Source organism: Acidiphilium cryptum JF-5 (assembly GCF_000016725.1).
Taxonomy (GTDB): domain Bacteria; phylum Pseudomonadota; class Alphaproteobacteria; order Acetobacterales; family Acetobacteraceae; genus Acidiphilium; species Acidiphilium multivorum.
The window spans coordinates 2,409,605-2,466,283 of sequence record NC_009484.1 but is presented as its reverse complement, the minus strand read 5'-3'; the positions used below and the strand labels follow the sequence as shown (position 1 = coordinate 2,466,283).

General features: G+C 66.8%; 51 protein-coding genes, 1 pseudogene and 1 riboswitch (1 of these 53 running past the window's edge). Of the genes and pseudogenes, 30 read left to right on the top strand and 22 right to left on the bottom strand.

Annotation, left to right across the window (positions count from 1 at the left end; translation table 11 throughout):
* Positions 1–153: 153 nt before the first annotated feature.
* The 3 genes from ACRY_RS13645 to ACRY_RS13635 all read right to left on the bottom strand — a co-directional run bounded on the left by ACRY_RS13645 (position 154) and on the right by ACRY_RS13635 (position 2,907).
* Positions 154–1,080 (bottom strand): threonine/serine dehydratase, encoded by a 927-nt coding sequence (locus tag ACRY_RS13645; RefSeq protein ID WP_012039901.1) that lies wholly within the window; start codon positions 1,078–1,080, stop codon positions 154–156.
* A gap of 238 nt (positions 1,081–1,318) precedes the next feature.
* On the bottom strand, positions 1,319–2,008 hold the full coding sequence (locus tag ACRY_RS13640; RefSeq protein ID WP_231295262.1) for an aspartate/glutamate racemase family protein: 690 nt from the start codon (positions 2,006–2,008) through the stop codon (positions 1,319–1,321).
* Positions 2,009–2,145: 137 nt separating this feature from the next.
* Positions 2,146–2,907: an SDR family NAD(P)-dependent oxidoreductase gene (locus ACRY_RS13635; protein ID WP_012039899.1), complete on the bottom strand. Its 762-nt coding sequence runs from the start codon at positions 2,905–2,907 to the stop codon at positions 2,146–2,148.
* Positions 2,908–3,006: 99 nt separating this feature from the next.
* Between ACRY_RS13635 and ACRY_RS13630 the strand changes: the two genes are divergently transcribed.
* Positions 3,007–3,915: a LysR family transcriptional regulator gene (locus ACRY_RS13630; protein ID WP_012039898.1), complete on the top strand. Its 909-nt coding sequence runs from the start codon at positions 3,007–3,009 to the stop codon at positions 3,913–3,915.
* Positions 3,916–4,309: 394 nt separating this feature from the next.
* Here the strand turns inward: ACRY_RS13630 and ACRY_RS13625 are convergent, their stop codons facing one another.
* The 3 genes from ACRY_RS13625 to ACRY_RS19735 all read right to left on the bottom strand — a co-directional run bounded on the left by ACRY_RS13625 (position 4,310) and on the right by ACRY_RS19735 (position 5,126).
* A complete protein-coding gene (locus ACRY_RS13625; protein WP_039888936.1) occupies positions 4,310–4,612 on the bottom strand; it encodes a CcdB family protein in 303 nt (100 codons plus the stop codon).
* A complete protein-coding gene (locus ACRY_RS19170; RefSeq protein WP_007424229.1) occupies positions 4,612–4,869 on the bottom strand; it encodes a type II toxin-antitoxin system CcdA family antitoxin in 258 nt (85 codons plus the stop codon). Before ACRY_RS19170 ends, ACRY_RS13625 begins: the two co-directional genes overlap by 1 nt.
* Positions 4,870–4,937: 68 nt before the next feature.
* Positions 4,938–5,126, bottom strand: a complete 189-nt coding sequence (locus ACRY_RS19735; RefSeq protein ID WP_155856375.1) for a hypothetical protein — start codon at positions 5,124–5,126, stop codon at positions 4,938–4,940.
* A 197-nt stretch (positions 5,127–5,323) separates the two neighbouring features.
* Between ACRY_RS19735 and ACRY_RS13620 the strand changes: the two genes are divergently transcribed.
* Entirely contained in the window at positions 5,324–6,511 is a 1,188-nt protein-coding gene (locus tag ACRY_RS13620; RefSeq protein WP_012039896.1) for a M20 aminoacylase family protein, read from the top strand.
* A 1-nt stretch (position 6,512) separates the two neighbouring features.
* On the top strand, positions 6,513–7,733 hold the full coding sequence (locus tag ACRY_RS13615) for a M20/M25/M40 family metallo-hydrolase (RefSeq protein ID WP_012039895.1): 1,221 nt from the start codon (positions 6,513–6,515) through the stop codon (positions 7,731–7,733).
* A 144-nt stretch (positions 7,734–7,877) separates the two neighbouring features.
* On the opposite strand, the gene ACRY_RS13610 is transcribed toward ACRY_RS13615, so the two are convergent.
* On the bottom strand, positions 7,878–9,224 hold the full coding sequence (locus tag ACRY_RS13610; RefSeq protein WP_007424223.1) for an IS1380-like element ISAcr4 family transposase: 1,347 nt from the start codon (positions 9,222–9,224) through the stop codon (positions 7,878–7,880).
* Positions 9,225–9,325: 101 nt separating this feature from the next.
* Between ACRY_RS13610 and ACRY_RS13605 the strand changes: the two genes are divergently transcribed.
* The 5 genes from ACRY_RS13605 (at position 9,326) to ACRY_RS19160 (ending at position 11,893) form a co-directional block, all read left to right on the top strand.
* Positions 9,326–9,517, top strand: coding sequence for a hypothetical protein (locus ACRY_RS13605; RefSeq protein WP_043509188.1), 192 nt, complete (start codon positions 9,326–9,328; stop codon positions 9,515–9,517).
* Positions 9,518–9,717: 200 nt separating this feature from the next.
* Positions 9,718–10,011 (top strand): hypothetical protein, encoded by a 294-nt coding sequence (locus ACRY_RS20265; RefSeq protein ID WP_012039893.1) that lies wholly within the window; start codon positions 9,718–9,720, stop codon positions 10,009–10,011.
* 32 nt (positions 10,012–10,043) lie between these two features.
* Positions 10,044–10,361, top strand: coding sequence for a hypothetical protein (locus ACRY_RS19730; RefSeq protein WP_155856374.1), 318 nt, complete (start codon positions 10,044–10,046; stop codon positions 10,359–10,361).
* A complete protein-coding gene (locus tag ACRY_RS19725; protein ID WP_012039892.1) occupies positions 10,362–10,898 on the top strand; it encodes a hypothetical protein in 537 nt (178 codons plus the stop codon).
* 311 nt (positions 10,899–11,209) lie between these two features.
* Positions 11,210–11,893 (top strand): PEP-CTERM sorting domain-containing protein, encoded by a 684-nt coding sequence (locus ACRY_RS19160; RefSeq protein WP_231295261.1) that lies wholly within the window; start codon positions 11,210–11,212, stop codon positions 11,891–11,893.
* 108 nt (positions 11,894–12,001) lie between these two features.
* On the opposite strand, the pseudogene ACRY_RS13595 reads toward ACRY_RS19160, so the two are convergent.
* Positions 12,002–12,572, bottom strand: a pseudogene (locus ACRY_RS13595) (transposase); the annotation flags it as partial.
* Between the two features lie 669 nt (positions 12,573–13,241).
* Between ACRY_RS13595 and ACRY_RS13590 the strand changes: the two are divergent.
* The 8 genes from ACRY_RS13590 (at position 13,242) to ACRY_RS13555 (ending at position 20,926) form a co-directional block, all read left to right on the top strand.
* The gene (locus ACRY_RS13590) at positions 13,242–13,520 is read left to right on the top strand and encodes a ribbon-helix-helix domain-containing protein (RefSeq protein WP_043509186.1); all 279 of its coding nucleotides are present in this window, start codon (positions 13,242–13,244) and stop codon (positions 13,518–13,520) included.
* Positions 13,521–13,799: 279 nt separating this feature from the next.
* The gene (locus ACRY_RS13585) at positions 13,800–14,390 is read left to right on the top strand and encodes a PadR family transcriptional regulator (RefSeq protein WP_039889143.1); all 591 of its coding nucleotides are present in this window, start codon (positions 13,800–13,802) and stop codon (positions 14,388–14,390) included.
* 193 nt (positions 14,391–14,583) lie between these two features.
* Positions 14,584–14,985: an ATP-binding protein gene (locus ACRY_RS13580; protein WP_012039887.1), complete on the top strand. Its 402-nt coding sequence runs from the start codon at positions 14,584–14,586 to the stop codon at positions 14,983–14,985.
* Positions 14,986–15,426: 441 nt separating this feature from the next.
* Positions 15,427–16,464 carry an ABC transporter substrate-binding protein gene (locus ACRY_RS13575; RefSeq protein WP_012039886.1) on the top strand — a complete coding sequence of 346 codons (1,038 nt, stop codon included), beginning with the start codon at positions 15,427–15,429 and terminating at the stop codon, positions 16,462–16,464.
* Positions 16,465–16,479: 15 nt separating this feature from the next.
* Entirely contained in the window at positions 16,480–18,009 is a 1,530-nt protein-coding gene (locus ACRY_RS13570) for a sugar ABC transporter ATP-binding protein (RefSeq protein WP_012039885.1), read from the top strand.
* A gap of 8 nt (positions 18,010–18,017) precedes the next feature.
* Positions 18,018–18,989 (top strand): ABC transporter permease, encoded by a 972-nt coding sequence (locus ACRY_RS13565; protein ID WP_007421931.1) that lies wholly within the window; start codon positions 18,018–18,020, stop codon positions 18,987–18,989.
* Positions 18,986–19,972 carry an ABC transporter permease gene (locus ACRY_RS13560; RefSeq protein WP_012039883.1) on the top strand — a complete coding sequence of 329 codons (987 nt, stop codon included), beginning with the start codon at positions 18,986–18,988 and terminating at the stop codon, positions 19,970–19,972. Before ACRY_RS13565 ends, ACRY_RS13560 begins: the two co-directional genes overlap by 4 nt.
* 294 nt (positions 19,973–20,266) lie before the next feature.
* Complete coding sequence (locus tag ACRY_RS13555; RefSeq protein ID WP_043509184.1) at positions 20,267–20,926, top strand: glycosyltransferase; 660 nt, start codon at positions 20,267–20,269, stop codon at positions 20,924–20,926.
* Between the two features lie 59 nt (positions 20,927–20,985).
* Here ACRY_RS13555 and ACRY_RS13550 read toward each other — a convergent pair whose 3' ends face one another.
* The 4 genes from ACRY_RS13550 to metE all read right to left on the bottom strand — a co-directional run bounded on the left by ACRY_RS13550 (position 20,986) and on the right by metE (position 28,922).
* Entirely contained in the window at positions 20,986–23,361 is a 2,376-nt protein-coding gene (locus ACRY_RS13550; protein ID WP_012039881.1) for a xanthine dehydrogenase family protein molybdopterin-binding subunit, read from the bottom strand.
* A gap of 106 nt (positions 23,362–23,467) precedes the next feature.
* Positions 23,468–25,198, bottom strand: a complete 1,731-nt coding sequence (araD, locus tag ACRY_RS13545) for an L-arabinonate dehydratase (protein WP_012039880.1) — start codon at positions 25,196–25,198, stop codon at positions 23,468–23,470.
* A 113-nt stretch (positions 25,199–25,311) separates the two neighbouring features.
* The gene (locus ACRY_RS13540) at positions 25,312–26,493 is read right to left on the bottom strand and encodes an MFS transporter (protein WP_012039879.1); all 1,182 of its coding nucleotides are present in this window, start codon (positions 26,491–26,493) and stop codon (positions 25,312–25,314) included.
* 119 nt (positions 26,494–26,612) lie between these two features.
* Entirely contained in the window at positions 26,613–28,922 is a 2,310-nt protein-coding gene (gene metE, locus ACRY_RS13535; RefSeq protein ID WP_012039878.1) for a 5-methyltetrahydropteroyltriglutamate--homocysteine S-methyltransferase, read from the bottom strand.
* A 135-nt stretch (positions 28,923–29,057) separates the two neighbouring features.
* A riboswitch (cobalamin riboswitch) is annotated at positions 29,058–29,292 on the bottom strand.
* A 196-nt stretch (positions 29,293–29,488) separates the two neighbouring features.
* On the opposite strand from metE, the gene ACRY_RS13530 reads away from it, so the two are divergent.
* The 8 genes from ACRY_RS13530 to ACRY_RS13495 all read left to right on the top strand — a co-directional run bounded on the left by ACRY_RS13530 (position 29,489) and on the right by ACRY_RS13495 (position 36,730).
* The gene (locus tag ACRY_RS13530; RefSeq protein WP_007421341.1) at positions 29,489–30,505 is read left to right on the top strand and encodes an IS1595-like element ISAcr1 family transposase; all 1,017 of its coding nucleotides are present in this window, start codon (positions 29,489–29,491) and stop codon (positions 30,503–30,505) included.
* A 120-nt stretch (positions 30,506–30,625) separates the two neighbouring features.
* Positions 30,626–31,882: an ABC transporter substrate-binding protein gene (locus tag ACRY_RS13525; protein WP_007422458.1), complete on the top strand. Its 1,257-nt coding sequence runs from the start codon at positions 30,626–30,628 to the stop codon at positions 31,880–31,882.
* Positions 31,883–31,983: 101 nt separating this feature from the next.
* Positions 31,984–32,865, top strand: coding sequence for a branched-chain amino acid ABC transporter permease (locus ACRY_RS13520; protein ID WP_007422457.1), 882 nt, complete (start codon positions 31,984–31,986; stop codon positions 32,863–32,865).
* A 13-nt stretch (positions 32,866–32,878) separates the two neighbouring features.
* Positions 32,879–33,787, top strand: coding sequence for a branched-chain amino acid ABC transporter permease (locus tag ACRY_RS13515; RefSeq protein WP_007422456.1), 909 nt, complete (start codon positions 32,879–32,881; stop codon positions 33,785–33,787).
* A complete protein-coding gene (locus ACRY_RS13510; RefSeq protein WP_012039876.1) occupies positions 33,777–34,484 on the top strand; it encodes an ABC transporter ATP-binding protein in 708 nt (235 codons plus the stop codon). Before ACRY_RS13515 ends, ACRY_RS13510 begins: the two co-directional genes overlap by 11 nt.
* A 4-nt stretch (positions 34,485–34,488) precedes the next feature.
* Positions 34,489–35,190: an ABC transporter ATP-binding protein gene (locus tag ACRY_RS13505; RefSeq protein WP_012039875.1), complete on the top strand. Its 702-nt coding sequence runs from the start codon at positions 34,489–34,491 to the stop codon at positions 35,188–35,190.
* A gap of 77 nt (positions 35,191–35,267) precedes the next feature.
* Positions 35,268–35,714 (top strand): OsmC family protein, encoded by a 447-nt coding sequence (locus ACRY_RS13500; protein ID WP_007422452.1) that lies wholly within the window; start codon positions 35,268–35,270, stop codon positions 35,712–35,714.
* Positions 35,715–35,908: 194 nt separating this feature from the next.
* A complete protein-coding gene (locus tag ACRY_RS13495; protein ID WP_007422453.1) occupies positions 35,909–36,730 on the top strand; it encodes an IclR family transcriptional regulator domain-containing protein in 822 nt (273 codons plus the stop codon).
* A 22-nt stretch (positions 36,731–36,752) separates the two neighbouring features.
* Here ACRY_RS13495 and ACRY_RS13490 read toward each other — a convergent pair whose 3' ends face one another.
* The 5 genes from ACRY_RS13490 to ACRY_RS13470 form a co-directional block, all read right to left on the bottom strand.
* Entirely contained in the window at positions 36,753–37,340 is a 588-nt protein-coding gene (locus tag ACRY_RS13490; RefSeq protein ID WP_012039873.1) for a hypothetical protein, read from the bottom strand.
* Between the two features lie 167 nt (positions 37,341–37,507).
* Positions 37,508–38,149, bottom strand: coding sequence for a hypothetical protein (locus ACRY_RS13485; protein WP_012039872.1), 642 nt, complete (start codon positions 38,147–38,149; stop codon positions 37,508–37,510).
* Positions 38,150–38,424: 275 nt separating this feature from the next.
* Positions 38,425–40,347: a threonine--tRNA ligase gene (thrS, locus tag ACRY_RS13480; RefSeq protein ID WP_012039871.1), complete on the bottom strand. Its 1,923-nt coding sequence runs from the start codon at positions 40,345–40,347 to the stop codon at positions 38,425–38,427.
* A gap of 11 nt (positions 40,348–40,358) precedes the next feature.
* Positions 40,359–41,297: a glycosyltransferase family 9 protein gene (locus ACRY_RS13475; protein ID WP_012039870.1), complete on the bottom strand. Its 939-nt coding sequence runs from the start codon at positions 41,295–41,297 to the stop codon at positions 40,359–40,361.
* Entirely contained in the window at positions 41,294–42,433 is a 1,140-nt protein-coding gene (locus tag ACRY_RS13470; RefSeq protein ID WP_012039869.1) for a glycosyltransferase family 4 protein, read from the bottom strand. Before ACRY_RS13470 ends, ACRY_RS13475 begins: the two co-directional genes overlap by 4 nt.
* Positions 42,434–42,491: 58 nt before the next feature.
* On the opposite strand from ACRY_RS13470, the gene ACRY_RS13465 reads away from it, so the two are divergent.
* The 3 genes from ACRY_RS13465 (at position 42,492) to speE (ending at position 44,814) form a co-directional block, all read left to right on the top strand.
* Positions 42,492–43,250: an alpha/beta hydrolase gene (locus tag ACRY_RS13465; RefSeq protein ID WP_007423466.1), complete on the top strand. Its 759-nt coding sequence runs from the start codon at positions 42,492–42,494 to the stop codon at positions 43,248–43,250.
* A gap of 166 nt (positions 43,251–43,416) precedes the next feature.
* Entirely contained in the window at positions 43,417–43,881 is a 465-nt protein-coding gene (gene speD / locus ACRY_RS13460) for an adenosylmethionine decarboxylase (protein ID WP_007423467.1), read from the top strand.
* Between the two features lie 69 nt (positions 43,882–43,950).
* A complete protein-coding gene (speE, locus tag ACRY_RS13455) occupies positions 43,951–44,814 on the top strand; it encodes a polyamine aminopropyltransferase (RefSeq protein WP_007423468.1) in 864 nt (287 codons plus the stop codon).
* Between the two features lie 45 nt (positions 44,815–44,859).
* Here speE and ACRY_RS13450 read toward each other — a convergent pair whose 3' ends face one another.
* From ACRY_RS13450 to ACRY_RS13435, 4 genes are all read right to left on the bottom strand, one after another.
* The gene (locus ACRY_RS13450) at positions 44,860–45,480 is read right to left on the bottom strand and encodes a hypothetical protein (RefSeq protein ID WP_012039868.1); all 621 of its coding nucleotides are present in this window, start codon (positions 45,478–45,480) and stop codon (positions 44,860–44,862) included.
* Positions 45,481–45,576: 96 nt separating this feature from the next.
* The gene (locus tag ACRY_RS13445; protein ID WP_007423469.1) at positions 45,577–46,533 is read right to left on the bottom strand and encodes an acetyl-CoA carboxylase carboxyltransferase subunit alpha; all 957 of its coding nucleotides are present in this window, start codon (positions 46,531–46,533) and stop codon (positions 45,577–45,579) included.
* A gap of 61 nt (positions 46,534–46,594) precedes the next feature.
* Positions 46,595–47,767, bottom strand: a complete 1,173-nt coding sequence (locus ACRY_RS13440; protein WP_012039867.1) for an isovaleryl-CoA dehydrogenase — start codon at positions 47,765–47,767, stop codon at positions 46,595–46,597.
* On the bottom strand, positions 47,754–48,158 hold the full coding sequence (locus ACRY_RS13435; RefSeq protein WP_007423471.1) for a hypothetical protein: 405 nt from the start codon (positions 48,156–48,158) through the stop codon (positions 47,754–47,756). Before ACRY_RS13435 ends, ACRY_RS13440 begins: the two co-directional genes overlap by 14 nt.
* A 67-nt stretch (positions 48,159–48,225) precedes the next feature.
* Here ACRY_RS13435 and ACRY_RS13430 point away from each other — a divergent pair, with 67 nt between their 5' ends.
* Genes ACRY_RS13430 through ppdK form a run of 3 tightly spaced genes read left to right on the top strand, consistent with a single transcriptional unit; the run spans position 48,226 to position 53,969 of the window.
* Entirely contained in the window at positions 48,226–49,131 is a 906-nt protein-coding gene (locus tag ACRY_RS13430) for a glycine--tRNA ligase subunit alpha (RefSeq protein ID WP_007423472.1), read from the top strand.
* The gene (glyS, locus tag ACRY_RS13425; protein ID WP_012039866.1) at positions 49,124–51,295 is read left to right on the top strand and encodes a glycine--tRNA ligase subunit beta; all 2,172 of its coding nucleotides are present in this window, start codon (positions 49,124–49,126) and stop codon (positions 51,293–51,295) included. The genes ACRY_RS13430 and glyS overlap by 8 nt, the downstream gene beginning before the upstream one ends.
* 7 nt (positions 51,296–51,302) lie before the next feature.
* The gene (gene ppdK, locus ACRY_RS13420; protein ID WP_012039865.1) at positions 51,303–53,969 is read left to right on the top strand and encodes a pyruvate, phosphate dikinase; all 2,667 of its coding nucleotides are present in this window, start codon (positions 51,303–51,305) and stop codon (positions 53,967–53,969) included.
* Between the two features lie 101 nt (positions 53,970–54,070).
* Here ppdK and ACRY_RS13415 read toward each other — a convergent pair whose 3' ends face one another.
* Positions 54,071–56,679, bottom strand: partial view of a glycosyltransferase gene (locus ACRY_RS13415; protein WP_012039864.1) — the 3' portion only. Its footprint extends 379 nt past the window's final position; 2,609 of the gene's 2,988 nt are visible here — the last part of the coding sequence; its start codon lies beyond the right edge, outside the window; the stop codon is at positions 54,071–54,073.

Below are 56,679 nucleotides of genomic sequence, written 5' to 3'. Positions count from 1 at the left end.
ATCCGTAAGACAGGCCGGCCGGAGGCCGATCCTGAATCCGACCGTGAAGATTCAGCGTGAATGGGTGAGCAATGCCCACAGGATGCGTCGCGCCCGGCGACCTGCCATGCGAGCAGGTTTCAGGGAAGGGAGTGCGACGATGATGGACGCTCCTCAAAAGGATACCGCGGTGGTGTTGCCCCCGCTAATGATGACACCGACATTCTCACCTGGTGCAGGTCGGTAGCGCCCGGAGAGCAAAGCGGCGAGCGCCGTAGCGCCGCCTGGCTCAGCGGCCACGCGCGCCACTTTCCACAAGCGACGCTGGGCATCGGCGATTGCGTCATCCCCGACCAGAACGACGTCGGCGACATGATCACGGGCAATAGGGAAGACCAGATCGCCGACCCGCCTCGGTGCCAGCGAGTCTGCCGCAATTCCGCCGGTTTCGGCATCAACCGGTCGGCCGGCGGCGAGCGCCCTCGTCAGGGTTGGCGATGATTCGGGCTCGACGCCCACGACCTTGATGCGCCCGTGATACCAACTGGCGATCCCTCCGATCAGCCCACCACCGCCGACAGCGACCAGCAGGGTATTGAGCCCAGCCACTTGCTCCTCCATTTCAAGCGCAATCGTACCCTGTCCGACCAACGTTTCGCGTTGATCGAAGGCATGGATGGCAAGGGCACCGCTATTTGCGATCCATGCCTCGCTCGCGGCCAGCGCATCGGAATAACCTTCGCCGCCGACGACAAGTTCGGCGCCGAAATCGCGGATGCGTTGGATCTTGGCCGGAGACGAGATCGCCGGCACGAAGATGCGCGCAGGGATTCCGAGCCTCATCGCCGCATAAGCCACGGCGGCACCGTGGTTTCCTCCCGAAGCGGCAACCACGCCGACCGTCGGGATTTCTCTTGTCAGCAGGTTTGTGAAGGCACCCCGTGCCTTGAAGGAGCCGGCATGCTGCAGCAATTCGAGTTTGAGAGTGATCGGCTGTGAGGCTAGACCGAAATCAACGCCATTGCAGGCCAGAACCGGCGTGCGTCGTATGTGCGGCCGAATCAATCTCTCCGCAGCCTGAATGTCACTTGTGCCGATCATCGCAACGTCACCCTGTTTCTCAATTCGGTCTCTCATCGCAGGTTGTCTTTCAAGTATTCCCTTGCTGGGAAGATGTGCCGGGCATTGGGAAAGGTCGGCACCCGGCGATAACCTGCTAGCATCGTGTTTCAGCCGATATGATCGCCATGGATATGGGCGTGCAGATGAATAAATCTCCTCGGATAAGAGGTGGCCAGCACCCTGAGAGAGGAAATATAGGAAAAAAGGCGGCGCACTCTCAGGCCAGAGCATGACGAACGATTTGGTCGATGTGAAGCTGAGCCAGATCGATATGTGGGAAATCCGGCTGATGTTCCGCATAAAACGACGACAGATCGGTTCCCGCTAGAAGAATTGCCTGCGCATTCTTCCTTTGCAAAAGCCGATTGGCCAGTCTGCTGAATTCCGTCATTTCAGGCTGCGTTGCCCGTTTCCCGTGAATGGCGATCTCGGCATACGTATTGTGCACCCAATCGAGATCATCCCTGTCCAGCGAGATATCCCGTTGTTTCGCAACGGCTCCGAAGACGCGCGTATGCATGACAGCACGGTTGCCGAACACAGCAACGCGATCCGTCCCGGCGGCAGCAAGTCCGGCGGGAACGGCATCCAATATGCTGATCAGGGGAACACGGGCCACACGTGTTATGTCCGATATGGCGATATGAGGCGCGACGGCGGAAATGGCGACGATTTCGCACCCGGCATCGGCGAGTTCATTGGCCAGGCCCCCGAGATAGGCGCCAAGAGCAATCCTGTCCTCTGCGGCTACATAAGATAACACCCGCAAGACGTCTGCGTGGCTGAGGACGAGTTGCAGTGGAGCTTGGCTCGCGGCGAACCTTTTTTGGATCTGCTCGTAATAGAAAATACCCGCCCGGAGCGCGAGACCTCCGATAAGACCTATCTTGCGCATCAGGAACTCCATTATTGTCTCAACCTTGATGCGCGTGAAGATGACGCATCCGGGAAACGTGCCAATCATGGCTTGTGATTCGCGTGAAGGAGCGTGGCGCGCTTCCCTGCGCCATACCCCGTCGTGGTATCGGTCGGAGAGCCCCGACCTCAGATCACCATCCCACCGGAGGCTTCAATGCGTTGCGCATTGATCCATCGATTGTCCTCCGACAGGAGGGCAGCGATCATCGGACCGATATCGTCGGGCAAACCCGCCCGTCCAAGCGCTGTCAGGTCTGAAATGCGCTTGTTTACCTCGGGATTGTCTCGCACGATGCCGCCGCTGAAATCGGTCTGCACCGCGCCGGGAGCGACGACATTGGCGGTAATGCGCCGGGCGCCAAGTTCCCTCGCCATGTATCTCGTCATCACCTCAACAGCACCTTTCATCGACGCATAGGCAGTACTGCCTGGATAGGCCACGCGGGTCAGCGCCGACGAGACGTTCACGATCCGGCCGCCATCGACGATCAGCGACAGCACCGCCTGTGTAAGAAAGAAAACGCCCTTCACGTGCACCCGAAACAGCGCATCGAAATCCGCCTCGGTGATATCGCTGATCGGTGCGTGGTGGGACGTTCCGGCATTATTGATGAGATAGTCGAACTGCTCCACCCCCCACTCGGCCAGAATCCTGCGCAGTTCGGCGACAAAGGCCGGAAAGGTCGCGGTATTCCCCGTATCGAGTTGCAAGGTTGCGGCACGCGCGCCTGCCCGCTCGGTTGCGGCGACCACCTCATCTGCTTCTGCCCGTCTGCGATGATAGGTGAAGATCGACCTGACGCCGCGCCGGGCGAGCGCCTCAACGGTCGAACGGCCAATGCCCCGACTGCCGCCGGTGACGATTGCGATATGAGATTGTGCGGGCATGAGGGTCTCCTGTTCCGGTGCTACGGATTTGGCCCGCCCGCCCGACGGAATAAGGCCGCTGTTGCAGACGACTTTGTTTTGCAGGACAGAATAATGACCATGGATCGCCTCGCCGCCCTCGAGCTATTCGTCCGTATCGTCGATCGTGGCAGTTTTACCGCTGCGGCGGCGGATTGCTCCATCTCCCGACCGGCAGCGACCGCCACGATCAACGCGCTGGAGAAGAGGTTGGGAACCAGGTTGCTGCAACGCTCGACACGGCATGTGCAGCCGACCGTCGAGGGTGAAGCCTACTACCGACGCTGCATTGGTATCCTTGCCGATCTCGAGGATGCGGACCGGGGGGCCAGCGGTGCCGTGGCAGGGCTGCTGCGCGTCGACATGGTCGGCACGCTGGCGCGCATCGTGTTGCCGGCACTACCGACCTTTCTAGCTCTGCATCCAGCCGTGACGGTGCATATCGGTGAGGGCGAGCGCTTTGTCGATTTGGTACGCGAAGGGGTTGATTGTGTCGTGCGAGCGGGCACTCTTCCTGATAGCGATATGATCGTCCGGCATCTCGGCGTGTTGGAGGAGATCATCTGTGCCAGCCCCGCCTATCTCAGCGAACATGGCGTGCCAGCAACGCCGGATCAGCTGGACGGGCATTTCATGGTCGGATTCGTCTCCTCGCGCACGGGCCAGCCCTTGCCGCTGGAATTCATGGTCGATGGCGTGAAGGTCGAGAGGACGTTGCCGGCTCGCGTCATGGTTAATGGGGCGGACACGAGTGCTGCTGCGGCGCGCCTCGGGATGGGGCTGGTGCAGGCGCCGCGCTTGCGGTTCAAGGATGATCTAAACACCGGAGCACTCGTGGAGATTCTCCAGGACTTCCAGCCCAGTCCCACTCCGATTTCCGTCATCTATCCGAATCATCGCCAGCTTTCGCCGCGCGTGCGGGTCTTTGTCGACTGGCTCGTTGAAACGATCGCACCTCTGCTTGGCCGCTCTGGATACAAGGTGCCGTGATCGGTCTGCCGCCGCATCCATCGGCGCCGTGGCGCTTGCTCCGCATCTTATTCCGCATAGTGTAATGTGATCGGGTGTTGAACTGGCCGGCCGCAAACCGTTCGGAAGTCGGTTCCAGCATGCGCCCGGCTCGCGTGTCGCCATTGGATCGATATGATGAAGGTGCGCTCTTGATCGTGCGCGAAAAGATCTACGGGCAAGTGCGTGATCCCGTTTTAGATGCCCTGGAACTGGACCGTTCAACCGCGCAAAGAGCTTTCGCCACGAGGCTTCGGCCCGACCAATTACCTTGGAAAAAAGCCGCTCGTCAGCTACCCGGCCTATAAGCAACTATCTTGGCGGAACCTCCATCAACTCGTGTTACATGCTATCGGAGCGCACGAACAAAATCGGGTTAGAACCCGATGAGAAGGACATCGAGGGCTCGGGTAATGCTGTCGCGCTCCGCAGCCAACGAGCAAATATGCTGACTCAGCTCGCGCCGTGGGATGCTGGCGATTGCCTGCGTCATCATGACGAGACGCGTGCCGTCAACCTCGAACACTGGATTGAGGTCGCTGAAGGGTTTTGGCGCCATCTCTGCCGGCAGGAGCGGGACAACGACCCGCGTCGCCAATTCCGAGAGCAGATCGGCCTGAACGTCGAGTACGTAACCCGGTCTGCCTCCGGGCATAGGGTGCACATCGAACCGTGCCATCAAAACTGCCGGTATGCCGCCAAGGGCAAGCCGTGCGACTCGACATGCTCATTCCACGCCTGAAATGCTGCACGGTTTTCATCGAGCCAGCGTTGTCTCCGGGCCGCGGCAACGGCCGTCGCCACGCCCTGTTCGCAAGCTTGCGACAGATTGATGCCAAGGCTCCGGGCGTCCTGCAGCAATGCTGCGGGCAGTGTGACATTGGTTGCGCGCCGCGAAGAAGCCACAGTGCGGTCGCTGGGTTGTGGCATAGACATCCGCTGCTCCTCCAGAAGTAAGTGTGCAGGATATGCGCATATATCATGCGCATATCCTGCACACAACATTATTTGCCCCAACATACTGCGGGCGATGTGTCAAACACCCACTCCACCAAAAGTGGACCAGACCCCAGCAGGAACCCCACTCCATTGCGATCCTGCCCGATCAAATCGCGGTTGCGGTCGATCTCTCGCCTGTCCAGCTTCACGATCCGGCGCTGATCGAGCGGATCGGCGCCGCCCTCGTCCGCCACCGCCTCGCCCCGGGCCGGACTCTAATCCCAACCGGAGGAAATTACCCGGGGCAGGTCATCGATGATGCGCCTCGATTGCCTAACCTGACATTTCCCCGAAGCCAACAAATCCCTTACCCTGCCGTCGACCCCGTGATTCCTCGGTCGCTTCGCGGGGGGCTACCTGGAGGCGTAAGCCCTCACATCTGGAGATGCCCATGCCTGGTGCAGGTCAATTCCCTGCGGTCGAGCAACTTGCCGAAGAGATAACGCAATGGCGCCGGCATTTTCATGCCAACCCTGAGCTCATGTACGAGGTGCACCGCACCGCTGAAACAGTCGCCGATAAGCTGCGGCATTTCGGCGTTGATGAGGTCGTCACCGGCATCGGCCGCACAGGGGTTGTCGGCATCATCAAGGGGCGCGAGACCGGCTCGGGACGGGTGGTCGGCCTGCGCGCCGACATGGACGCGCTGCCGATCGAGGAGGCCACCGGATTGCCCTACGCATCGACCAGAAAGGGAGTGATGCATGCCTGCGGCCATGACGGGCATACCGCCATGCTGCTCGGTGCGGCGAAGCACTTGGCTGGAACCCGGAACTTCGACGGTGCTGTGGCGCTCATCTTCCAGCCGGCCGCGGAGGGCGGCGCTGGATCCAAGGCGATGATCGACGACGGACTGATGGATCGTTTCGGTATCAGTGAAGTCTATGGGCTGCACAACATGCCCGGTGAGCCGCTCGGACATTTCAGCATCCGTCCCGGGCCGATGCTGGCCGCGAGCGATCGGTTCACCATCTGCATCACCGGCCGTGGCGGTCACGCCGCCTACCCGCACACCACCATCGATGCGACGCTTGTTGCGGCCCATGTGACGGTGATGCTGCAGAGCATCGCCGCGCGAAACGTGGATCCGCTGGAAGCGGCTGTGCTTTCGGTGACGACGGTTCACGTTGGCGATGCGTTCAACGTCATTCCCGAAACCGCGAAACTGACCGGCACGGTGAGAACGCTGAGCCCTACCATTCGCGATCTGATGGAACGGCGCATCTCCGAGACCGCCGAAATGACTGCGCGAGCGCTCGGTGCAACCGCCGAGGTGCATTACAAGCGTAGCTATCCGGTCCTGATCAATCATCCGGAGCAGACCAGCTTCGCCGCCGAGGTTGCGCAGAACGTGGCGGGCGAAGCCGCTGTGAACCGGGAGTGTCGGCCGACCATGGGGGCGGAGGACTTCGCCTTTATGCTCCAGGCCCGCCCTGGCGCGTTCATCTTCGCCGGCATTGGCGAGGACCGCCCGCGCCTGCACCACCCGCTCTACGATTTCAACGACGAGCTGATCCCTATCGGCTGCGCCTACTGGATCCGGCTGGTGGAGAAGGCAATGCCCATCAAGGAGGGCTGACATGGGTAACACCGCCGCGTCAATGCTTGACGATATCTTCGCGTATATCGATGCCCGCTCGGAAAACTATATTCGCCGGCTGATCGACTATGCCCGCCATCCGGCGATCAGCGCGCAGAATCGCGGCATCGCCGAAGTTTCCGGGATGCTGGTGGACATGCTCGCCGGGCTCGGCATGGTGGCCGAGGCGGTTCCCACTGCGGGCCATCCGATGGTACTAGCGCGTTACGAGGCTGGACCAGAAATGCCAACGATACTGCTCTACGGCCATTACGACGTGCAGCCGCCCGAACCGCTAGAGCTTTGGAAGAGCCCGCCCTTCGAGCCGACGATCCGCGACGGCCGGATCTGGGGGCGAGGCTTGGGCGACAACAAGGGACAGCACTTCGCTCAGATCCTGGCGATCGAGGCGCATCTCGTCGTCAGCGGCCGGCTACCCTGCAATGTTATCCTGCTCCTGGAGGGCGAAGAAGAGATTGGCAGCCCGCACATCGCCGATTTCGTGCGGACCCATGCCGACCGCTTGCGTGCCGACCTCGTGGTGACGGCGGATGGCGGCCGGCACCAGTCGGGCCTGCCGCTGATCCTCTATGGTGTGCGTGGTGTATTCTCCTTCGAACTGCGGGCACGTACCGGTTCGCGGGACGCGCATTCGGGCAATTACGGCGGCGTCATGCCGAATGCAGTCTGGAAGCTGGTTCATCTCCTTGCTTCGATGAAAACACCAGCGGGTGAGATCACGATCGCCGGCCTGGCCGATCCGGTTCGGGCGGCGACGGCGACCGAGCGCGCGGCGATCGCGCGCCTGCCAGACGACATGCCTGCCTATATGAAAGAGGCGGGTCTCACCGAGCTCGATGCGCCGCGCGACCGCCCGCTCTTCGACCGTCTGATGTTTCATCCGACCCTCACGATCAACGGCCTCCATGGCGGCTATGGCGGGCCCGGCTCCAAGACCGTGCTACCGAGCGAGGCTGTGGCGAAATGCGATATTCGCCTCGTCGAAGCGATGACGGTCGAACAGGTGCGGACCTGCGTCGCGGAGCATGTGAAGAAATTCGCACCGGATGTAGAGTTCGTGCCGCAGGGTGGCATGCAGCCATCGCGCACCTCGATGGACTCGCCTTGGCGGGCGGTACTGCGGGAGGCGGTGGTTCAGGCCCAGGGGATCGAGCCGCTTGAGCTTCCTAGCCGGGATTATTCACGAGCGCATTTCCTCTGATTTTTCTCAGGCGGTCTGTTCAACCTGACGTCGTGCGGGCGTGATGGCTTACCGGCCGAACTTGGCTGGTTTTGGTGGGCTCTATGATGTGTTGGCGTTGGATGTGGCAGAGATCGGGACCGGACGGGGCAAACGCCCCTGTGATCAGATGACCAGCCTGGGCAGTCTGGCCAGGGCATAGCCGAGGATCGCCTGGTCTGGCATTGAGCGCGGCAGATGCAGACGGATCGAGCGTTTCAGGGTTTCGAGGCGGACGGCGAGTTTGATCAGGCGCAGGCGCAGGGTATCGAACTGGATACCACGCCAGCGCGACCGGCGCGGCATCAGGGAGCGCAAACTCCACATCAGCCAGTAGGCGCCGATATGCAGAAACAGGCGCATCTGGTTGGCGCTGGCCCGCGAGCACGAGGTCCGGTCGGCGGCAAGATGGGTCTTCCACGCCTTGATATGGTTCTCGGCCTGGCCACGCGCGCAGTAGATCTCTTGATACAGGGTGCGCGGGGAACCTGCCTTCAGGCTGGTAACGATGAAGCGGGTATCGACCCCCATCGGCCCGGCCTCGACGCGGGCGATGATCCGCTCGACGCGGTCCCAGCTTGCTGCGCCATCATTGAACTCTTTGAACCGCCGGATTTTCTCTCCCGGAGCTTGTTGCGCGCGCGCCGTGGTGCTGGCCTCCAGCGCGATGACGTGCTTGCGCAGCGTCGTGGTCGGTGCGACGCCGAAGATGTAATCGAGGCGACGCGCCCGACAGAACCGCAGCACCTCCGGCGTGCAGTAGTGCGAATCACCGCGCAGCATGATCGCGGTGCGGGGCCAGTGGCTGCGGATGGCGTCGATCAGCCGGCGCAACCATTTGACGATCTGGCTACCTTTTGGCCGGCACGCCGGACGCAGCACCGCGGCGAGCATCCGGCCGTCGCCGTCGAATACCACAATCGGCTGGAAACCGTACTCATCGTGGTGTGCGTTGAACAAGCAGAGTTGCTGCGCGCCGTGAGCGGCATCGAAGGTATCGTCGATATCGAGCACGACCCGGTTGGGTATGGTGCGGAAACTCGCACAATAATGCTCGACCATCGCCAGGCCCATGCGCAGCAGCGCGCGAGGACCGGGCAAATTCTCGGTGCGTGAAATCGTCGCTTGCGAGCACAGATCGCCCGCCTCGGGCAGACGCTCCATCGCGAGTTTGAACATCGGGTCGTTGCGCAACCGGTCGGCGTCGTTGCCATCCTCGTAACCGGCCGCGATCATCAACATGCGAAACCGAATGATCTCGTCGAGCCCATGCTGGACGCGCTCCGGCGTGCGCGGATCATCGATGCAGGCTGCCAACTGCGCGGCAATCCCCAGCCGCTTCTCGACCTCGCGCAATGCCAGCAGACCGCCGTCAGAGGACAGCATCTCGCCGTCGAAGCGGGCCTCGATCGATTTGCCGGCGACAGGTGACAGACCAGGGAGAATTGGGGTATTTGCAACCGAGGCGAGCATCGCGTTCCGTCGTGGTGAAGATTTGTCTCGACAACAAATTCTTACATCGAATCAATGGACTACGCTATGCTCGCCAACCTTCATGCATAATTCCGGCTAGCATGGGTGGCAGCCTGCCCGACTATGTGTTCACCAAGATTCTCGGCGTCGATGCCTTCGTGGTGCCCTATGCGAATTTCGACGAAGCAAACCATGCGCCGAACGAAAACCTGCGGATCGACTGCTTCCTTGCCGGCATTCGCACCGGCGCCGCGCTGCTGAACCAGGTCGGCTGCGCGGCAGCAGGCGTCTGAAGCGAAAGCTCGGGCAGGGCCGCCCCTAAAATGAACGGGAAGAGTGATGCCAAATGACAATGGCGCTGTTCTTTGGCGGGATCGCGGCCGTGCAGGCGGAGTCGGGGGCGGATGCGATCGTGGACGGCATGATCGCGGAGCTGGCCTGGTGACTGTCCGAATGGGCGGGCCTGATTGCCGGGAAGGATTTCGTTGAGGCGGTGATCAAGGCCGGTCACGCCAGGACGGATGAGGAGATCAAACTCGCCACCAAACTCGCCGCGGCGGCTTTGGTCTCGCTGGGCCTCCTCGTCCTGCTCCGCGAAATCGTCGAGCGCATGCATGAGCTGAAACCCAAGGCGCCAGAGGCAGAGAATGAGCCCGTCCGTCCGCCACCACGCCGCGCGGGGAACCTGCCCCGCTCAAGCCCGTTGCCATCGACGAACCAAAAGCTCCGGCAGATCTGGGCGCAGTGGACGAAGGCGAACCTGCTAAGGGAAGATTGGACGACCTAATTGCAGGCGGTTCTCGACATTCGGACGACGAAATGAATTCCACATTTCCAGCGGGCTATGAGCCGCCATATGCTCCAGCAACGCAAGTCACAGAATTTGTTTCGGATGGCAACCAAACATTCGTTCGTGTTGTTTCTGGAGATACCCCGAGCGGCCAAAGGGTTATGAAGGCATCCGACATCAAGGGGCCTTCACCGCAGCAAATAGAGGATAAATTTGCGCTGCCGGAAGTTCCGACAGGTATAGCCTCGGTTACCCCGCCTGCTGGAACTCGGATTCGTACCGGCCAGGTAAACCCGAACTTCGGCGGTGCTGGCGTGGAACCCAATTCCAATTGCTTGATCGTGTAGATGAAGGGTGGGCGGATGTTTCTCCTCTCAAATGATTTAATAAGCGGGCTTTCGGATGCTAGTCCAAAGTCGTCGATGCCGGTGAAAGGAGGAACACTTTGCCTGTATCTTGGAGAGACGAGCAATACGCTTCGGGATCATGGCTTACTGAATGTTGTTTTGTGGGGTGATGATAGCAATGCTTTCGGTTTTGACATGGCTGATTTAGAAAGCTGTCATAGGAAAATCAAATTTCGCGAGCGCATGAAGAGGCTCAATTCAAGTGAAATCGTCGGTTTGTCGCAAGGTGATGGAAAGATATATTTCCAACACTGGACTTCTTTAAGATCGAGCTGGATGCTGGCAGGATGGAAGTCATTGACCAGAAATTTACTAAATAAGATTATTCAAAGCCTCGCAAATTTTTTCGCTGTGGCCCTCTCGGCGCAACTTCTGCGCACGGTCATGTCGCATGTTCACTCTCCTCGATCCCTGAGCTTACGTTTTGCGAGCGTGCAAAGATTTGCGCTGGCGCGACGGTCTGAGCGGGGCGACTGATCGAGTACTACTCAAGTATGAGGCATTTATCGATATTTTTCTGACTAATTTGATATCAGATGAACGAACATCCAGCGACGCAGTATATACAACCTAAAGTCCATTATGAAATTATTTTCAATCCACAGTATATATTGAAATAATATTTTGTCGGAATCTCTTACGTCTCATAGAATGAGACGTTATATCCGTTTGATTTTATTAATATTGCAAATACGGCACAATTTTTGCCTGATTATTGAACGCACTTCAATGTATGAAGTGTCCGTGGTCATTCATGGCATGATTTCTCAAACGTTTGGAGATTGAACATGTCTAGCGTCCGCAAATATCTGTTACATGGAGCCGTGGTGCTCCTCGGCCTCACGGGAATAGCGCGGGCGGATATTTATAATCCGACCTGGCTAGTAACGGCCTGGACCACAACGACCGGTATGATTGGCGGCACCAACTTCATAAACGCTGCAAGCCAGCCTGCGCCATCGGCCGTAGATGCACTGGCTTCCTTCACATACTCAGGGCAGTTGAATTTCGACAACACCAATAATCAGGGACAGTCGAATACGTACGCCGACTTCTTTACGAATACCGCCAACATCTCAAATTTCAGCGGTACGGGTGGCAAGGCTGCGTTCCTTGGAACCACGATGAGTTCTCCAGGAAGCTCGAATTATTCATATCTGGAGTTCTCGCTCCAAGGCCCCGCTGCGAATATAGCTGCAGGCACCTACGTCACGATCACCCACGACGATGGCGCCAGCAGCTATGCAAACGGCAACAAGGTGACTTACTCGCCTGGCGAAACTCAAGCCGTCAGCGATATTGGCACGTTACCTGTGGGATCGATGACAAGTTTCGCTGTCGACTACGTTGAGGCGAACGGAGCACCGGCAGTTCTCAAAGTGGACGTACCGGAACCGGGCAGTGTTCTGCTCCTCGGAACAGGCTTGCTCGTTCTCGGTCTCGTCGTTCGCCGGCGGCAGAAAGCCCTCTGAGACCCGCTGGTCGATCTTGACTGATGCGGTCCCGCTCACCCGGGACCGCCTTTCAGTGGGCATATTCGCCAGTATCGAGGAGAGCGTGCAAGCGGACGAATCGACGCACAGGGGTTTGGCGGATTTGAGTACGTCACCTATCCCGTCACGGTCCTGAATACCGGCATGATGAACCACGGCGCTGACGGGGTGGCCGATTGTATCCGTGATGATGTGGCGCTTGCGCCCGTGATCTTCTCTCCGGCATCGAACTCGCGCGGCCCGCCGGCTTCGGTGGCCTTGACCGACTGGCTATCGATCACGCCGGCTGTGGGCGATGCCTCGCGTCTGGCCAACTCCCGCGCTTGTATGACCAGGACGTGATTGAGCCGATCGAGGGTGCCGTCGCGACAGAAGCGGTGGAAATACCCCTGCGCGGTGGCGAACGGCGCGAATTGCTTCGGGATCTGCCACCTCCGGCGGCATTCCACCTGCTCCGCAGGCGGAACCTTGAGCCGCCTCCGCCACTGGCAACCGGTTAGAAGATGGCCTCCATAATCCGCCGCAGCGGCACCGTCCGGGGCCGGCTTCGAGGTAGTCGAGCCGGCATGAACGGTGCGATCAAGGCCGATTCGGCATCGGTCAGGTCGCTTGCGTAGCGCAATCCAGACCGGCGATATCGTCGCCGAGCGATTTCAATCTAGGCCATCGTGCCTCCATCCGTCTTCGCAAGCGAACTGAATCACAACCTACTGTAATCGTTCAACTATATTTTTCGGTCCGGCTCTGAGATAGGGGGCTGTCCGCAAACGCACGCCTTCCTGCTGTGCTGCGAGATGCATGGTTCGATCAGCTGACCATCTGCCCCGGCCTGCCGGCGAACGGCATCGAGCCTGAACCGGTAAATGAACGCGTTGCGCAAAGGGTGCATGTCAGAGCTTGGCCAGCCGGGCGAAGCTCGCCGAGACCCATGAAGGTACCGGTTTCGGGGAAAATACCAATACAAACCGAGGTCTTGAGGAACTTGCCTGCTAAGCCTGGCGATGATTGCGACGGACAGGACTGCGGCATGATCTCGGCGCGGCCGGCGGGCGTTTCAGGAGCACGCCCGGGGGGATTTCCGCGGCATGGCGGCAAGGGCCCGGGCCGGCGAGATCAACCTCGACAAGTCCATCTGGGGCCTGCGCGCCCAGGCGGAAAACCACACTCGCCCGCGAGCCCGAGTAAAAGAGGCACCGGGTCTGCCAGGGCAACCGGAGGTGACGAACACCGGTAGATTGCCAGCGTAAAGTCGGCACTGACAGGGAATGTCGAGACAGATCGGCATCATATGGAAGGATTAAATCCTATTTCGAAAGGAGCATAAGCGATATGCTCGACCCGGCAACTGAGCATCACCTTGCCAAAGGAAATGGCACAGCAGATCCCTGCCAAGGTTGCCGCCGTCGAGTATGCGAGCGAAAGCGAGGTGATCCGCGACGGGCTGCGCACCTTGCTGGCGCATGACCGGGTGGTGGAAGCCTGGCTGCGTGATCAGGTGGCCCCGGCTCTTGATGCGCTGAAAGCCGATCCGTCACGCGCTGTCACCACGGACGGGATGCGCGCTGCCCTGGCCGCCGAACATACGAAGGCCACCGGTTCCCGGTGAAGCGCTATCCGGGTGATTTTACGTCGGAGGCGCGTGGCCTGCTGGTTGCGCTGTAGCGGCGGATCCCGACCGAGGCTTCGCCGGACATCGCGTTGCGTTACACCGACACGATCATGTCCCGCTGCGAGGGGTTGAGCCTGTTTCCGGCGCCTCCTTTGCGGGGCGTTCATTACGACCGACACAAAAGATATATCTTGATCGGTCTTGCATGGGCCCAATTAAGATATATCTTAGTGCCATCATATTGGAGTGACGAGGATAGTCATGTTTGGAAGACACATGGGCCGGCATGGCCTGAATGAAGAAATGATGCGCCTTGCCGGGCGGTTCGGCGCCGGTCGCCGCGGTTTCGGGGGTGGTCGCGGCTGGAGCGACGACGATGACGGCGGCTTTGGCCGCCATGGTCATGGTCGCCGCCGCATGTTCGAGGGAGGCCAGCTCCGCCTGGTCCTGCTCAAACTGATCTCCGAGCAGCCGCGTCATGGCTATGAACTGATCCGGGCGATCGAGGAGCGGACCGGCGGCGCCTATGCGCCCAGCCCGGGCATCGTCTATCCGACGCTCACGCTGCTCGCGGAAACGGGACTGGCCAGCGAGCAGGTCACGGACGGTACGCGCAAGCTCTACGAGATCACCACTGAAGGCCAGGCATATCTTGCCGAACAGGCAGACGAGGTCACGCTGATCCTTGCCCGGCTGGATGCGGTGGGGAATGCGCGCGGCCGTCTCGATGCGGTGCCCGTGCGGCGGGCCATGCACAACCTGCGCAACGTACTCATCAACCGGCTGCAGGGCGGGCTCGACAAGGAGCGCGTCCATGAGGTCGTGGCGCTGATCGACGAGGCTGCCGGCAGGATCGAACGGCTCTAACCGGCAAAGCCGGCTCAAACGGAATGTCGCGGGCACCGGACCTGCCCGCGACAGGGGAACAGAATCTACCGGATCACGTGCATCTTCACGGTCGTGGCGCAGGAAGCCCCCTGCCGGGTTTAGTGATACCGGCGGCGCATGTGCGGATGACCTCTGCCGCGGATTATGGCGTTTTGCCGAGCCGAGGCGCGGCATGAGCGGCGCGATCGAGACGCCGCAGGTGCTGCTGGCGCATCATCTGAAGGCGTTGAAGCTGCCGACCTTCCTGCGCGAATATGCCAAGGTCGCTGCCGAGTGCGCGAAGGATCGTGCGGATCATCCGAAATTCCTGCTGCGGCTGGCGGAGCTGGAGCTGCTCGATCGCGAACGCCGGCTGGTGGAGCGGCGGATCCGTGCGGCGCACTTCCAGGCGGTCAAAAGCCTCGATACCTTCGACTTCACCGCGATCCCGTCGCTGAACAAGATGCTGGTGCTCGATCTGGCGCGCTGCGACAACATCATCGCTCTGGGAAATTCCGGCACCGGCGCGCTGCTCGATCGTCTCACGCAGCACGTCCAGATCCTGGAGATGCACGGCGAAATCAACGACAGCTGATACCCACCGCCAATCAGGCAGCTGATATGAGAACGGCCCCTGCAGGGGCCGTTCTCATATCTGTCACGTCACAACCCGGTGGCTGGTTTTTACGCCGCCGCGCCGGCCTGGCTTTGATCCGCCGTTGACATCCGAACCGACCAACTCCGCCCAGCCGGGCGAATAAAGTCGGAAAGGGAGGGCGAATTAATCTTGGAACCGGTGGAGGAATAATTCCCGGAGACCGTGCAAGTTAAATTCGGAATACTTGACAATTTCGGAATACTTGGGGGTTCGGCAAGACCCCGCCTTCGGTTTTGTTCACGAAAACGGGTATTTCTTCCTTTCTGTTCTTCATTTATACGATCTGATGAAAAAATATAATTGACAGGTTTTTGATCGCTTGTTATCGATAAAAAACTATCAACTAGCCGCCGTCAAGGCGGTCATGAAGGAGGAAACATGATGATTTTCAGGAGCGCTTCGGCGCTTGGCGCGATGGCGGCCGTCTTGAGCTTCGTGGGAGTCGCGCGGGCGGCGCCGGCCCTGGATACGGCAAAAATGACCCAGATGCAGTCGAAGGCGGTGTGCGTGAATCCGCACCCTACGCATGTCAATTTGTCGAAGCTCGTAGTCGGATTCAGCCAGTCTGAATCGAATGCCAATCCGTTCCGAGCCGGTGAGACCAAGTCGGTCCGGGATGCGGCGAAAGCGTTTCATGTCCGCCGGCTGATCTATACAAACGCGCATAGCAACCAGTCGCGCCAGGTCGCCGATGTCGAGAACATGATCAACCAAGGCGCGCAGGCGCTGATCATCGCGCCGCTGGATTCGACCGGCTTGCAACCGGCTTTCGCGCAGGCCGCAGCCAAGCACATTCCCATCCTCACCCTCGACCGGCGGACCGCGGGCTCGAAGTGCAGCGATTATCTGAGCTTCCTGGGCTCCAACTTCTATTTCAAGCAAGGCGAGATCGACGCGCGAGAACTAGCGAAGGCGACCGGCGGCCACGCGATGGTGGCGGAGATTCAGGGCGCCTACGGCAATTCGGTGGAGGTGGCGCGCACCAAGGGCTTCGCCGCTGGGCTCAAAGCCTATCCTGGCATGAAGATCGTCACCGAGCAGACCGGTAACTGGTTCACCACCGACGCGCAGAAGGTGATGAGCCAGATTCTGCTCGCGCATCCGAATGTGAATGCGGTCTATGCCCAAGCGGATACGATGGCGTTCGGCGCGATCACCGCGCTGCGCGACGCCGGCAAGAAGCCGGGACAGGTCAAGATCGTGTCGATCGACGGCACCCGGCAGGGGGTTCAGGACATCGTTGACGGCTGGATCTATGCCGATGACGAAACCAATCCGCGCTTCGGGCCGATCGCGTTTCACGAGCTGCAGAACTGGTTCGACGGTAAGCCGGTGCCGCGGCACATCGTGCTGACGGATCATATCTACACCCCGGCGAATGCAGCGGCGGCGCTGAAGAACAACGTGCCGTTCTAACGGCGGAGGAGCGGCATGGCCGGGTGCAAGCATGCTGTGCCGGTTCTTGAAACGGTCGCCGTTTCAAGGCGTTTCGGTGCGGTGCGGGCGTTGGAGGGGGTGTCGCTGACGCTCAATGCCGGCGAGGTGCATGGACTTGCCGGCGAGAACGGCGCTGGCAAGTCGACGCTGATCAAGCTGCTGACCGGGTTCCATCAGCCTGACGACGGAACGATCAGGCTGGGCGGCGCGGCGGTGCGGTTCGACTCCCCCCGCACCGCCCAACGCCACGGCATCAGCGCCGTCTACCAGGAGATCAACCTGATCCCCGAACGGGACGTGGCCGAGAACCTCTTCCTCGGCCACGAGCCGAGGCGGTTTGGCTGGCTGATCGACCGGCGCCGGATGGAGGCGGAGGCGCAGTCGCTGCTGGCGCGCTACGAGTTGCGCATCGACCCGCGGGCGCGGCTCGGCACGCTCGGGCTCGGGCTCCAGCAGATGGTCGCGATCGCCCGCGGCATCCGGCTCGGCGCGAAGGTCGTCATTCTCGACGAGCCGACCTCCGCGCTCACCGGCGGCGAGGTCGAGACCCTGTTCCGCGTGGTCGACCGGCTGAAGGCCGAGCGCATCGCGATCCTGTTCGTCAGCCACCGGCTGTCGGAATGTTACCGGCTGTGCGACCGCTTCTCGGTGCTGCGCGACGGCCGCCTGGTCGCCAGCGCGCCGGCCGCCGACCTGCCGCGCCAGGCGCTGATCGCCGCGATGCTGGGGCGGAGCGCGGAAACGCTGCAGCGCCAGCACGCGCCGCGCGCGGCGGCTTCGGGCGCCCCTGCGCTGGCCGCGCGCCATCTCACCTGGCGCAACCGGGTGCGGGACGTGTCCTACGAGGTCATGCCCGGCGAGGTGGTCGGCCTGGCCGGCCTGCTCGGCTCCGGCCGCACCGAGACGATGAAGGCGAGTTTCGGGATCGAGACGCCGGGTGCCGGCACGGTCGAGGTCGGCGGCCGGCCGCTGCCCGCCCCCGCGCCGGAGCGGTCGATTGCCGCCGGCCTCGCCTTCCTGTCGGAAGACCGGCGGGCGGAGGGGATCTTTCCGAAGCTCTCGGTCGCGGAGAACCTGACGGCCTGCGCGCTGCGGCGCATCTCCCGCTACGGCTTCGTCTCCCGCCGCCGGCAGGCCGAAATGGTGGCCGAGTTCGTCCGCCTGCTGGGGATCAAGACGGCGGGCGCCGATGCGCCCATCACCTCGCTTTCGGGCGGCAACCAGCAGAAGGTCCTGCTGGCCCGCTGCCTCGCCACCGACCCGCGCGCCATCATGCTCGACGACCCGACGCGGGGGATCGATGTGGGCGCCAAGGCCGAGGTGCACGACGCGATCCGCCGCCTGGTCGAGCGCGGCCTCGGTGTGCTGGTGACGTCTTCGGAAATGGAGGAGCTGATGGTGCTGGCCGACCGGCTGGTGATCCTCGACGAGGGACGTGTCGCGGACACGATGGAAACCGCCGGCGCCGGCGTGCAGGACGTGCTCGACCGGCTGGCCGCCCCGCACGAGCGGGCGGGAGCATGAGCGCCGTCATGAACAGGCCGTCCCGCCTTGCCGGGCTTGCGGCGCGCGCCGGCCACGACACGCCGGCGGCGATGCTGCGCGCGCAGAGCGTCTACATCGCCTTCGCCCTGCTGGTGATCGTCGACCTGATCTTCACGCCGGGGTTCCGCAACCCGATCGTGATCCGCAACCTGCTGTTCCAGGCCGCGCCGATCATCCTCATCACGCTCGGGCAGAGCCTGGCGATCGGCACGCGGGGGATCGACCTGTCGGTCGGCTCGTCGATGGCGCTCGCCGCATCGGTGATGGCCCTGGCGCTGCCGGGCGGCGCGGGTGTTTCCGTCGTCGCGGCGCTGGGCACCGGCCTCGCGGTGGGCCTGCTGAACGGCGCGCTCATCGCCTTCCTCGACATCAATCCGCTGATCTCGAGCCTGGCGCTGCTGGTCACCGCCCGCGGCCTGGCCGAGGCGCTGCTCGATGGATCGCGCGTGTCGCTGCCCACGGGCGGGGTGTTCGACTGGCTCGGCATCGGCGCCGTGTCGCTGGTGCCGATGGTCGCGATCATCGCCCTCGCGCTGGCCGCCACGGTCGCCCTCGTCGTGCGCACCACCGTCTTCGGGCGCAGCCTCGTCTTCATCGGCGCCAACCAGGCGGCGGCGGTGATCGCCGGCATCAAGGTGCGGCGGACGCTGTTCGCCGTCTATGCGGCGAGCGGCCTGCTTGCGGGGCTTGCCGGCCTGTTCGCCGCCGCCCGGCTCGGCGCGGCGGATCCCAACTATATCGGGCTGAATTTCGAGCTTGACGCGATCGCCGCGGCCGTGATCGGCGGCACGCCGCTCTCCGGCGGCCGGGTCTCGATCGCCGGCGGCGTCTTCGGCGTCCTGCTGCTGCAGGTCCTGGGAGCGAGCTTCATCATGAACGACATCAATTTCAGCTACGCGCAGATCCTCAAGGCGGCCTTCATCGTCGCCGCGCTGTACCTGCAGCGGGCCGGCGGATGAGCGGCGCGCCAGCCGCCGGTGCGGGCATCGCGGCACCGGACACCGAACGCCGCGCGCGGATCATCGCGCTGATCCGGTCGCGCGGCGCCATCGTGGTCCTCGCCATCGCCGCGGTCATCGCCAGCGCGGTCTTCCCGTATTTTGCGACGGTCAACAATTTCGAGAATATCGGCGTCGCGGCGAGCTTCGTCGGCCTGGTGACGATCGGCCAGACCTTCGTGATCATTCTCGGCGGGTTCGACCTGTCGGTCGGCTCGGTCATCGGCCTCGGCTCGGTGCTGGCGGCCTATGCGGTGCCCTATGGCTGGGTGCCCGCCCTGCTGGTGCCCTGCCTGGCGGGCGCGGCGGTCGGGCTGATCGACGGGCTGCTGATCGCCCGCGCCGGCATGGCGCCGTTCATCGTCACGCTCGCCGCCCTGCTCGGCGTGCGCGGCCTCGACCTCGTCCTGGCCAGGAGCAGCATGGTCATCGTCCACCCCGGCCTGTTCGGCCAGATCGCCAACGGCACGTTGCTCGGGGTCGGCAACCTGATCTGGATCCTGCTCGCCGGCTTCGCGCTGGCGGCGCTGGTGCTGAACCGGTCGCGCTTCGGCGTCGCCGTGTTCGCGATCGGCGGCAACGAGGAGGCGGCGCGGATGCTCGGTGTCCCGGTCGCCACCGTCAAGGTCGCGACTTACGTGCTGTCGGGCACGCTGGCGGGCCTCGCCGGCGCGCTGCTGGGCGCGCATCTCTCCTCCGGCCTGTCGACGGCGGGGCAGGGCGACGAACTGCGCTCGATCGCCGCCGCCGTCATCGGCGGGGTGCTGCTGACCGGCGGCGTCGGCACCATGGCCGGCGCCCTCTCGGGCGTGCTGCTGCTCGGCGTCATCGAGAACGTGATCGACCAGATCGGCAATCTCAGCTCGTATTACCAGAACCTCGCCTCCGGCCTCTTCCTGCTGATGGCCGTCCTGATCCAGACCGTCCTGACGCGCAGGAGCTGACGCCGTCCGCCGGGCGGGTTCGTTGTCTCATGCAAATAAATGACGCGGTTTGATCTAGGTCATATCGGGAGCACACGCGTCTCCTGTATCAACCGGATGAACGTTTCTCCCAGACGTTGAATTCCCTGTTCCCAACTGGGCCCCGGAGTCATCCGGGGCCCTTTTTGTCGGGCCCGCTCGCCTGTCCCGCCGGACGCGCTATGCTGCGGCATGTCGCAACCGAATCGCGCAGGCAGGAGAAAGAGTCCGATCGGCCGGGACGCATGCTTACAGGCCGACGCCCACGTCACGGTCGTGATCCCGACCCTCGACGAGGGGCATCGCATTGGCGCCCTGCTGGCCGTCCTGGCCGGGGCGCCGGCGCTCGTCGCGCGCATCGTCGTCTCGGATGGCGGCAGCGTGGATGACACCGTGTCCATCGCGCGGCGTCATGGCGCCGAAGTCGTCACGGGCCGGCCCGGTCGCGGCGGCCAGCTTCGCCGCGGGGCCGAACGGATCGCCGACGGCTGGATCTGGCTCCTGCACGCCGACAGCGAACTGCCGCCGGGCTGGGCGGAATCTCTCCGCGACACGCTCGCCCGGGCCGACCCCGCGCGGGCCTATTATGGAAGGCTGCGCTTCGCGTCGGGCGATATTCGCGCGCGGATCGTCGAGCGCCTCGCGGGATGGCGGTGCCGCGTCTTTCGCCTGCCCTATGGCGACCAGTCCCTGCTGATCCATGCGCGCCTGCTCGCGGCGCTGGATGGCGTGCCCGACCTGAAGCTGATGGAGGATGTCGCGCTGGCCCGCCGCCTCGGCCGCCGCCTCGCCCCGATGGATCTCGTGATCGGCACCAGCGCCCGGACCTACCAGCGCGACGGCTGGTTCCGCCGGGCCGCGGGAAACCTCATCCGCCTGGCGCTGTTTCTGGCCGGGCGCGACCCGGTCAGGCTGGCTAAAACCTACCGGCGCTAGAGCACTTTCCGATCCTGTCGGATCGGATGTAGCGCTCCATCATATTGATAACCGGAGCATCATCCACCCGGCCGGATCTTCGCCGCCTGGATCGCCTCCCACACACGGCGCGGGGTGGCCGGTATGTCGATATGCGCGATGCCGAAGCCGGACAGCGCATCGGCCACCGCGTTCATCACCGCCGGCAGGCTGCCGGCGCAGCCAGCCTCGCCGCAGCCCTTGACGCCGAGCGGGTTGGTCCGCGCCGGCGCCGGGTGGCTGGCGAAGCCGATCCCCGGCACCGCGTCCGCCCGCGGCAGCGCATAGTCCATGAACGAGCCGGTCAGCAGCTGGCCGGCCTCGTCATAGGCGACCAGCTCGTGCAGCGCCTGGCCGATCCCCTGCGCCACACCGCCATGCACCTGGCCGGCGACCAGCATCGGGTTCACCAGCACGCCGAAATCGTTGACCGTGTGATAGGCGACGACCTCGATCACCCCGGTTTCGGGATCGAGCTCGACCTCGGCGATGTGGCAGCCATTGGGGAAGGCCGAGGGCACGCCGCGCGTGACATGGCCGACATCGAGCGTGGCGGGCACACCCTCGGGCAGGGTGCCGGCGGTGCGCAGCCGTTCGGCGAGGTCCATGATGTCGATCCCGAGATCGGTGCCGGCGACACTGAAGCGCCCGTTGGCGAATTCGATGTCGGCCTCGCCGGCTTCGAGCAGATGGGCGGCGGCGCGGCGGCCCTTTTCGATCACGAGGTCGCCGGCCTCGATGATGGCGGCGCCGCTCTGCATGATCGAGCGCGAGCCGCCGGTGCCGCCGCCGGCGAGGAGCTGGCTGGAATCGCCCTGCACCAGCCGGATGCGCTCGAAGGGAATGCCGAGCTTGCCGTGCAGAACCTGGGCGAAGGGGGTCGCGTGGCCCTGGCCGTAATCGAGCGTGCCGGTGACGATCGTCACCCCGCCATCGGCATCGAAGCGGATGCCGCCCATCTCGGGGCTCGCATCCGCCGTCACTTCCAGATAGTGCCCGATCCCGCGCCCGCGGATCCGCCCGCGCGCTTCGCTCTCCGCCCGCCGTGCCGCGAACCCGTCCCAGTCCGCCGCGGCCAGCGCGCGGTCGAGGGTCGCGGGGAAATCGCCGCTGTCATAGGTCAGGCCCGAGGGCGCGCGATGCGGGATCGCCTCCGGGCGGATCAGGTTGCGCCGGCGCAGCGCCAGCGGATCGAGCCCCATCTCGCGCGCGGCGGTCTCGACCAGCCGCTCCATGTAGTAATTGCCTTCCGGCCGCCCCGCGCCGCGATAGGCGCCGACCGGGGTGGTGTTGGTGAAGACGCTGCGGCTGGAAACCTCCATCAGCGGGGTGCGGTAGACGCCGACGAAGTTCTTCACCGCGTTCAGCGTCGCCGGCAGCAGCACCACGTTGGAGAGATAGGCGCCGAGATTGGCAAACCCGGTCAGCCTGGTCGCGAGGAAATTGCCCTCGGCGTCGAGGGCCAGTTCGGCCAGCATCTCATGGTCGCGGCCATGGCTGTCGGAGAGGAAGCTGCCGGAGCGCTCGTCGGTCCACTTCACCGGCCGGCCGAGTTGCCTGGCGGCGAGCAGGGCGCAGACATATTCGGGATAGCACGAGGCCTTCATGCCGAACGAGCCGCCGACATGGCCGGCCAGCACCCGGACCTGCTCCTTCGGCACGCCGAGCACGGTGCAGAGCAGCCCCCGCATGTTGACCGCCCCCTGGCAGCCGAGCCGCAGCACGTAGCCCTCCGCCGGGTCGAACTCGCCGATCGCAGCACGAGGCTCCATCGGGCTGACGATCACGCGGCTGCTGCGCAGGCTCAGCCGGGTGACATGCGCGGCCCGGGCGAAGGCGGCGGCGACGGCCTCGGCATCGCCGAAATGATAGTCGAGCACGAGATTGCCCGGCGCCTCGTCGTGCAGTTGCGGCGCGCCGGGGGTGGCGGCGTCGCGCGCGTCGGTCACCGCCGGCAGCGCGTCGATCTCGGCCAGCACCGCCTCGGCGGCGTCGCGCGCCTGCTGGAGCGTTTCGGCGACGACGAAGGCGATCGGGTCGCCGACATACCTGACGCGGTCGGTCGCCAGCGCGAATTGCCGGGGCCTTGGCGTGTCCGACCCGTCGCGGTTGCGGCTCGCGGCCGCCGGCATCGGGCCGAAGCCCGACGCCGCGATGTCGGCGCCGGTGATGATCGCGGCAACGCCCGGCATCGCCGTGGCGGCTGCGGTATCGACGCCGCGCAGAATGCCATGCGCGACCCCGCTGCGCACCACGACGCCGTAGAGCTGGCCCGGCCGGTCGAGATCGTCGGTATAGCGCCCCTCGCCGCGCAGCAGCACCGGGTCTTCGCTACGCGACACCGGCTGGCCGATCGCGAAGCGCCCGGTGGCCAGCGCGCGATCCAGCCCTTCCGGCTGGCGGAGGATGCGTGTCATGCGGAATGTCCTTCGAAGAACGTCAATAGGGTTGCCCCTTATGTTCGGTCCCGACAGGGCGGGCGCAAGATGCGGTACCGTGAAACCCGGCCGTGCTAACCAGATGTCAGTGGATTTCCGGCTCCGCGATCGTCCCCGGCCGGGCCAGCACGTCGAAATCGCAGCCGGTATCGGCCTGGCCGATATGGGCGGCGAAGATCGCGCCATAGCCGCGCGGGAAGCGCGGCGGCGGCGTCGTCCACGCCGCGCGGCGCCGGGCGAGTTCCTCATCGGACAACCGCACGTCGATCCGCCGCGCCGCGACGTCGATGGCGATGACATCGCCGGTGCGGATCAGCGCGAGCGGTCCGCCGACGAAGGATTCCGGGGCGACATGCAGCACGCAGGCGCCGTAGCTGGTGCCGCTCATCCGCGCGTCGGAAATCCGCAGCATGTCGCGCACGCCCTGGCGGAGCAGCTTCACCGGGATCGGCAGCATCCCCCATTCCGGCATGCCCGGCCCGCCCTGCGGCCCGGCATTGCGCAGCACCAGCACATGATCGGCGGTGACGTCGAGATCGGGATCGGCGACGGCTTTCGCCATCGCGTCGTAATCGTCGAACACCAGCGCTGGGCCTTCATGCTTGAGCAGGCGCGGCTCCGCGGCGGAGGGTTTCATCACGCAGCCGCCGGGAGCGAGATTGCCGCGCAGCACCGCGAGCCCCTCGGCGCGGGAGACCGGATTGTCCAGCGGACGGATCACGTCGTCGTTCCACACGGTCGCTCCGGCGATGTTATCGCCGAGCGTCATGCCGTTCACCGTGCGGGTCGCGAGGTCGAGCCGGTCGGCGATGCGGGTGAGGAAGGCCGGCAGGCCGCCGGCGTAGTAGAAATCCTCCATCAGGTATTGGCCGGAGGGGCGGATGTTGGCGAGCACCGGCACGCCGGCGGAGAGCGCGTCGAACCGGTCGAGATCGAGCTCGATCCCGGCGCGGCGGGCCATCGCGATCAGGTGGATGATCGCGTTGGTCGAGCCGGCCAGCGCCGCGCTGGCGACGATCGCGTTCTCGAAGCTCGCCTGGCTCAGCAGGTCGGCGGGAGTGACGTCGTCCCAGACCATCTCGACGATCCGCCGCCCGGTCGCCGCCGCCATGCGGGCATGGCGCGAATCCGGCGCCGGGATCGAGGTCGCCCCCGGCAGGGTGAGGCCGAGCACCTCGGCGAGCGAGGTCATCGTCATCGCCGTGCCCATCGTCATGCACACGCCATCCGAGCGGGCGATGCCGGATTCCATGTCTTCCCATTGCGCTTCGGAAATGTTGCCGGCGCGCTTCTCGTCCCAGTATTTCCAGACATCCGAGCCCGAGCCGAGGATGCGCCCGCCCCAGTCGCCGCGCAGCATCGGCCCGGCGGGCATGAAGATCGCCGGCAGGCCGGCGCTGATCGCGCCCATGATGGTGGCCGGCGTGGTCTTGTCGCAGCCGCCCATCAGCACCGCGCCGTCCACCGGCAGCGAGCGCAGGCTTTCCTCGACCTCCATCGCGAGCAGGTTGCGATAGAGCATCGTCGTCGGCTTCACGAAATTCTCCGGCAGCGCCATCACCGGAATCTCGACTGGAAAGCCGCCCGCCTGCAGCACGCCGCGGCGGATCGCCTCGACGCGGGCGGGAAAATGCCCGTGGCAATGGGCGAGGCCGCTCCAGGTGTTGACGATGGCGATGACCGGCTTGCCGGCGTAATCCTCGGGCGCGTGGCCGAGCTGCTTGATCCGCGAGCGATGGCCGAAGCTGCGCAGGTCGGACGCGCCGAACCAGCGGTGGCTGCGCAACTCCTCGGGTGTCTTGCGCGTCTTGGTCATCGTGGGTCTCCTCGCCTGCCGGCGCCGCAGGGCGCGGCGCCGCCTCCGGTTCTGGAATCTAGCAAGGATCGACGCAAGGGCCACGCCGCGCCGGCCGATGGGCGGGCGGGCGATCAGCCCGCCGCGCCGCGCGCGCCGCGATGGGCCAGCAGCGCCGCGCCGAAGCCGAGCGTGGCCGCGATCCCGCCGATCAGGAACACGCTGGCATAGCCGGTGCGGTCGGCCAGCAGGCCGACGACCGGGCCCGTCGCGCCATAGGCCAGGTCCTGGAACGCGGCGAATCCGCCGATCGCCGTGCCGCGCAGATGCGGCTCCACCCGGCGGATCGCTTCCTTGCCCATCGAGGGGAACACCATCGAGCAGCCGAGCCCGGTCAGCAGGGCGCCGAGCAGCGCGACCCATGCCTCGGGCGCAAGCCAGATCAGATATTGTCCCGTGGCTTCGACCAGCAGCGACCCCGCCGCCACCGCGGTGCCGCCGACCCGGTCCGGCAGGTCGCCGAAGGCGAGGCGCATCAACACGAAGCCGATTCCGAAACAGGTCAGCCCGAGCCCGGCGCCCGGCCAGCCCTTGCTCAGGAAGTCGAGCGACATGAAGGCGCCGAGCGCGGCGAAGCCGATCCCCTGCAACCCGACCGCGGCACCCGGCAGCGCGATGCGCCGCACCACCCGCCAGAGCGGCTGCCGCTGTCCCGGCGTCGGCGGCGCGTCGGGAAAGCGGAACGCGATGGCGGCGCCCAGCACCGACAGGAGGGTGCAGGTTGCCATCAGCCCGGCAAAGCCGAGCGCGCGGAACAGCGCGAGGCCGAGCGGCCCGCCGACCGCGAGCGCGCCATACATCCCCGCGCCGACCAGCGCGATCACCTTGCCCGAGCGGGCATGGCCCATCAGCCCGATGCCCCAGCCGATCATGCCGACCGCGACCTGGCTTTCCCCGACGCCGAGCAGCGCCCGCCCGGCGAGCAGCACGGCGAAGCGGAGATGCGGCGCGGCCGGCACGGCGGCGGCCATGCAGATCGCGCTCGCCACGGTGTAGACGCCGAGGCCGCGCAGCATGCAGCGCCGCCCGCCCCGCTCGTCCGCCAGGCGGCCGGCCTGCGCGCGGGTCAGCAGCGTAGTCAGGAACGGCAGGCCGACGGCGAGCCCGCCGAGCGCATTGTCGAGCCCGAGCCGGTCGTGCACCTCGATCGGCACGGTCGGCAGCGCCATCGCGACGGTCAGGTAGGAGACGAACAGGATCCCCGTCAGCACGATGACGCGGCGCTGGGCTGCGGCGGGGGATGCGGCGATCGGCATGCGGAACGGGCTCCGGCGGCGGGTTGCGGCCGATGCCGGTGTATCCGCGATCGGCCGCGCCGCAAACGCCGCCCCGCGCGGTGCCGGCCGGATGGCGCGCATCCGGCCGGCGGGCGGGATCAGGCCGGGATCGCCTCCGCCCGCAGCCGCCGCGCGGCGCCGACCAGGTTCTCCAGCGCCGGAATCACCTCGCGCCAGTTGCGGGTCTTCAGCCCGCAATCCGGGTTCACCCAGAGCTGGTCGTCCGCCAGCTTCCGCCGGGCGAGGCGGAGCAGGGCGAGGATTTCCTCCTCGGGCGGGATTCGCGGGCTGTGGATGTCCCACACGCCGGGGCCGATCTCGGCCGGGTAGGCGGAGGGGCCGTGGCCGGCGAAGGCCTCCAGCAGTTCCATCCGGCTGCGGGCGGTCTCGATCGAGATCGCGTCCGCATCCATCGTGGCGATGGCCGGCATGATGTCCTGGAATTCGGCGTAGCACATATGGGTGTGGATCGCCGTGTCGTCGCGCACCACGGCGGTGGCGAGGCGGAAGCAGGACACCGCCCAGCGCAGATAGGCCTCGCGGTCGGCGGTGCGCAGCGGCAGCCCCTCGCGGAAGGCCGGCTCGTCCACCTGGATGATGGCGAGGCCGGCGGCCTCGAGGTCGGCCACCTCGTCGCGCAGCGCCAGCGCGATCTGCCGGCAGACCGTCTCGCGCGGCAGGTCGTCGCGCACGAAGGACCATTGCAGCATCGTCACCGGCCCGGTCAGCATCCCCTTCACCGGCCGGGCGGTGAGCGACTGGGCATGGCGCGCCCAGCGCACCGTCATCGGCCGGGGCCGCGCGACATCGCCCCAGATGATCGGCGGCGCCACGCAGCGGCTGCCATAGGACTGCACCCAGCCATGCCGGGTGAAGGCGAAACCGTCGAGCTGCTCGCCGAAATACTTGACCATGTCGTTGCGCTCGAACTCGCCGTGCACCAGCACGTCGAGCCCGATCCGCTCCTGCAGGCGGATCGCGTCCTCGGTCCAGGTCGCGATCGCTTCGTCGTATTCGGCGGCGCCGATCTCGCCGCGCGCGAGCGCCGCCCGGGTCCGGCGCACGCCCGAGGTCTGCGGCAGCGAGCCGATCGTCGTGGTCGGAAAGGCGGGCAGGGGCAGGCGCTGCCGCTGCCGCGCGCGCCGCGCGGCGTGCGGGGCGGGGCGGCGTTCCATCTCCGGTGTCGCGCCCAGCAGCCGGGCGGCGACGTCGGTCCGGTGGACCCGCGCGCTGTCGCGGCGGGTGCGGAGTGCGGCGTCAGAGGCCTCCAGCGCCTCGGCGATCGCGCCCTCCCCCTCGTCGAGGCCGCGGGCGATGGTCGCGACCTCGGCGAGCTTCTGGGTGGCGAAGGCGAGCCACGGGCGGATCGCCGGATCGAGCCGGTCCTCCTGCGCGAGGTCGACCGGCACGTGCAGCAGGCTGCAGCTCGGCGCGATCATCAGCCGCTCGCTGCCGCCGAGCGCGCGCGCCGCCTCGCGCGCGGTGGCGAGGGCGGCGCGCAGGTCCGCCCGCCAGACATTCCGCCCGTCGACCAGCCCGAGCGAGAGCCATGTCGCCGGGCCGATCGCGGCGAGGACCGGCGCGAGATCGTCCCGGCCGCGCACCAGGTCGAGATGCAGGCCGGCGACCGGCAGGGCCAGCGCGGTCGGCAGGTTGTCCGCGATCGGCGCGAAATAGCTGGCGAGCAGCAGGCGCGGCGTCGCCCCGCGGGCGAGGGTCTCATAGGCGTGGCGCAGCGCCGCCCGCGCCTTCGGCGCGAGGTCGAGGGCGAGAACCGGCTCGTCCATCTGCACCCAGGCGCAGCCCTCGGCGGCCAGCTCCGCCAGCACCTGCGCATAGCAGGGCAGCAGGCGGTCGAGCAGGTCGAGCGGATCGGACCCGTCATCGGTCTTGGCGAGCAGCAGGAACGACACCGGGCCGAGCAGCACCGGCCGGGTGCGGCGGTGGCGGGCCAGCGCCTCGCGGAACAGCGCGAGCGGACGGTTGGCGGTGACCGCGAAATGCTGCCCCGCCGCGAGCCGGGGGACGAGATAGTGATAGTTGGTGTCGAACCACTTGGTCATTTCGAGCGCGGGCAGGCCGGCCGCGGCATCGCCGCCGCCGGTGCCGCGCGCGAGGGCGAAATAGGTCGGCAGCGTCACCTCGCCGCCGCGCCAGCCATAGCCCGGCGGAATCGCGCCGACCATGCAGGCGGTATCCAGCACATGGTCGTAAAGCGCGAAATCGTTCGAGGGGATGTGGCCGATGCCCAGCCCCTGCTGCAGCGAATGGGACTCCGCGCGCAGCAGGCGCGCCGCCTCCTGCAGGCCGGCTTCGGACAGCTCGCCCGCCCAGTGCGCCTCGAGGGCCGATTTCAGCTCCCGCCGGCGGCCGATGCGGGGAAAGCCGAGACTGGTCGCGATGCTCATGCGCGGCCTCCCCGGCGGGCGTGGGACCGCGAACGGCGCGATGAGGGGGAAACGAGAGGACGCGCGCGGCAGGCGCTGCCGCTGATGCGTGCAGTCATGGGTCGGCTCCGGCTTCCGGTGCACCCCGCCCGGCAGCAAGGTTGGTGCGACACCGGCAGGTCTCCTGGCTCACGGCTCGACGCTGGTGGCCCTGCCTTCCCGAACCGCTCCCGGTTCAGTGGCTCGCCCTTGCGGGCGGACGGACCACCGGCTCGCCGCTGACAGTTGCGGGGGCAGCCATCGACTTGCTTCCGGGACAATGAAGCCCGGCCGAAGCGCACGATGTTCCCTTTTCACCCGCTCGCGCGGGACCGGTGACGAATGTCGTATGCCGCCCGGACGGACATTCGGCAAGGGTGGCGGCATCCGCCGCGCCGGCAAATAATCGCGTCGTCCGCGCAGAATCGTTGCAGTCATGGATCGAGTTCGATCGGTATTTCATCCCCGGGGCGAAAATCGGCAATCACGGCTTGTTTATTGCTTGCCTATCCGGTTGACTCCCATACCTACTAGATCTAGTGTTGGGCATGGATGTCCTGGCCCGTGAAGACCTGCCGTTCCCGCAGTCTCTGCCGGAATTCCAGCGTATTTTCCCGAACGACGCGGCCTGTGCCGCCTATCTCGAAAGCGCCCGCTGGAATGGAGGGTTCGCCTGCCCAAGGTGCGGCGTCGTTGGCGAGCCGTTCCGTTTCGAGGCGCGCCCGGGCGTTCTGCGCTGCCGGGCCTGTCGCAAAGACGTAAGCCTGATGGCTGGGACCGTTATGGAACGCAGTCACACGCCGCTGTCGACTTGGTTCTGGGCGGCTTACTTGATCGCCAGCCAGACGCCCGGAATGTCGGCCGTCCAATTTCAGCGGCAACTCGGCCTGTCGCGCTACGAGACCGCCTTCGGCATCCTTCATAAGCTGCGCGCCGGGATGGTGCGCCCCGAGCGCGACAAGATTGGCGACACGCCGCAAGAACACGTCGAAGTGGATGAAACGTGGGTTGGAGGACGAACCCGAGGCGATGGACGGGGTGTCCATCACAAGGTTCTCGTCGCCTGTGCCGTGGAGGTGCGCCACCGGAAACCGGGAACCAAGCTCGACAATCGGAAAGACGGTCGCTACGCGGGACGCGTTCGTCTCGCTGTTGTCCCCGACCGTAGCGCCAATTCGCTCTGCGGATTCGTCGAAAACGCCGTTGCTCCCGGATCGCTGATCGTTACCGACGACTGGAGCGGCTATGCCGGTCTCGGAAGGCGCGGGTTCGACCACCATGCAATCGCCGAATGCGGCGACCCGGAGGTGGCAGAAGAATTCCTGCCGATCGTCCACTTGGTCTTTACCAACCTGAAGACCTGGATCAACGGCATCCATCACGGGGTCAGCGCCAAACATCTACAAGCCTACCTCAATGAATTCACGTTTCGGTTCAACCGGCGCCTCTATCCCTTCAACGCGTTCCGCTCGCTGCTCGGAATCGCGGGTAGGGCAGCCGCACCAACCTTTGACGAGCTTTATTCCGGGGAATGGACACACCCTACATTTAGTGGGTGTGGGTAACAACCGGATAGGCAAGGTTTATTGGTTGCGAGTATTGACCGTCCGGCTTCTGTGGTCATATCGGTCGGTCAAATTTCAACAATTGGCCGTGACTGGCTCATTGCATCAAGGGGAGCAACCATGCGGGCACAATTCAGACGCGCCTGGGGTTTTTGCGCGGCGGGAGTCCTGGCCTCGGGCCTGGCGCTGGCGGGCATCGGCCAGGCGTCCGCCGCGACGGCGCCGTCGGTCCTGAAGATCGGCACGCTCTATGCGAGCAGCGGGTCTTTCGCGGTGGCGTCCGAGGGGCAGTATCACGGGCTCGAATACTGGGCGAAGACGGTCAACAAGTCCGGCGGCGTCTTCGTCAAGGCGTTCGACAAGAAGATCCCGGTCAAGATCGTCGCCTATGACGACCAGAGCTCGACCGCGACCGCGACGACGCTGTACAACCAGCTCATCACCCAGGACCACGTGAACCTGCTGGTCGCCGATTTCGGCTCGGTGCTCACCTCGGTCGCGATTCCGCTGGCCGCCGAGCACCACATGCTGCTGATCGACCCGACCGGCTCGGGGGCGAACTTCTTCACCAAGAAGACCGACTATCTCGCCGATGTCAGCATTCCCGCCTCCACGGTGTGGCCGCTGCCGCTCGGCCATTTCCTGCTCGACCACAAGATCAAGCGCGTCGCCGTCATCTACGATTCGAACGATTTCGATGCCTCGCAGGCGGAAACGCTGAAGGCGACGCTGAAGAAGGGCGGCGTCACGCCGGTGTATTATCACGGCGTGCCCACCAGCGAATCCAACTACACCGTGCTGCTGCACACGATCGCGGCGCACCGGCCGGATGCGGTGATCGAGTTCGGCTATCCGCCGAACGACATCGCCTTCCTGCACACGCTGGCCGGCAGCGGCCTGCACTTCAAGATGACGTTCACCATCTTCCCCGGCCAGCTTCTCGCCCTGATGACGAAGAATGTCGGCGCGAAAACCCTCGCCTATACCTACACCTATCCGACGCCGCCGCTCGTCTCCTTCGCCAAGACCACCTATGGCCCGAACACCGCGACCTTCGTGAAGGAGTTCACCGCGGCGACGCATAACGCGCCGAACTTCCTCGATGCGGCCGGCTACAATACCGGGCTGATCATGCAGGACATGCTCGGCACCGCGCCGAAATTCACCCAGCTCGCCTTCCATCAGGCGCTGATGGACATGTCCGGCAAGACGACGACGGTGCTCGGCCAGTTCAAGATCAACGCGAACGGCGCCCAGCTCGGCGAATTGCTGCCGGTGGCGCAGCTCGTCCCCGCCGGCAAGACCAACAAGATCGTCGTGGTCTATCCGCAGGACAAGGCGACCGGCAAGCCGGTCTATCCCGCGCCGCACCACTGACCGGCGCCCCGGAACCGCAGGATCCCGGCCCGTGACGGGCCGGGATCTTTCGTCGATCCGGACCACTGGTTTCCAACTTCCCTGCAAGAAAGGGCGCGCCGTTGGCACTTCTCGAATACGCGCTGATCGGCGGCATTCTCTACGGCATCTTCTTCAGCCTTGTCGGCATCGGGCTCAATCTCGTCTTCGGCGTGATGCGGATGATCAATCTCGCCCACGGCCAGTTCATCATGCTGGGCGGGTTCGGCGCGTGGCTTCTGGTGCATGACCTTCACCTCAACCCGATCTTCGGCATTCCGCTGGCGATTCTCGGCGGGATCCTGATCGGCTATCCGCTCTATTACGGCGTGGTGCCGCGCCTGCAGCGCAGCCAGGACCCGGAGATGCTGTCCTTCATCCTGTTCTTCGGCATCGCCCAGATGATCGAGGCGGTGATGCTCCTCATCTTCGGCGCGGACCAGCGCTCGCTGCCCGGTAACGCGCTGGGCTCGGGGAATATCGGCGCGTTCGGCCAGGAATTTCCGGACAGCTGGTGGGTCGCCGCCGCGGTCAGCGTCATCTGTATCGGCGGGCTCTGGCTCTATTTCACGCGCACGCGGCTCGGCTTCGCGACGCGCGCCATCATGGCCGACCGCGACGAGGCGCGGGCAACCGGCATCGATGTCGACAGGGTGTCGGCGATCGCCTTCATGATCGGCCTCTCGCTCGCCGGGATCGCCGGCGTGTTCGTGCCCTACATGGTCGGCTCGGTGTCGCCCTCGATCGGCGACGGGCTGACCACGACATCCTTCGCCATCATCATCATCGGCTCGCTCGGCAATCCGCTCGGCACCGTGGTCGGCGGCCTCGTGTTCGGCGTGGGAACGATGCTGATGCAGACCTACTACGCCTCGTGGTCGAATCTCGTGCCCTATGCGCTGCTCCTCATCATCGTGCTGATCCGGCCCTCCGGCCTGCTCGGCAAGGCGGTGCGCAGTGCGTAAGCGGAACAGTACAATGCGTTATCCCGTCGCGGTGCTGGCGATCCTCGCCGCCGCCTTCCTGGTCCTGCCGCATGTCTATGGCAACCAGTCCGTGCTGTTCACCATGATGACGTTCATGGCGCTCGCCCAGGGGCTGAACCTGCTCTACGGCTTCACCGGATATCTGCCGTTCGGCTATGTCGGCTTCTTCGGCACCGGCGCCTATGCCACCTCGCTGCTGGTCACCTTCACCGGCCTGCCGGTGCTGGTCTGCGTGCTTGGCGGCGGGTTGGCGGCGGTCGTGGTCGGGCTCATCCTCGGGCCGCTGCTGCGCCTGTCCGGCGCGTATTTCTCGATCGCCAATCTCGCCGCCTCGCAGATCATCTACTACGTGGTGGCGAACGAGGCGCTCAAGCATGTGACCGGCGGGCCCTATGGCGTGAAGATCGAGCAGGTCTACGCGCCCACGGCGAGCTACGCGACGATGCTGGCGATCCTGTTGCTCGCCACCGGGCTTGCCGCGTATTTCCGCCGCTCGCGATTCGGGCTCGGGCTGCGGGCGATGCACCAGGACCCGATCAGCGCGGGGCTCGCGGGTGTCAACATCGTGCGCGAGCGCCTCATCGTCTGGCTGGCCTCGGCCGGCATCGCCGGGCTGGTCGGCGGCGCCTATGCGTGGAACCTGTCGGTGTTCTACCCCGACGCGGTGTTCACCCTGCAGATTTCGGTCTTCGCCATCGTCTTCGCCCTGTTCGGCGGGGTGGGCACGGTGATCGGCCCGCTGCTCGGCGCGGCCCTGCTCTATGCGTTCTACGCGGTGATCGGCGTCTCCGCGCCGCAATATTTCGAACTGCTCTACGGGCTGCTGATCGTGCTGCTGGTGCTGTTCCTGCCCAACGGCCTGATGTCGCTGCTGATCCGGAGAAATGTCGATGTCCTCTGAACCGCTGCTCCGGCTGGACGGGGTGAGCAAGCGCTTCGGCGGGCTCACCGTGCTCGACCGGCAGAGTTTCTCGATATCCGAAGGCGAGATTCTCGGCCTGGTCGGCCCCAACGGTTCCGGCAAGACGACAACGATCAACGTCATCTCCGGGGTGCACCAGGCCGATGCCGGGCGCATCCTGTTCGAGGGGCGGGAAATCCAGCGCCTGCCGCTGTTCCGCATCGCCCGGCTCGGCATCAACCGCAGCTTCCAGGTGCCGAAATGCTTCCGCGCGATGCGGGTGCGCGAGAACATCGAGGTCGCCGCGACCTTCGCCGGGCGCGGCACGGTGGATATCGACGAGATCCTCGCCGGTATCGGGCTCGCCGACCAGGCCGACGCGATCGCCGGGGCGCTGACCGTCAACCAGCAGAAGATGCTCGATCTCGGCCGCGCGCTGGCGACCAATCCGCGCCTGCTGCTGATCGACGAGATCGGCGCGGGGCTCAATCCGGCGGAGCTCGGGGGCATCGCCGAACTGCTGAAATCGCTCGCCGCGCGGGGCATCGCGCTCATCGTCGTCGAGCATCTGCTCGATTTCCTCAACCGCATCACCGACCGGGTGATCGTGCTGGGCGCGGGGCGGATGCTGTTCGAGGGTTCGCTCAAGGCGGCGTCGCGGGACCCGGACGTGGTCGCCGCGTTCATCGGAGGCTGACGGCATGACCCTTCTCGCACTCAAGGGCGTCGAGTCCGGGTATGGCCCGATGCAGGTTCTCTGGGGCATCGACCTCGCGGTGAACGCGGGCGAGACGGTGATCCTGCTCGGCGCCAACAGCGCCGGCAAGACCACGCTGCTGCGCACGATCATCGGCCTGCTGCCCTGCACCGGCGGGACGATCACCTTCGATGGCGAGCCGGTCGGCGCCCTGCCGCCGGACCAGCGCATCCGCCGCGGCATCGCCTTCATGTCCGAACTCGGCGTGTTTCCCGGCCTGACCATCGAGGAGAACATCCGCCTCGGCGGCTATTTCCTCTCGGCCGCCGAGGTGCGGCGGCGCAGCGCCCGGCTCTACGACCTGTTTCCCGCCCTCGCCGGCAAGCGGCGCGACCTCGCCTCCAGCCTGTCCGGCGGGCAGCGCAAGATGCTCGGCATCGCCAAGGTGCTGGTCTCCGAGCCGAAGCTGCTGCTGATGGACGAACCCTCGTCCGGCCTCGCGCCGGTCTTCGTCAAGCAGGTGGTCGACGTGCTGAAGACCGCGATCACCGGCGGGATGACGCTGCTGATCGCCGAACAGAACGTCGCCTTCCTGCCGCTGGCCGACCGGGGCTACCTGATCGATGGCGGGCGGGTGCGGCTTTCCGGCACGCGGGCCGAGCTCGAGGCGAGCGACGCCGTGCACGAGGCCTATTTCGGGCTCTGAGCAGGTCCCGCCTTCGGCCATCTGGCGGCGCCTGCCGCTTGCGTGCATGTTGCACGGCAGCAGAAGGAGGGGCTCCGATGGCCGACACGCACGAGATCGTCCTGCGTCAGATCGAGAATTTCCGCTTCGAGACCGAATTCGGCGGCGGGCTGCCGAAGCTGGTGTCCGACGAGCCGCCGCCGCTCGGCGGCGGGGCGGGGCCGGAGCCGGTGCAGCTGCTGCTCGCGGCGGTGGGCTCGTGCATGTCCTCCAGCTTTCATTTCGCGATGACCAAGTTCCGCGAGGCACCCGGGGCGATCACCACCACCGCGCGGGCCACCGTGGACCGGGACGAGAACCGGCGGCTGCGGGTGCAGGCGATCCAGGTCGCGATCGGGTTTGCCGCCGAGGCGGGGACGATCGGGCATCTCGATCGGATTCTCGGCCAGTTCGAACAGTTCTGCACGGTCGGCGCCTCGGTCGCCCGCGGCATTCCGATCGAGGTGAGCGTGACCGACGGCACCGGTGCCAGGGTCAAGGGCTGAGCCCGTCCAGGCCGGCGAAACCGGCCAGCCGCCTCGGCAATCTCCGGCGAGTTGTCCACAGAAATCTGAATAAGCCTGTGGACAAGCGCGGGGGAAACCGCAAGGACGCTTTCCGCAAGACGCATGTTTGCGATTCCCCGGCGCGCCGGTCCGCCATCTTGCAAGCGCGGGGCAGATGGGCGCAGAACGCACGAATGTCGTCCCTGTCCGCCGATTCCATCCAGCCCGCCCCGCCGGCCGCCGCGCCGGCCAATCCGCGCGACCATGTCGAGAGTTTCGCCCGCGGCCTTGCCATCCTCTGCGCCTTCGGGCCGGACCGGCCGAAAATGACCCTGTCGGACGCCGCCCGCGTCACCGGGTTGCAGCGCTCGGCGGCGCGGCGGTTCCTGCTCACCCTGTGCGATCTCGGCTACGCCGTGCAGACCGACCGGTGGTTCGCGCTCACCCCGCGCGTGCTGGAACTCGGTTACGCCTATCTCGGCAGCCTGCGCTTTCCCGAACTCATCGAACCCTATCTGACCGGGCTGACCCGCGAGCTCGGCGAATCGAGCTCGGCGGCGGTGCTGGACGGGACCGACATCGTGTACGTCGCGCGCTCGGCGGCGCCGCAGCGGCTGATGGCGCTGTCGCTCGGGGTCGGCACCAGGCTGCCGGCGCATGCGACCTCGATGGGCCAGGCGCTGCTCGCCACCCTGAGCGATGACGAGGTGCGCGCCCGGTACGGGCGGGCGCCGTTGCAGGGGTTCACGCCCGCGACCATCACCGATGTCGGCCGGCTGCTCGAACGGCTGGCGACGGTGCGGCGGGACGGGTTCGCGCTGAACGACCAGGAACTCGAATTCGGCCTGCGCTCGGTCGCGGTGGCGGTGCCGGGCAAGGGGCAGCGGCAGGCGGTGGCGCTGAATGTCGCCACCAACGCGGCGCGGGTGTCGCATGAGGAGGTGATGCGCCGCATCCTGCCCGCGATTCGCGAGGCGGCGGCGCAATGCGCGCGGGCGGTCGCCCTGCTCGGCTGAGCGGGCGCGCCTGACGGGATCATCATCGGGACCGGACGAGCGGCGGGGCGCGGTTGCGCCGGCGCGGCGGCGCGCAGGCGGCGGGCGGGCGGAACCGGCGCGCCAGCGGCCGTGATTCTGCTCCTCCCGCATGCGTGCTGCTTGCGGGGGCGGGCTTGGTCCGCTTCCTGCTGCCTGCGCGCGGCGGGAGGCGGAGCGGCGCGGGGAGTTTCACGCCGAGGCAGCGGCAGAGCGGACGGAGGATGCGGCCGAGGCGCGGTTCCTCGCCGATGCGGCGCTGCAATTCGGGATCGGCGAGCAGGGCGCGGAGCTGGCCGGCGGCGGCGATGGCCTCGGGGACCGGAGCGAGAAGCCAGGCGGTGCGGCGCGGCAAGGCCAGCCTTGCGCGATCCACCGGCCGGCGTGGCCGGCGGCTCGCGGGACGCGGACGCGGGGCCGGAACCTGGTTATCGCAGAGGCGGAGCAAAAATGTGGCGTAGCGGCGCAGGCGGGTCCAGAGCAGGATGGTGAGGGCGCCGCTCCCGGGGCCGAAGGCGCCGGCAGCCCCGCGCCGGGCGACGGCGTCGCACAGCGTGTCGATCAGGGCGCGGAAGCGGCGGGCGACATCCATGAACGGAACAAGAACACACCTGCGCCAGGGTGGGCAAGAATTTTGCTCACCACGCTCCGCCGCGCGGAGGCCGGTGACGGAGAGCCGTGTCGCCCTGGACAGAGGCGTCCGCCGCGGTCTTGGGACTCAACCGGTCCGTTCCCGGCTCACGCCGCAGGCCGCCGTGCCTACCAGGGCACGACCGGCGGCGATACCTTGTCCGCAGTCTTGATGACCGACTTGTCGGACTGCTTCTGGTACCAGTCCTTGCCCGGGTTATTGAGTTTCGTCGTGTCGGTGGACGTCACCGGATAGGCGCTGGCGAACATGAGGTAGTTGTTGGTCTTGCGCAGGCAGACCACGACGTATTCGGTATCGCCCTTGTTCATCGACGCCGGATCGGCCGCCTTCTTGGTGGGGTTGGCGCGGGTGAACTGCTGGGTGCCGCCGAGTGTCTCGACCGCGGTTCGCGAATAGAGATCGATCCCGTCGTCCTGGCCCATGAGCGAATTCAGCGCCTGGGCGCCGATATCGGTGTTGAGCGCGCCAGTGATCGCCTCCACGGCGGAAAGCGGCGAATCGAACATCGAATGTTCCGCGCGCTTCTTGTATTCGCTCTTGAGATGGTCATCGACCGTTGCGGTCGAGCCGATCTTCGTGCCGTCCTTGCCGCTGCGCTGCGTCGTCCAGAAATCCTCGGATTTCATGTGGGCATCGGCGTGCGACGCCGACTTGCTTGCATCGCCGATGATTTCGGTGACGACTGCCGCGCTCAGCTGGCGCTTCTTCGCCGCGTCTTCTGCGGCACTGACAGTATACGCGAAAGGCATGACCCTGAACCCTCCTGGCTGTGACCGACCCGTTTTGCGATGATGACCGTCCGGATTGACGCAGATGGCCAAACAGGCGGCGATCTACGTCGATATCTTTCGACAATAATTCTAATTTGATACGGGCGGCAATCGAATAAGACAGGAGTCGATGCCGCGGCGTGTTCCGCATCACACGGGACGGGGATCGCCCGACGCAAGTCATCGGGCCGATGTACTGGCCTTGCCAGGGGCTGCCGCGACCCTGAAATCCGGCGGATTTCAGGGGTCGGGTGTCAGCGCAGGTCGGGCGGGGTGGCTTCTGCCTTGAGGGTGGCGATGGCCTCGTCGAGGGTCATGCTGTCCTGCTTGTCGGAGCCGAGGCGGCGGATCGAGACGGTTTGCTGCTCGGCCTCGCGCCGGCCGACGACGAGGATGTTCGGCACCAGGGCGAGCGAGAGGTCGCGCACCTTGGCGTTGATCTTTTCGTTGCGGGTGTCGGTGGCGACGGCGAGGCCGGCTTCCTTGAGCCGTGCGGCGACCGTCTCGGCATAGTCGTTGGCGTCGGTGACGATGCTGGCCACGGCCGCCTGGGTGGGGGCGAGCCAGAGCGGGAAGCGGCCGGCGCAGTTCTCGATCAGGATGCCGATGAAGCGCTCGAAACTGCCCACGATCGCGCGGTGCAGCATGACCGGGCGGGCGCGGCCGGACTCGGCGGTGACGTAGGAGGCGTCGAGCCGCTCGGGGAGGACGAAATCGACCTGGAGCGTGCCGCACTGCCAGTCCCGCCCGATCGCGTCGCGGAGGACGAATTCGAGTTTCGGGCCGTAGAAGGCGCCCTCGCCGGGATTGACGGTGAATTCGACGCCGGCGGTTTCGCAGGCCGAGCGCAGGGCGGCCTCGGCCTTGTCCCACACCTCGTCAGACCCGGAGCGCGGGGTCGGGCGGTCGGCGAATTTCACCGCGAATTCGGGGAAGCCGAAATCGGCGTAGACGCGGCGGAGCATCTCGACGAAGCGGACGGTTTCGTCGGCGATCTGGTCTTCGGTGCAGAAGATGTGGGCGTCGTCCTGGGCGAAGGCGCGGACGCGCATGATGCCGTGCAGCGCGCCGGAGGGCTCGTAGCGGTGGCAGGCGCCGAACTCGGCCATGCGCAGCGGCAGCTCGCGGTAGGAGCGGAGGCCGTGATTGAAGATCTGCACGTGGCAGGGGCAGTTCATCGGCTTGACGGCGAGGACCTTGTCCTCGTCCTCGACCTCGGCGATGAACATGTGGCTGCGGTAATTGTCCCAGTGGCCGGAGGCTTCCCAGAGCTTGCGGTCGAGCAGCTGGGGGGTGCGGACCTCGATATAGCCGAATTCCTCCTGGCGGCGGCGCATATAGGCTTCCACCGTGCGGTAGAGGCGCCAGCCCTTCTCGTGCCAGAACACGCTGCCGACGGCTTCCTCCTGCATGTGGAAGAGGTCCATCTGCCGGCCGATCTTGCGGTGGTCGCGGCGTTCGGCCTCCTCAAGCTGCTTCAGATGGGCATCCAGCTCCTTCTGGTCACGCCAGGCGGTGCCGTAGATGCGGCTGAGCATCGGGTTGCGGTGATCGCCGCGCCAGTAGGCGCCGGCGACCTTGGTCAGCTTGAAGGCGCCGCCGATATCGCCGGTGCCGCGCATGTGCGGGCCGCGGCAGAGATCGAGCCAGTCGCCCTGGCGGTAGATGGTGATGGTCTCGCTGGCTGGCAGGTCGCGGATCAGCTCGGCCTTGAAGCGCTCGCCGCGGGCTTCGAAGAAGCGGATCGCCTCGTCGCGGTCCCAGACCTCGCGGGTGAAGGGGGCGTTGGCGGCGATGATCTCGCGCATCTTCGCCTCGATCGCCGGCAGGTCGTCCGGGGTGAAGGGCTCGTTGCGGAAGAAATCGTAATAGAAGCCGCCCTCGATGGCGGGGCCGATGGTGACCTGGGTGCCGGGGTAGAGCGCCTGCACCGCCTCGGCCATCACATGGGCGGCGTCGTGGCGGATGAGCTCGAGGGAGTCGGCATCGCGGCGGGTGATGAAGCGGAGGCGCGCATCGGCATCGAGCGTGCGGGAGAGGTCCATCATCTTGCCGTCGACCTCCATCGCCAGCGCCGCCTTCGCGAGGCCGGGGCCGATGGAGGCGGCGATCTCGGTGCCGGTGACGGGGCCCGGATAGTCGCGGACGGAACCGTCGGGCAGGGTGATCGCGGGCATTGCGTGCTCCTTCAGGGCGGGGATGACGCGTCGTTATGCCCATCCTGCGCGGCGGCGGCAACGTCCGCCACCGCAAGGGCGGCGAGATCGGGGCGGCGGAGGATGGCGGGCCAGCCGCCATCGGGGGCGCGCGGGGCGGTCAGCGCGGGATCGGAGGCGCCGCCGAACAGCACGACGGAACGGACGCCGAGGGCGGCGGCGAGGTGCATCGGGCCGGTATCGTTGCCGATGGCGAGGCTGGCGCGGGCGAGGGTGCCGGCGAGCTGGGGGATCGTGGTGCGGCCGGTGAGGTCGAGCGTGCGCGGGGCGCGGGCGGCGATGGCGGCGGCGAGCGGGGCTTCGGACGCGGTGCCGAGGACGACGGAGGGGAGGTCGAGCCCGGCGGCGAGGGCGCCGAAGTTTTCCGCCGGCCAGCGCTTTTCCGGCCGGTGCGGGGCGGCGCCGGGGATCAGCGCGACGAAGCGCTCCGGCAGGGGGATGGGCGGGGCGGCGAGCGTCCAGGACAGGTCGGGGAGGGGCAGCGGCAGGGGGATGCGCGCGGCTTCGAGCTGGCCTTCGATCCGTTCGCGGGTGTGGGTGCGGTCGCGCGCGGGGTCGGCGTGGGGGAAGGCGCAGCCGGAGGCGATGCCGGACCAGGGCGGGCGTCCGGCGAGGCGGAAATAGCGGCTGGAGCGGCCGGAGGTCTGCAGGTCGTAGACCATCGCGAAGCCGCCGAGGGCGCGGCGCAGGCGGCGCAGGCCGGCGAGGTCGAGCGGGCCGGGCTTCGGGTCGATCATCACGCGGTCGAACCAGGGGGCGGCTTCGAGCCAGGCGGCGAAGGGTTTCGTGGTCAGGAGCGAAATCTCGGCGGCGGGATGGGCGGCGCGGATGGCGGCGAAGGCGGGGAAGCTGAGGACGATGTCGCCCAGCGCGCCGTGGCGGATGACGAGGATGCGCGGCGTCGATGTCATCCCAGCAGCTCGTCGTAGACGGCGAGATTGCCGTTCTGCATCGCCGCGATCGAGTAGAATTCGGCGACATAGGCGCGGGCGGCCTCGCCCATCGCGAGGCGGGATTCGGGCGGCAGGTCGAGCGCGGCGTCGAGGGCGGCGGCGAGGTCGGCGGCGTCGCCGGGCTTGGTGCGCCAGCCGGTTTCGCCGTGGCGGATGGTTTCGCGGGCGGCGCCGTGATCGGTGGCGATGGCGATCCGCCGCATCGCCTGGGCCTCGACGATGGTGCGGCCGAAGGCTTCGGGGTCGGTCGAGGCGTTCACCACGATGTCCGCCAGCTTGTAGGCGGCGGGCATGTCCGCGCAGTCGCCGGCGAAGACGACGCGGGGGACGAGATCGAGCCGGCGGATCGTCTCGACCAGGGAGCGGCGGTAGGCCTCGCGCCCCTGGGCGGCGCCGACGAGGAGGAGGATCGGGTCGCGGTGGCGCATGCGGGCGAGCGCCTCGATGGCGACGCGCTGGCCCTTCCAGCCTGTGAGCCGGGCGGGGAGCATGATCACCGGCGCGCCGTCGGGCAGGGGCCAGGCGCGGGCGAGGGCCTCCATCCGCCGGCCGCCCACGGCGTCGGGGTCGAATTTCGCGCAGTCCACCCCGCCGGGGACGATGCGCAGGCGGTCCGCCCCGACGCCGTGGCGGGCGCGGACGAGATCGGCGATGAAGCCGGAGATCGCGATCACCCGGTCGCCCGAGGCCATCACCGCGTTGTAGCGCGCCTTGAGCGGGCCGCGCTGGCCATAGGCGCCGTGATAGGTGGTGACGAAGGGCACGCCGCAGCGGCGGGCGGCGAGGCGGGCGGCGATGGCCGGGGCGCGGGAATGGGCGTGGACGAGGGAGATCCGCTCGGCGCGGATCAGCCGGGCGAGGCGGCGCGCGGCGGCGAGGATCTTCAGCGGGTTGCGGGATTCGAGGTCGATCTCGACATGCCGTCCGCCGGCGCGCTCGACCGCGCGGACCAGGCGGCCCGGTTGGCTGGCGACGAAGGCGCGGGCGCCGGTGCGGGCGACGGCCTCGGTCAGCTCGACCACCACCTGCTCCACGCCCCCGGTTTCCAGACGCGGCAGAACCTGTAGAATCGCATAATCCGAGGGATGGCGCATGGCGGACCTTTCGTGCGCCGCGCCGATACCATGCGCGGGCAGCGAAGGGGAGGGCCGGATGGACGAGAGCGTGGCGCGGATCGGGGCGAACGGGACCAGCCTCGCCTGTGCCCTTCTGCGCGGCGCGGGGCCCGTGGTGGTGTTCCTGCCCGGCTTCGCCTCGGACATGCAGGGGACCAAGGCGCTGTTCCTGCGCGACGAATGCGCGGCACGCGGGCGGGCGATGCTGCGGCTCGACTATTCCGGGCACGGGCAGTCGGGCGGGCGGTTCGAGGAGGGGACGATCGGGCGCTGGGCCGACGATGCCGCAGAGGTGATCGCCGCCATGGTGCCGGAGCAAAAGCTCGTGCTGGTCGGATCGTCGATGGGCGGGTGGATCGGGCTGCTGCTGGCGCGGCGGCTCGGGGCGCGGCTGGCGGGGTTCGTCGGCATCGCCGCGGCACCCGATTTCACCGCCGAGCTGATGGAGCCCGCCTTCGATGACGCGGCGCGGGCGGCGCTGGCGCGGGATGGCATCTTGCACCTGCCCAATCCCTATGGCGCGCCGACGCCGGTGACCGCGGCGTTGCTGGAGGATGGGCGGCGGAACCTCGTGCTCGGCGGGCCGATTCCGATCGATGCGCCGGTGCGGCTGATCCAGGGGCAGCGCGACGCCGAGGTGCCGTGGCGGACGGCGCTGCGGATCGCCGAGGCGGTAACGGGCGAGGATGTGCGGGTGACGCTGGTCAAGGACGGGGAGCACCGGCTGTCGCGCCCGCAGGACCTCGCGCTGATCGGCGCGGAGGTGTTTTCGCTCCGAGCCGGCGCGGCGTCATAACCGGCGCGCATTGCCCCCCTGCGCAGGGGGGGTAAAATTTCATCGAAGAACCTTGAAAAACCCCTTGCAAGTCCAGAGGTTTTTCCGCATATCGCGCGCTCTTGGCCCCGGGGGGCGCGGCGCGGTGCCGCGTTCTACAGGCTGTCACTGGTTGAGGGGGTTCGCGATGAACGCACTTGCCCGACTGGGGATGGTCTCGGAAATTCCGAGCGAAAACCAGACTGTTGCTCAGGACGCGACCGATGAGGTCGCCGTGCCGAAGGATTATTTCGTCGAGCGTGACGGCGTGAAATTCGCCGGGACGCATCTGCTCGTGGATTTGTGGGGGGCCGAGAAGCTCGACAGTCCCGAGCTGATCGACGCGACGCTGCGCGAGGGCGCGCTCGCCGCGGGGGCGACGATCCTGCACAGCCATTTCCACCATTTCACGCCGAATGGCGGCGTGTCCGGCGTGGTGGTGCTGGCGGAGAGCCATATCTCGATCCACACCTGGCCGGAGCGCAACTACGCCGCGATCGACATCTTCATGTGCGGCGTGTGCGATCCCTACAAGGCGATTCCGTTCCTGCGCGCGGCGTTCTCGCCGAGCGACGTGCAGGTGGGCGAACAGCGCCGCGGCGTCACCGCCTGAGGCGAAACCGTTGATGACGACACACCGCCTTGCCACCGGCAGGGCGGTGTTTTCGCATGGAGCGAAGACATGACCGACATGTGGGTGAACGAGACGCTGTATCCGTTCTGGGGCCAGCGCTTCGGGGTGACGCGCGAGCTGGCGCGGACGAAGAGCGACTTCCAGGACATCGCGATCTTCGAGAGCGAGTTCCACGGACGGGTGATGATGCTGGACGGCATCGTGCAGATCACCGAGGGCGACGAGTTCGTCTACCAGGAGATGCTGACGCATGTGCCGCTGCTGGCGCATGGGGCGGCGCGATCGGTGCTGATCATCGGCGCCGGCGATGGCGGCGTGCTGCGGCGGGTGCTGATGCACAAGGGCGTCGAGCGGGCGGTGATGGTCGAGATCGACGGCGAGGTGATCCGGCTGGCGAAGGAGTTCCTGCCGAAGATCGCGGGCGAGGCCTGGGACGATCCGCGCGCGGAGGTGATCGTCGGCGACGGGATCGACTATGTGAAGAAGGCGCCGGATGCGAGTTTCGACGTCATCATCGTCGATTCGACCGATCCGATCGGGGTGGGCGAGGTGCTGTTCACCGATGATTTCTATGCCAATTGCGCGCGCATCCTGACCGCGCGGGGGCTGGTGGTGAACCAGTGCGGCGTGCCGTTCATGCAGGCGGACGAGCTGCGCGAGACCTCGGCGCGGCGGCGGAAATTCTTTCCGCACGTGACCGCCTATGTCGCCGCGGTGCCGACCTATGTCGGCGGGTTCATGACGCTGGGCTGGGCCGGCAAGGACCCCGAACTCACCCGTCTGCCGGCGGCGACGATCCGCGCGCGGGCGGAAGCGGCGGGGATTCTCGGGACCACGGAATACTGGTCGCCGGAGATGCACGCGGCGAGCTTCGTGCTGCCGCCCTATATCGCGAAGCACCTGCCGGGCTGAGCTTCGGCGCCCGGTCCCGTTCGGGGTCGGGCGCGAGGCCGGGGTTCAGCCGTCCTGGCCGCGCTGCTCGCTGTGGGTGCGGTGCTGCACGCGGCCGATCCGCAAGAGATCGGTCAGGTGTTTCGGCATCGCGGGCGCGGGGCGGTAGGTCGGCGAGGGGTGCCAGGCGACGTGGCGCGGGCGGTTGATGCCGGGCATGAACCCCGAGGTGAATTCGAAGATCGTGCCGCGCCAGCGATAGTTGAAGCAGGCATCGGTGAAGCCGACCGCGGGGGCGACGAGGCGCAGGCGGACCTGCGAATCGTCCGGCGCGGCGAGCACGGCGCGCAGCTTGACCAGCGTCTCGGTCAGGTCGCGGCGGGGCGGGTCGCCGACGAGGCGCATCGCGCCGCCGTCGAACTTCAGGTGATAGGGGCGGGTGAGGATTTCGCTCACGCGGGCGAGGCCCTTGCCGATCGCGCCCTGCACCGCGCCGAGCTGTTCGCCGAAGCCGGCAACGGTGAGGCCGAGCTCGGCCCAGGTGACGATCATCTCCGCGACCGGCAAGGGCGACAGCCCCTCGGGCAGGAACTGGTCGACGACGAGGCCGAGCAGCTGGTCGGCGGCTTCGTCGCGGTCGGCTTCGAGGCGCTTGAGGGTGATGGTCGGCAGGTGATTCCGGGCCATGTCGGCCTTCCCCTCTTCCGGTGGATCAGGCGCGCAGGCTGAATCGCTTTCGGAATTCGGTCAAGTATCGTAACGATCGCGGCCGGCTTGCGCCGGTCAGACCGGCAGGGTCTGGCCGATGGCGAGGAATTTCTCGCGGCGTTTCGCGCGCAGGGCCTCGGGCGCGAGGGCGGCGAGGCCGGGCAGGGTTTCGGCGATCGCGGCGCCGAGGGCGGTGATCGCGGCCTGGGGGTCGCGATGGGCGCCGCCGAGCGGCTCGGGCACGATGCGGTCGATGATGCCGAGGCGCTTGAGGTCCTGGGCGGTGATCTTCATCGCCTCGGCGGCCTGGGCGGCGTTGGCGCGGTCTTCCCACAGGATGGCGGCGCAGCCCTCGGGCGAGATGACGGAATAGATCGCGTGCTCGAACATCAGCACGGTATCGGCGGCGGCGATGGCGATGGCGCCGCCGGAGCCGCCCTCGCCGATGATGGTCGCGATGAAGGGGACCGGGGCGGCGAGGCAGGCATCGATGCCGCGGGCGATCGCCTCGGCCTGGCCGCGCGCCTCGGCATCGACGCCGGGATAGGCGCCGGAGGTGTCGACGAAGGAGAGCACGGGCAGGCCGAAGCGGCCGGCCATCTCGATCAGGCGGCGCGCCTTGCGGTAGCCCTCCGGCCGGGGCGAGCCGAAATTGTGCTTCAGCCGCGATTCGAGGTCCCAGCCCTTCTCGATGGCGATGACCATGACCGGCTCGCCCTTGAAGCGGCCGGGTCCGGCGACGATGGCGGCATCCTCGCCGAAGCCGCGGTCGCCGGCCAGCGGGGTGAATTCGGTGATCAGCCCGGCGATGACGTCGCGCGCCTTGGGCCGCTCGGGATGGCGGGCGACCTGGGTCTTCTGCCAGGGCGAGAGCCTGCCGTAGAGGGTGCGCAACTGCCGCTCCGCCTTGTCGGACAGGAGGGTGACCTCTTCGGCGATGTTGAGCTCGCCCGGATCGGTCATCCGGCGCAGCTCCTCGATCTTGGCTTCCAGCTCGGCGACCGGCTTCTCGAAATCCAGGAAATGGCGCATGGCCGCTTCCGGTGCCGCAGTTTTTCGCCGGCGTCAAATCCCCCCTGGCGCGGGCCGCGGGTCAGGCGGTTTCGCGGAAGAGTTCGCGGCCGATCAGCATCCGGCGGATTTCCGAGGTGCCGGCGCCGATCTCGTAGAGTTTCGCATCGCGCAGCAGCCGGCCGGTGGCGTAGTCGTTGATGTAGCCGTTGCCGCCGAGGCACTGGATCGCCTCCAGCGCCATCCAGGTCGCCTTCTCGGCGGCGTAGAGGATGGCGCCGGCGGCGTCCTTGCGGGTGGTCCGGCCACGGTCGCACGCCTTGGCCACCGCGTAGACATAGGCGCGGGCGGCGCTCATCGTCACGTACATGTCGGCGAGCTTGCCCTGGATGAGCTGGAACTCGCCGATCTTCTGGCCGAACTGCTCGCGCTCGTGGACATAGGGGATCACGATGTCGAGCGCCGATTGCATGATGCCGAGGGGGCCGGCGGCGAGGACGGCGCGCTCGTAGTCGAGCCCGCTCATCAGCACGTTGACGCCGCGGCCGACCCCGCCGAGCACGTTCGATTCGGGGACGACGCAATCCTCGAAGACCAGCTCGCCGGTGTTGGAGCCGCGCATGCCGAGCTTGTCGAGCTTCTGGGCGCAGGAGAAGCCGGGCATGGTCTTCTCGACGAGGAAGGCGGTGATGCCGCGCGGGCCGGACTCGGGGTCGGTTTTCGCGTAGACCACCAGCGTGTCGGCCTCGGGGCCGTTGGTGATCCACATTTTCGATCCGTTCAGCACGTAGGAATTGCCGCGCTTCTCGGCGCGCAGGCGCATCGAGACGACGTCCGACCCGGCATTGGGCTCGGACATCGCCAGCGCGCCGACCTTGCGGCCGGAGACGAGGTCCGGCAGGTAGCGCTCGCGCTGGGCCTCGGTGCCGTTGAGGCGGATCTGGTTGACGCAGAGATTGGAATGCGCGCCGTAGGACAGGCCGACCGAGGCCGAGGCGCGGGAGATTTCCTCCATCGCGACGCAATGGGCGAGATAGCCCAGGCCGGCCCCGCCATATTGCTCGGGCACGGTGATGCCGAGCAGGCCGATGTCGCCCATCTTCGACCAGAGATCGTGCGGGAAATCGTTGTCGCGGTCGATCGCGGCGGCGCGGGGGGCGATTTCGGCCGCGGCGAAGCGGCGGACCGAATCGCGCAGGGCGTCGATCTCCTCGCCGAGGTCGAAATCGAGCATGGTGTGGCTATTCGCGCGCATGGCGTTGTCCTTCTCCCCGGTCGAAAGCGGCGGGCATCGCGGCTTCGAGCCAGCCCCACAAGGCGAGGGCGGCGCCGACGATGCCTTCGGTGCCGTTGTAATTGATGACGGCGACGATGCCGAGGGCGAGGCCGGCGATGCCGAGCGCGCGGCTGGCGAAGGCGAAGGCGAGCAGGCCGAGCAGCAGGGCGGGAAAGCCGAACAGCCGCTCGTATTGCAGCCAGAGCACGGCGTGGCGCGGGGCGCAGACCAGAGGGGCGTGGGCGGCGGCACAGAGGCCGACATAGGCGCGGGGCTCGATCGTCGCCATGCGGAAGCCGGCGGCGGCGGCGGCGAGCGCGATCACCACCGCGATTCCGATCAGGTCGGCCCGTCCGAATCTTGCCCTCATGCCCCTTGCCTCGTAATGGTGCATCGCGAAAACGCCCGCGAAATCACCGGCTCCATATCACGGACCCATGCAAGACCAGAAACACGCCCTGAGCTTCCAGGATATCATTCTCGCGCTGCACCGGTTCTGGGCCCGCCAGGGCTGCGTGATCCTGCAGCCCTACGACATGGAAATGGGGGCCGGAACCTTCCATCCGGCGACCACGCTGCGCTCGCTCGGGCCGAAGCCGTGGGCGGCGGCCTATGTGCAGCCCTCGCGCCGGCCCTCGGACGGGCGGTATGGCGAGAATCCGAACCGGTTGCAGCATTATTATCAGTACCAGGTGATCATGAAGCCCTCGCCGGCGGACGCGCAGGAGCTGCTGCTGGCGAGCTACCGGGAGATCGGGCTCGATCCGCTGCGGCACGATTTCCGCTTCGTCGAGGATGACTGGGAAAGCCCGACGCTGGGCGCCTGGGGACTCGGCTGGGAGATCTGGTGCGACGGGATGGAGGTGGGGCAGTTCACCTATTTCCAGCAGGTCGGCGGGATCGCGGTGGATGTGCCGAGCTTCGAGATGACCTACGGGCTGGAGCGGCTGGCGATGTATGTGCAGGGGGTGGAGAACGTGTTCTCGCTCCGCTTCAACGACGCCGAGGGGCCGCACGCGCTGAGCTATGGCGATGTTTTTCTCCGGGCGGAGAAAGACTATTCGGCGCATAATTTCGAATTCGCCGATACCGAAATGCTGATGCGGCATTTCGGGGATGCGGAGCAGGAATGCGGGGCGCTGGTGGGGCGGGGGCTGGCGCAGCCGGCCTATGACCAGTGCATCAAGGCGAGCCATCTGTTCAACCTGCTGGATGCGCGGGGGGTGATTTCGGTGACCGAGCGCGCCGCGTATATCGGCCGGGTGCGGGCGCTGGCGAAGGCGTGCGCGGAGGTCTGGGTCGCCGGCGAGCGGGCCGAGGCGGAGGCGCAGAAGAATGGCTGAGTTCTTTCTGGAGCTTTTCTCCGAGGAAATTCCGGCGCGGATGCAGGAAGCGGCGGCCGAGCAGCTCGCGAAGCTGGTGGGCGCGCAGCTCGCGCCGCTGTCGCCGCGCGATATAAAGGCCTTCGGCGCCGCGCGGCGGATTGCCGTCGTGGCGACGATCGACGCCGAGGTGCCGGAATCGGCGAGCGAACTGCGCGGGCCGAAGCTCGCCGCACCGCCGCAGGCGCTGGAGGGGTTCCTGCGCAAGAATGGCGCGGCGCGGGAAGAGCTGGTCGAGGAGGACGGGTATTTCCTGCTCCGGCGGAACCTGCCGTCGCGGCCGGCGGGCGAGCTGATCGCGGGGGAATTCGCGCAGGCGCTGGCGGGGTTCGGCTGGCCGAAATCGATGCGCTGGGGGCAGAGCGGGGCGTTCACCTGGGTGCGGCCGTTGCGGCGGGTGGTGTGTCTGCTCGATGGCGAGGTGGTGCCGTTCACGCTCGGGCCGGTTGCGAGCGGGGATGAGAGCGAGGGGCACCGGTTTCTCGCGCCGGGCGCGTTCCGGGTAAGCTCCGCCGCGCAATGGCGGGAGGAGCTGCGGGCGCGGTTCGTGATCGTCGATGCCGATGAGCGGCGGGAACGGATCAGGGCGGGGCTGCGCGCGGCGGCCGGAGACAAAGGGCTCGGCGTTGCCGGGGATGCGGGGCTGCTGGACGAGGTCGCGGGGCTGGTGGAGTGGCCGGTCTGCCTGATCGGGGCGATCGATCCGGGGCAGATGGCGCTGCCGCCGGAGGTGCGCGAACTGTCGATGAAGGTGAACCAGCGCTATTTCGCCACGCGCGACGCGGCGGGGACTCCGGCGCCGTATTTCGCCTTCGTCGCCAATATCGCGGCGAATGACGGCGGGGCGGCGATCATCGCCGGCAATGAGCGGGTGCTGCGGGCAAGGCTCGCGGATGCGGAGCATTTCTGGGCGCAGGACCGGAAGCAGACGCTGGAGTCGTGGCTGCCGAAGCTCGATGCGGTGACGTTCCACGCGAAGCTCGGCACCCAGCATGCGCGGGCCGGGCGGATCGAGGCGCTGGCGCGGGAGATCGCGCTGGCGCTGGGCGCGGATGCGGCGGCGGCGGATGCGGCGGCGCGGGCCGGGCGGCTGTGCAAGGCGGATCTCGTGAGCGGGATGGTCGGCGAGTTCCCCGAGCTTCAGGGCATCATGGGCGGGTATTACGCCGAGGCGTCGGGCGAGGGCGACGCGATCGCCGGGGCGATCCGCACGCATTACCAGCCGAAAGGCCCGTCGGACGAGGTGCCTTCGGGGGTTGTGTCCGCCGCCGTGGCGCTGGCGGACAAGATCGATACGCTGGCCGGGTTCTTCGTGATTGGCGAGAAGCCGACGGGTTCAGGTGATCCCTACGCCTTGCGCCGTGCCGCTCTCGGCGTGATCCGGATTGTGCTGGTGAACCGCTTTGCCCTGCCTCTGCGGCAGATTCTGGACGTGGCTGTTGAGCGAATTAGCGAAAGCATTTTCGCGGCGGCAGAAGAGACAACTGACAAGGCAATCGCCTACGCCCAAAGTCAGAACGTGCCAGTTGGCGCAAGAGCGAGGTTTTTTGCAAGGGTAACAGTCTTAGATCCAGCTTCCGGGAAGCAGATCAATTCACGCGTTCCTGAAATCTTTGACTTTATCATTGATCGCTTGCGCGTGCTTTTGAGAAGCGAAGGCAAGCGGTTCGACGTGCTGAACGCCGTTCTGGATACGGCGCGGGATGACGACCTGACCCGGCTGATCGCGCGGACCGAGGCGCTGGGGGCGTTCCTGGCCACCGAGGACGGGGCGAACCTGCTCGCGGCGTATCGGCGGAGTACAAACATCCTCAGGATCGAGGATGCGAAGGACGGGCCGCACGAGGGCACCATCGATCCCGGGTTGCTGGCGGAGGCGGCGGAGATCGCGCTCGCGGATGCGCTGGAGGCGGTGGATCGCGAGGCCGTGCGGCGCCTGGCCGATGAGGATTTCGCTGGCGCGATGCGGGGTTTCGCGGCGCTGCGCGCGCCGGTCGACGCGTTTTTCGATCATGTGACCGTGAACGCGACGGGAGCAGAATTACGCCGCAATCGTTTGCGATTGCTGGCCCGCCTGCGCGACGTGATGCATCGCGTCGCCGATTTCTCGAAACTGGAAGGGTAATGCCCCGATGAGCAAATACGTCTACAGCTTCGGTCCCGGCGCCAGCGACGGTTCGGCGGCAATGCGCAACCTGCTTGGCGGCAAGGGGGCGAACCTGGCCGAGATGGCGAGCATCGGCCTGCCGGTGCCGCCGGGTTTCACCATCACCACCGAGGTGTGCACCGCGTTCTACGACAATGACCGCGCCTATCCGGAAGGGCTGCGCGAGCAGGTGGACGCGGCGCTGGCGAAGATCGAGGCGGAGGTGGGGCGGCGCTTCGGCGACAAGCACAACCCGCTGCTGGTGTCGGTGCGTTCGGGCGCGCGGGTGTCGATGCCGGGGATGATGGATACCGTGCTCAATCTCGGGCTCAACGACGTGACGGTGCAGGGCCTGGCCGAGGGGGCGGGGGATGCGCGCTTCGCCTGGGATTCGTATCGGCGGTTCATCCAGATGTACGGCTCGGTGGTGCTGGGTGTGGCGCATCACCGGTTCGAGGAGATCATCGAGAACGTGAAGCTCGATGAGGGGGCGACCGAGGACACCCAGCTTTCGGCGCAGGACTGGCACCGCGTGGTCGAGGCCTACAAGGACGTGGTGCAGGCCGAGACCGGCCATCCGTTCCCGCAGGACCCGCACGACCAGCTCTGGGGCGCGGTGGGGGCGGTGTTCGGCTCGTGGATGAACCAGCGGGCGATCACCTATCGGCGGCTGCACGAGATCCCGGCCGACTGGGGCACGGCGGTGAACGTGCAGGCGATGGTGTTCGGCAACATGGGCGAGGATTGCGCGACCGGCGTGTGCTTCACCCGCGACCCATCGACCGGGGTGAACGAGTTCTACGGCGAATATCTGCCGAACGCGCAGGGCGAGGACGTGGTGGCGGGCATCCGCACGCCGCGGCCGCTGTCGAAATCCTATGCGAAGCCGGGCGAGATCAGCCTGGAGGAGGCGATGCCGCAGGCCTATGCCGAGCTGGTGCGGGTGCGCGAGACGCTGGAGCGGCATTACCGCGACATGCAGGACATCGAATTCACCATCCAGCGGCAGAAGCTGTACATGTTGCAGACGCGCAACGGCAAGCGGACCGCGCCGGCCAGCGTGCGGATCGCGGTGGAGATGGCGGAGTCGGGGCTGATCGACCAGCGCGAGGCGGTGACGCGGGTGAACCCGCAATCGCTCGACCAGCTGCTGCATCCGACGCTCGATCCGAAGGCGAAGAAGACGCTGCTGGCGCGCGGGCTGCCGGCCTCGCCGGGGGCGGCGTCGGGCATCGTGGTGTTCTCGGCCGACGAGGCGGAGATGCGGGCGCAGAAGGGCGAGGCGGTGATCCTGGTGCGGATCGAGACCAGCCCCGAGGATATTCACGGGATGCAAGCGGCGCGCGGCATCCTGACCACGCGGGGCGGGATGACCAGCCACGCGGCGGTGGTCGCGCGCGGGATGGGGCGGCCCTGTGTTGCGGGTGCCGGCGGCATTCACGTCGATTACGGTGCGAAGACGCTCGCCGCCGGCGGGGTGGTCGTGCGCGCGGGCGACACGATCACGCTGGACGGGGCGACGGGCGAGATCTTCACCGGCTTCGTGCCGATGATCGAGCCGCAGCTGTCGGGCGATTTCGCCAAGCTGATGGGCTGGGCCGACGCGGTGCGCCGGCTGCGGGTGCGGGCGAACGCGGAGACGCCGCTGGACGCCGAGACGGCGCGCAAGTTCGGCGCCGAGGGGATCGGCCTGTCGCGCACCGAGCACATGTTCTTCGACCCGGAGCGGATCGGCGCGGTGCGGCAGATGATCATGGCGCATGACGAGGCCGGACGGCGGGCGGCGCTGGCGAAGCTGCTGCCGTATCAGCGGCAGGATTTCGTGGCGTTGTTCCGCATCATGGCGGGGCTGCCGGTGACGATCCGCCTGCTCGACCCGCCGCTGCACGAATTCCTGCCGCATGGCGAGGCGGAGCTGGAGGAAGTGGCGGCGGCGCTGGGCATGGGCGTCGAGGCGATGCGCCAGCGCGCGGCCGAGCTTTCCGAGGCGAACCCGATGCTCGGGCATCGCGGCTGCCGCCTCGGCATTTCGTTCCCGGAAATCTACGAGATGCAGGCGCGGGCGATCTTCGAGGCGGCGCTGGAGGTGGAGACCGAGACCGGCAAGGCGCCGGTGCCGGAGATCATGATTCCGCTGGTGGGGATGAAGCGCGAGCTGGACATCACCCGCGGGCAGGTGGAGCGCGTGGCCAGCGCGGTGTTCGACGAGGCGGGGCGGGTGCTGGACTACAGCATCGGCACGATGATCGAGCTGCCGCGCGCGGCGCTGACGGCGGACACGATCGCGCAGTCCGCCGATTTCTTCTCCTTCGGCACCAACGACCTGACGCAGACGGTGTTCGGCCTGTCGCGCGACGATGCCGGCAAGTTCCTGCCGAAATATGTCGAGAGCGGAATCCTGCCGAAGGACCCGTTCGTCTCGCTCGACATCGAGGGCGTCGGCGGGATGATCCGCATCGCCGCCGAGCGCGGGCGGGGCACCAAGGGCGGGCTCAAGCTCGGGATCTGCGGCGAGCATGGCGGCGATCCGGCCTCGATCGCGTTCTGCGAGGAGATCGGGCTCGATTACGTGTCGTGCAGCCCGTATCGGGTGCCGGTGGCGCGGCTGGCGGCGCAGGCGGCGATCGGCGCGGGCGGCGACCGGACGGCGTAAGCCGGATTTTTGCTCCGCCGACCGGATGGCGGAGCAGAAATACGGTCTGAGGCGCGCTGGAGCGGGTGTCTGGTCTGGCGCGCGGGCGGGCGCAAAAACGGTCAGGCGCTGATGGCGTCGAGGATCCGGCGGACCGTGGCTTCGAAGGGGGCCCGGCCGTTTTCCGCGGCGAGGCGGCGCAGCGCGGAATCGCGCAGCGCGGTCCAGCGGGTTTCGTCGCGGTAGAGCGAGGCGATCTCGGCGGCGAAGGCGGCGGCGTCGGCGGTGGCCGGGGTGGCGATGTCCTTGCCCGGGGTCCAGCCGAGCTGGCGGCAGAGCAGTGGCGTTGCCACGCAGGGCAGGCCGAACGAGGCGGTTTCGTAGACCTTGTAGGGTGTTCCGGCGGCGAAGCGGGTGGGGGCGATGAACAGGCGGTGCTCGTCATAGGCGGGGCGCAGCTCGGCCACCGTGCCGCGCAGCTCGATGCCCGGGATGCCGCGGAATTCGGCGAGGTCGAGATCCGGCGCGGTGTAGCCGACGAAGCTGAGGGTCGGCGGCTCGTCCATGATCCGCCGCAGGGCGGGCAGGATTTCGTCGCGATACCAGCGCAGGCTGTCGAGATTCGGGCTGTCCTCGCGGTGGATGCTGGCGACGAAGAGCAGGCCGGCGCGCGCGGCGAAGGGGCGCGGCGTGGGATCGGGCGCGCGGATGGTGCCGAGCACGGCGACGCCGGGCAGGCCGGCGGCGCGGAGCAGGGCGGCTTCCGCCTCGTTCACCGCGGTGACATGCCGGCAGACCATGGCCGGGCGCATTTCGGCGGCGACGGCGGCGGCGAGGTCGAACGCGGCCTCGCCGCGCAGGGCGGCGGCCTCGGCCTCGCGGGTGGCGGCGACGGCCTCGGTATCGACCACGAAGGGCGTTGTGGCCGGATCGATCCCCGCCGCCTCGAAGATCGGGGCGGTGCGCATCAGGTTGTGGGTGCGGGAGATCCAGACCGCGTCGTAGAAGCCGGGGCGCTCGGCGAGAAGGGCCGGCAGGGTCATGATCGAGCGGTCGTGCAGCACCTCGGCGGTTTCGGGCAGGTCGCCGAACTGGCTCATCAGGTCGTGCCGCGCGCCGTTCACCGGCAGGACCGAGACCTGCCAGCCGGCATCGGCGATGGCGTGCACCACGTCGTTGGCGCGGACGAAGCCGGAGCCGAGGCGGCGGAGCGGCACGGTATCCTCGAGGAACAGCAGCCGCCGTCCGGCGCCGTTGCGCGCGCGGGCGCGGATTTCGCCGCCCGGCGCCGGCGCCTGCTGGAAGTGCAGGAACGCCTTGTGCTTGCGGACGAAGACGCGGCGGTTGCGGCGCATCTGCTGCATCGCCGCCTCGGCGTTGCTCGAACTGCCGTATTCGAGGTGGTGGATGGTGACGTCCGGGTCGTAGATGACGCGGAAGCCGGCCTCGATCATCCGCACGCAGAGATCGACCTCCTCGTAATAGGCGGGGCGGAAGGCTTCGTCGAAGCCGCCGAGGCGGCGCACGAGATCGGTGCGGCAGAGCAGGAAGACGCCGGAGCAGAAATCGACGTCGCGGACGAAATTGGCCTCGGGGGCCAGCGGCGAGGCGTCGCGCAGGTAGCCCTGGGTCGAGCCGTCGGCCCAGACGATCGAGCCGGCTTCCTGCAGGCGGCCATGGGTGCGGATGACCTTGCCGCCGACGGCGCCGATATCGGGTGCCGAGGCGAGGCGGCGCAGGGCGGCGGCGATGGCGCCGAAGCCGAGCTCGACATCGTTGTTGAGGTAAAGCACCGCCGGGGCGCGGACCTCGCGCAGGCCGCGATTGCAGGCGAGCAGGAAGCCGGGATTGCCGGGCTCGCGGAGGATGGTCGCGCCGCGGACATAGGTCTCGATCCGGGCGGTGGCGTCGGTCGAGCCGTTGTCGATCAGGATGAGGTCGAGATCGCCGGGGAAGTTGGCGCGCAGGGAGGCGAGCGCCTGCATGGTCAGCTCGAATTTCTCGTGCAGCACCATGATGACCGAAAGCGCGGGCGGGGCGGACGGAGCGAAGTCGATCCGCTGGCGGGCGAACAGGGCGGACTGGTTGCGCGCGCGCAGTTCGAAGAGCTGGCGGGCGGCGCGTTCGGGCAGGTCCGGCACGCGCTCGGGCGGGCAGTGGTCGAGCCCCTCGCGCAGGCCGATCGTGCGCAGATGGGCGAAGGCGTCGCGCACCGCGCCGGCGGCGAGATCGTTGCGGACGCGGGGGTTGGTGTCGCGGTAGTAGATCAGGTCGATGTCGGCGCGGGGGCGGCGTAGTTCGAGCGTGCCGTAGCGGACGAAATGATGGTAGCCGCTGCGGAACACGCCGGCCTCGACGGCGGCGGCGATGTCGTCATAGGTGTCGAGATGGTAGCGCTCGGAGAATTCCGGCACCGGGTCGAAGCCGGCGGCCTCGCCGCGCGTGATGTAGTGGTGCAGCGCGTTGCGGGCGCGGCCCTCGGCGATGTCGTCGCGCGCGGATTCGTGCATCGCGGCGTACCAGGCGGGGTCGAAATAGGGCGAGGTGGCGCGTTCGGGCGTGTCGTCCCAGAGCGCGTAGAGATAGTGGACGAAGGGGCCCATGGACTCGAGCCGCGCCGCGCCCTCTCCCGCCGCCTCGACCTCGCGGCGGTAGAACGCGCTGTCGAACAGGAAGTGGCAGATCCGCTGCTCGCGCTGGCCGGATTTCAGCCAGTGGTCGTAGCGGCCGA

Coding starts and splice junctions, on each gene's coding strand:
- ACRY_RS13645 (WP_012039901.1), bottom strand. CDS start 1,080: ATGATCGGCACAAGTGACATTCAGGCTGCGGAGAGATTGATTCGGCCG.
- ACRY_RS13640 (WP_231295262.1), bottom strand. CDS start 2,008: ATGGAGTTCCTGATGCGCAAGATAGGTCTTATCGGAGGTCTCGCGCTC.
- ACRY_RS13635 (WP_012039899.1), bottom strand. CDS start 2,907: ATGCCCGCACAATCTCATATCGCAATCGTCACCGGCGGCAGTCGGGGC.
- ACRY_RS13630 (WP_012039898.1), top strand. CDS start 3,007: ATGGATCGCCTCGCCGCCCTCGAGCTATTCGTCCGTATCGTCGATCGT.
- ACRY_RS13625 (WP_039888936.1), bottom strand. CDS start 4,612: ATGGCACGGTTCGATGTGCACCCTATGCCCGGAGGCAGACCGGGTTAC.
- ACRY_RS19170 (WP_007424229.1), bottom strand. CDS start 4,869: ATGTCTATGCCACAACCCAGCGACCGCACTGTGGCTTCTTCGCGGCGC.
- ACRY_RS13620 (WP_012039896.1), top strand. CDS start 5,324: ATGCCTGGTGCAGGTCAATTCCCTGCGGTCGAGCAACTTGCCGAAGAG.
- ACRY_RS13615 (WP_012039895.1), top strand. CDS start 6,513: ATGGGTAACACCGCCGCGTCAATGCTTGACGATATCTTCGCGTATATC.
- ACRY_RS13610 (WP_007424223.1), bottom strand. CDS start 9,224: ATGCTCGCCTCGGTTGCAAATACCCCAATTCTCCCTGGTCTGTCACCT.
- ACRY_RS13605 (WP_043509188.1), top strand. CDS start 9,326: ATGGGTGGCAGCCTGCCCGACTATGTGTTCACCAAGATTCTCGGCGTC.
- ACRY_RS19730 (WP_155856374.1), top strand. CDS start 10,044: ATGAATTCCACATTTCCAGCGGGCTATGAGCCGCCATATGCTCCAGCA.
- ACRY_RS19725 (WP_012039892.1), top strand. CDS start 10,362: ATGAAGGGTGGGCGGATGTTTCTCCTCTCAAATGATTTAATAAGCGGG.
- ACRY_RS19160 (WP_231295261.1), top strand. CDS start 11,210: ATGTCTAGCGTCCGCAAATATCTGTTACATGGAGCCGTGGTGCTCCTC.
- ACRY_RS13585 (WP_039889143.1), top strand. CDS start 13,800: ATGGGCCGGCATGGCCTGAATGAAGAAATGATGCGCCTTGCCGGGCGG.
- ACRY_RS13580 (WP_012039887.1), top strand. CDS start 14,584: ATGAGCGGCGCGATCGAGACGCCGCAGGTGCTGCTGGCGCATCATCTG.
- ACRY_RS13575 (WP_012039886.1), top strand. CDS start 15,427: ATGATGATTTTCAGGAGCGCTTCGGCGCTTGGCGCGATGGCGGCCGTC.
- ACRY_RS13570 (WP_012039885.1), top strand. CDS start 16,480: ATGGCCGGGTGCAAGCATGCTGTGCCGGTTCTTGAAACGGTCGCCGTT.
- ACRY_RS13565 (WP_007421931.1), top strand. CDS start 18,018: ATGAACAGGCCGTCCCGCCTTGCCGGGCTTGCGGCGCGCGCCGGCCAC.
- ACRY_RS13560 (WP_012039883.1), top strand. CDS start 18,986: ATGAGCGGCGCGCCAGCCGCCGGTGCGGGCATCGCGGCACCGGACACC.
- ACRY_RS13550 (WP_012039881.1), bottom strand. CDS start 23,361: ATGACACGCATCCTCCGCCAGCCGGAAGGGCTGGATCGCGCGCTGGCC.
- araD (WP_012039880.1), bottom strand. CDS start 25,198: ATGACCAAGACGCGCAAGACACCCGAGGAGTTGCGCAGCCACCGCTGG.
- ACRY_RS13540 (WP_012039879.1), bottom strand. CDS start 26,493: ATGCCGATCGCCGCATCCCCCGCCGCAGCCCAGCGCCGCGTCATCGTG.
- metE (WP_012039878.1), bottom strand. CDS start 28,922: ATGAGCATCGCGACCAGTCTCGGCTTTCCCCGCATCGGCCGCCGGCGG.
- ACRY_RS13530 (WP_007421341.1), top strand. CDS start 29,489: ATGGATGTCCTGGCCCGTGAAGACCTGCCGTTCCCGCAGTCTCTGCCG.
- ACRY_RS13525 (WP_007422458.1), top strand. CDS start 30,626: ATGCGGGCACAATTCAGACGCGCCTGGGGTTTTTGCGCGGCGGGAGTC.
- ACRY_RS13515 (WP_007422456.1), top strand. CDS start 32,879: ATGCGTTATCCCGTCGCGGTGCTGGCGATCCTCGCCGCCGCCTTCCTG.
- ACRY_RS13510 (WP_012039876.1), top strand. CDS start 33,777: ATGTCCTCTGAACCGCTGCTCCGGCTGGACGGGGTGAGCAAGCGCTTC.
- ACRY_RS13505 (WP_012039875.1), top strand. CDS start 34,489: ATGACCCTTCTCGCACTCAAGGGCGTCGAGTCCGGGTATGGCCCGATG.
- ACRY_RS13500 (WP_007422452.1), top strand. CDS start 35,268: ATGGCCGACACGCACGAGATCGTCCTGCGTCAGATCGAGAATTTCCGC.
- ACRY_RS13495 (WP_007422453.1), top strand. CDS start 35,909: ATGTCGTCCCTGTCCGCCGATTCCATCCAGCCCGCCCCGCCGGCCGCC.
- ACRY_RS13490 (WP_012039873.1), bottom strand. CDS start 37,340: ATGGATGTCGCCCGCCGCTTCCGCGCCCTGATCGACACGCTGTGCGAC.
- ACRY_RS13485 (WP_012039872.1), bottom strand. CDS start 38,149: ATGCCTTTCGCGTATACTGTCAGTGCCGCAGAAGACGCGGCGAAGAAG.
- thrS (WP_012039871.1), bottom strand. CDS start 40,347: ATGCCCGCGATCACCCTGCCCGACGGTTCCGTCCGCGACTATCCGGGC.
- ACRY_RS13475 (WP_012039870.1), bottom strand. CDS start 41,297: ATGACATCGACGCCGCGCATCCTCGTCATCCGCCACGGCGCGCTGGGC.
- ACRY_RS13470 (WP_012039869.1), bottom strand. CDS start 42,433: ATGCGCCATCCCTCGGATTATGCGATTCTACAGGTTCTGCCGCGTCTG.
- ACRY_RS13465 (WP_007423466.1), top strand. CDS start 42,492: ATGGACGAGAGCGTGGCGCGGATCGGGGCGAACGGGACCAGCCTCGCC.
- speD (WP_007423467.1), top strand. CDS start 43,417: ATGAACGCACTTGCCCGACTGGGGATGGTCTCGGAAATTCCGAGCGAA.
- speE (WP_007423468.1), top strand. CDS start 43,951: ATGACCGACATGTGGGTGAACGAGACGCTGTATCCGTTCTGGGGCCAG.
- ACRY_RS13450 (WP_012039868.1), bottom strand. CDS start 45,480: ATGGCCCGGAATCACCTGCCGACCATCACCCTCAAGCGCCTCGAAGCC.
- ACRY_RS13445 (WP_007423469.1), bottom strand. CDS start 46,533: ATGCGCCATTTCCTGGATTTCGAGAAGCCGGTCGCCGAGCTGGAAGCC.
- ACRY_RS13440 (WP_012039867.1), bottom strand. CDS start 47,767: ATGCGCGCGAATAGCCACACCATGCTCGATTTCGACCTCGGCGAGGAG.
- ACRY_RS13435 (WP_007423471.1), bottom strand. CDS start 48,158: ATGAGGGCAAGATTCGGACGGGCCGACCTGATCGGAATCGCGGTGGTG.
- ACRY_RS13430 (WP_007423472.1), top strand. CDS start 48,226: ATGCAAGACCAGAAACACGCCCTGAGCTTCCAGGATATCATTCTCGCG.
- glyS (WP_012039866.1), top strand. CDS start 49,124: ATGGCTGAGTTCTTTCTGGAGCTTTTCTCCGAGGAAATTCCGGCGCGG.
- ppdK (WP_012039865.1), top strand. CDS start 51,303: ATGAGCAAATACGTCTACAGCTTCGGTCCCGGCGCCAGCGACGGTTCG.